This window comes from Pleomorphomonas oryzae DSM 16300 (assembly GCF_000422965.1).
In the GTDB taxonomy this organism is placed as follows: Bacteria; Pseudomonadota; Alphaproteobacteria; order Rhizobiales; family Pleomorphomonadaceae; genus Pleomorphomonas; species Pleomorphomonas oryzae.
The window spans coordinates 228,800-285,046 of sequence record NZ_AUHB01000005.1 but is presented as its reverse complement, the minus strand read 5'-3'; the positions used below and the strand labels follow the sequence as shown (position 1 = coordinate 285,046).

Genomic DNA, 56,247 nt, shown 5'->3' with positions numbered 1-56,247 from the left:
AGGTGGCCACAACGGCAATGAAGATGCCGTTCAGGATGTAGAGCCACAGAAACGGCACCGTTTCCCAGATGCGGAAATAGGCGTCGAACGATCCTTCCTTCGGCCAGAAGCTGTAGGGAGATGAAAACAGCTGATGCATCGGCTTCAGCGAAACGAGAAAACCTTCCACGAACGGCGACAGCACGAAGCTGAGAAAGACGAAGATGCCGAGATAAATGCCGACCTTCTCGTACCAGGTGTACTTGTCGATCATGGCTCAGCGCTCCTGCGTGGCCGCAAGCTTGTTGACGATGCGGAAGTAGAAGAAACAGAAGACCGACAGGCACATCGCCACCAGAACGACCCGTGCCGAGCCCTCGCCGTATTTGTAGGACCCGAAGGCGGTCTTGTAGGTGTCGATGATCATGGTGGTCGTTTCGCCCGACGGGCCGCCGCGCGTCAGGATCCAGATGATGTCGAAGGAGTTGAAGGTCGAAATCAGCGAGATCATCGAAATGGTGATCAGCGACGGGGCAATCAGCGGCAGGGTGATACGGCGCAGGCGATAGAGACGGCTGGCGCCATCGACCCAGGCGGCCTCGTAAAGATCCTTGGGAATGGATTGAATGGCCGCCAGCATGTAGAGCGTGACCAGCGGCACGCCGATCCAGACGTCGGTAAAGATGGTGGCCCAGAAGGCGGTCGAACCATAAGCGAGGAAAGCGACCGGCCCGTCGACCAGCCCGAAGCGCTGCAGCAGGCCGGAAATCATGCCGAACTGGCCGTTGTACATCCAGCCCCACATGAAGATGCCGATGGCCATCGGCACGATCCACGGCGGCATGGTCAGTACGCGGAAGATCGCGCGGCCCGGCACCGCGGCGTTCAGCAGCGTCGCGCCAAGGACCCCGATGATCATCTTGATGGAGACCGAAAAGAAGGTCCACACGACGGTGCGGAGAATGATGACGTCGAAGCCGGACTTGAAAATCCTGACGTAGTTGTCCCAGCCGACCCAATTCACCGTCTTCTTGAGGGCGGTATCGGTGAACGACAGAATGATGGTATCGACCAGCGGATAGGCGACGATGGCGATGACGTAGATCAGCGCCGGCGCCAAGAGCATCCAGGCGAAGATGGCGGCGCTGCGACTGGCATTCATGCTATCGCCTCCCTCAGCCGTTCATCGATCGCTTGGCGCTGCCATGCAGGCAGGCGTCATAGGTCGCCCAGATCGGCGCGAGATCGACCACCTTGTGCGCCATGCGGGCCTCGTCCATGGCGAGCGCCAGTATGCCGGCCTCGATGGCATCGAGAGCCGACACCGGAAGGGGGGCTCCTTTGACGACATGGGCAATGACATCGGCGGCCATCTGCTCGTCGGCGCCGTAATGCTGCGATTTGGCGGAGGGGGCCTGATAGGAGTTCGAGATGAGCTTTTCGCTGTCTATGGCACGATGGACCCTGAGGAACCCGCGAACGAAATCGCCCTCGGCCATGCCCTTGGCTCCGACGACGCAAAAATGCCGGTAGTCGTCGGGCACGTTGAGATTGGTGTGGAAGGTCAGCGAGGCACCGTTGTCGTATTCGACGATGGCCGTCTGAAAATCGATGATGTCGGCGTCGCTGTCGAACACCCGATCGGTGCCCATCCAACCGCTCGGCTTGCGATGATACACTTCGAGGTCGTTGACGCCGCGCGCCTGAGGCGCATTGGCCGGGGTGAAGCTGCGACGACCGCCGAAGCTGGACACGAAGCGCGGCCGGACTCCCATCACCCCGTTGTAGAGATCGAGATCGTGGCAGCATTTCTCGAGCATGAACCCGCCGCTGTAGTGGCCGTAGCGGCGCCAATCGCGCATGAAGAAGGCGCCGTGATAGGGCGGGATGTGCTCGGACGCCTCAATGGAAGCGATGTCCCCGAGAAGTCCCGACGCCTGCGCGGCGCGCAGGTCGCGGTAAAGCGGCGAATAGCGCAGCACCAAGCCGACCAGCAGGCGATCATGGCCATGTTTGGCCAGAAGACGGGCGAGCTCGTAACTTTCTTCGACTGACGCGACGATCGGCTTTTCCGAGAAAACCTTCAGGCCGGCTTCGAGACCGATACGAATATGCTCGAGATGCAGATGGTTCGGCGAACCGATCATCAGGAGATCGAGATCTTTCGCGGCGACGACGGCTTCAGGGGTGTCGAATTTCTGGCCCGGCGAAATGCCGGCGCGTTCGAGCTGTGGCAAACCGGCCGGTTCCGGGTCGAAGTAGCCAACGATTTCAAAATTGGGATCGATGTCCCTGAATGTCTCTCCGAGATAGCCCAGTCGGAAACCCAGACCGATAATGCCGACCCTCATGACTAGAGATCCCCTTATCTAATTTTTTTTCGCAGACTGCGGGAAAACCTTCCCATGGTCAACACAAAACCCGGCATACCGACCTGATTGTGAAAATGAATTCTACTTCGAAGGCAACAAGCATCTTTCCTCGCGCGGCGACATGCCACGCAAGCCTGCTTTTGTCCGGGCCTTCGATAAACCGCTGTGTCTACTGTTCCGTAGGCAGAGTTTGGTTGCCGCTTTTGGCGGGCGGACTCCATCTCCACCGTATTTGTCCCTAGAATAATACCAAAAAAGGCCGCGAGTCCATGACCCATGCCAGCCCGATTGCATCAAGGCTAATAGATTGAAATTCATCGCCCTTTTGAAAGTTGAGGCGCCCAGTTCGTTTTTTGGTGAAAACTATTTTCGATCTTGGTATCGTGCTGGTATTATCCGCGACCAGGAGAGATGGATCGATGATGGGCAGACCTTCGTACCTCTCCTGGGCAAGCATTCGATCCGGAATGGCGCCAAATGGGTCGGGATCGCCAATATGAATGGCAGCCTGCCCCTCGAAGAGCTGCAATCGGCCAGCGTTGGCCCGCTTTATCTCAAGCTCAAGACCGTCATCGAGAACGCCATCACCGTTGGTCGCTTGAAGCACGGCGATGCCTTGCCGCCTGAACGCGATATCGCCGACGCCGGAGCGATCAGCCGCGTCACCGTTCGCAAGGCGATCGACACGCTGGTCGCCGACGGGGTGCTGGTGCGCCGGCGCGGCTCCGGCACCTTTGTGGTCAAGCCGATCGAACGCCTTCAGCAGCCCTTGTCGCGCCTGACGTCATTTACCGACGACATGCGCCGACGCGGCATGCAGGCCGGATCGCGCTGGATCAGCCGTGGCCTGGTATTTCCAACGCCGGAGGAAACGATGACGCTCGGTCTGGCCAGCGATGCGCGCGTTGCCCGGCTGATTCGCATACGCACGGCCAACGACATGCCCATCGCCCTCGAACGCACCAGCCTGCCCGACGACATTCTTCCCAATCCCGATGTCATCGACGATTCCCTCTATCTGGCGCTGGCGGAGCGCGGCGTGCGGCCGGTGCGGGCCAATCAGCGCATTTCGGCTGTCCTCCTCAAGGACGCGGAGACCCAATTGCTTGGTGTGCCGCCGGGATCGCCGGCGCTGTCCGTGCAGCGCATCGCCTATTTCGATACCGGCCGGGTCATGGAAATGTCGACCGCGCTCTATCGCAACGACGTCTATGACCTCATTGCCGAGCTGACCGTTGGGCAGTGAGTGAACCTCCCCGTTTCAGTGATAAGCCGCCAGAAAGAAGCCTTCCTCAAATGCCTGCACCCTTCGCCGTCACGCGCGGCCGTATTTTCGATGGTTCCACTTTCGTTGACGGACAAGCGCTGATCGTCGAGGGCGTTCGGATCGCGGCCATCGTCCCGGCCGATCAATTGCCGGCCGGCACTGCGGAGGTGGATGCCAAGGGCATGATCGTCTCGCCTGGGTTCATCGACCTGCAGGTCAACGGCGGCGGCGGCGTGCTGTTCAACAACGATCCGAGCGTCGCCGGTATCCGAACCATCTGCGGCGCCCACGCCCGCTTCGGCACCACCGCTCTCATGGCAACGCTGATTACCGACACGCCTGAGGTCGGCGCGGCCGCGATCGCGGCCGGCATCGAGGCGCATCGACAGAAAGTGCCGGGCTTTCTCGGGCTGCATCTCGAAGGCCCGCATCTGTCGGTCGCACGCAAGGGCACCCACGATCCTTCGCTGATCCGCCCCATGGCCGCCACCGATCTTGCCCGACTGATCGGCGCGGCCGGCCTTTTCGGAGAAGCGATCGTCACCATCGCGCCGGAGAGCGTCAGTGCGGAACAGGTCGCCCGGCTGGTCGAAGCCGGCTACGTGGTCAGCCTCGGTCACACCGACACCAAGGCAGCGACCGCGGCGGCCTACATTGCTGCCGGCGCTTCAATGGCAACGCATCTCTTCAATGCCATGAGCCAGATGGCTAACCGCGAGGCCGGGCTGGTGGGGGCGGCACTGGCAAGCGGCCAGATCTCCTGCGGCCTGATCGCCGACGGCTTTCATGTCGCTCCCACGGTGATGCAGGTGGCACTGCGGGCCAAGCAAGGCCCCGGCCGCATCTTCCTGGTGACCGACGCCATGTCGACCATCGGCACGGACCAGACGAGTTTCGAGCTCAACGGTCGCCAAGTCTATCGCGAGGGCGGCCGGTTGACACTCGCCGACGGAACGCTGGCGGGTGCCGATATCGACATGCTGTCCTGCGTTCTCTTCGTGCATCAGCAGCTCGGTCTGCCGCTTGGTGAAGCGATCAACATGGCTTCGCTCTATCCGGCGGGAGCGGTTGGCTGCGCCTCCAAGGGCCAGCTGACCGCCGGCATGGATGCCGACTTCCTGTTGTTGCGAAGCGATCTGTCGCTGGCCGCGACCTATATCGGTGGCGTTTGCGCCTATCATCAATCCGAACCGACAAACACCGATCAATGAGCCTTTGTTTCCACGCCGACCGACACCGGCAACTTTAGTGGCGTCGAATAGGAAGCCGACGGAGGGAGGAGAAGTGGAACAGCAACAAGGCCGTGACGCACGAGGCGCCTTCGTGGCGATCGACTGGGGCACCAGCAGCTTTCGCGCCTGGCTGATGGCCGCCGACGGCACCCCGCTCGCCGAGCGCCGCAGCGACGAAGGCATGCGTCACTGCGCCGCCGCCGGTTTCGAGACGGTGTTTCGGCGTCATGTCACTGCGCTCGGCGGCGACGGACTGCCGGCTCTGATCTGCGGTATGGCCGGCGCCCGCCAAGGCTGGCGAGAGGCGCCCTATCTCCATACACCCACCCGGCTCGATGCCTTGGGCGCCGGGGCCGTCCAGGTCGATATCGACGGCGACGTCCGCATTCTGCCTGGCGTCGCGCAGGCGTCTTCTGATGAACCGGATGTCATGCGGGGCGAGGAAACCCAAATTCTGGGGTCGATCGAGCCGGGGTTTACCGGCCTCGTCTGCATTCCCGGCACCCACAGCAAATGGGTCCGCATCGAGGACGGAGCCATTGTCGATTTCACGACCTATATGACGGGAGAGTTGTTCGCCCTCGTCGCCGAGCACAGCGTGGTATCGCTGGCGCTCGACAAAGAGGTGAACGCCACGCCGGACAGCCCGGCCTTCGCGGCAGGCCTCGCCGCCGCCTTGTCGGGCGATGCCGCCCTCACCTCCTCATTGTTCCGTATCCGCTCGGCCATGTTGCTCGGGTTCGCCGATCGGCATGACGGCACGGCCAAACTATCGGGCTTGCTGATCGGCTCGGAGATTGGCGATGCCGCGCGTCGCCATGGCCGGCAACATCCGGTTCGCCTTATCGCGGCCGGTCCGCTGGCGCGGCTTTACGAGACGGCACTCACCCACGCCGGCTTCACGACGACCACCGCTGATGCCGAACTCGCCTCACGGCGCGGCCTCTCCCGCGTTGCCCTCACCCTTTGGAACAAGCGAGCTTGAACATGGCATCCCCCGTCAATTGGCCGGAACTCCATTATCCGCTGGTCGCCATCCTGCGTGGCATTCATCCGAACGAGGTCGAGGCCATTGGCGACGTGCTGGTCGAGGCGGGCTTCGAAGCCATCGAGGTGCCGCTCAACTCGCCCGATCCGCTTGTTTCCATCGAGCGGCTCGCCCGGCGTCATGGAGATCGCGTTCTCATCGGGGCGGGCACGGTGCTGAGCGCCGCGGACTGCGCCGCCGTTGCCGACGCCGGTGGACGGTTGATGGTCAGCCCCAACGTCGATCCCGAGGTTCTCGCCATGGCAACAAGCCGGGGCATGGTCACGTTGCCCGGCGTCTTGACGCCAACCGAAGCCCTGCTCGCCATTCGCCACGGCGCATCGGCCCTCAAGTTCTTCCCCGCCTCGGTGCTCGGCTCCTCGGGTATCACGGCCATCCGGGCCATCCTGCCCAAGGGCGTGCCGGTGGCGGCCGTCGGTGGCGTCTCCAATGAGACTTTCGCCGACTATGTCGCGGCAGGCATCCGCATTTTCGGTCTGGGCACCGGCCTCTACAAGCCTGGGCGTACGCCGAGCGACGTGGCGGCAGCGGCGGCGGCGGCGACCAGGACCTACGACGCGGCGATTGGCAGATGACAAACAAGGCGCGGAGTCAAAGATAGGCTCGCTGCCCTCAGGCCGCTCGAGGGTCCTCGACTCTCGCGTCGCTCAGCCCGGGCCGAACTCGGCCCGTCTGGCAGTGACGCTATCCGCGATGGCCTCGGCTACCGCGGAGACCCGGCTAGAGCCGGCAAGGTCGGCATGGGTGACCATGAAGACGGGACGTTCCATCAGGCTGCCATCGGGCAGCCGCTCGGCGATCAGGGACAAGCCGGCCAGGCGGCCAAGGAAATGCGGCAGCACCGAAACGCCCAGTCCTTGCCGTACCGCCTCGACCTGCGAGTCGAGGGTGTTGACGGCAAATCGTGGCGTGCCCGGCGTGGCGAAAGTGCGCGACCACGCGAGAACCGTGCCCAGACCAACCTGTTCGGGCCACGAGATATGTCGTGCGGGTCGAGTGCCGTCCGGCGGGCCGTAGAGACCGAACCCCATCATCACCAGTTGGCGCACGCGAAGATGACCATGATCGGGCCGCACCATGCGCAACGCCAGATCGGCATCGCGGCGATGCAGGTTTACCGCCTGCGTGCTGAACAGGATTTCAATGTCGAGGCTTGGATGCGCCATCATCAGCGGCGTCAGTGCCGGTACCAGCAAAGGCGTGATCAGGCTCTCTATGCTGGCAATGCGAACATGGCCGCGAATCTCATCCTGCTCGCCGGCCTCCCGTCGTAATCCAGCCAACGCCTCCTCGGCTGCTTCGGCCCGTGGCATGAGCGCCATGCCCTGATCGGTGAGGCTATAGCCGCTCTGGTGGCGCAGGAAGAGCGGCACGCCGAGCGCCGCCTCGAACCTTTCAATGCGACGGGAGACGGTGGCCACGCCCGCCCGTAATCGGTGGGCGGCGCCGGTCAGGCTGCCCTCACGGGCGAGGGCGAGAAAAATGCGCAGATCGTCCCAGTTCGGCTGCATGATTTTCCGAAATTGAAAAACTGATTTCCTGATTTTTCCATATTCGGCCTGACTTGGAAAGGACATCGTTGGGAAACCGCAGAAACGAGGTTTCCGATGTCCGACATATCCATAGCCAATAGCCGAAACCTGGACATGAGAGCGCTTCTTCTCAGCGCGCTCGCCGCTGTGTTCTGGGGTACGAATTTCGAGGCAACGCGGCTCGTCTTGGCGGAGGTATCACCATGGACCGCCGCCGCATTCCGCTTCGCGCTGGCCGCCATCTCGGCGTTGCTATGGCTTTGGACGATACGAGGGCTCGACCTCAGCGTCCTCAGGCGCAACCTGACAGCCTTTGCAATCTTGGGGCTGATCGGTGTGACCGGTTTCAACGCGGCGCTATTCTTGGGAATGAAAACCTCCAGTCCTGTGACGGCCGCGCTGATCATGGGTACCAGCCCGCTGACGACGAACCTGCTCGATGCCCTGATCAACTGGCGCCGGCCGGCAGGCATGGCATTGGTCGGCATGGGTGTCAGCCTGGTCGGCGTGGCGCTGACGGTCGGCGCGTTTTCAGGCGCGCATTTTGCTACGGGCGACCTGCTGATTGCCGCCGGAAGCCTCGCTTGGGCGCTCTATTCCATCGGATGCCGCCGGTGGGTGAAGGACGCGGCACCGCTGGAAACCACAGTGTGGACCATGGTGTTTGGCGCCTTGGCGCTGGTGGTGATCGCTTTCTTGGCTGAAAGCCCGATCGGGCTCATGGCGGACGCGTCACCGGTGTTCTGGTTGGCGAGCTTGCATATGGCGCTGATCGGCTCAGTGCTGGCCTTCGTCTTCTGGCAGATCGGCATCGCCCAACGTGGCCCGGCCGCAACCTCGGTGTTGTTCAACCTGGTGCCGGTCTCGGCGTTGGTGATCGCCGCCGTGTTCGGGCGAGTGCCTCACTGGTCGCAGGTACTGGGTGTCGCCGTCGCCATCTTCGGGGTGTGGCTCGCAAGTGGAGCCAAACCGGGAAAGGCGCCCCGTTGAAATGGCAAGTTTCGGCAAGATCGTTGTGCAAGGACTGCACCGTGTCTGACAACAAGAAGCCCGGCTTTTGCCGGGCTTCTGGACGACTGTGAGGTCCCCTTCTCTCCCTATTTTTCGCCGACAACCGATGCAGAGAAGCTTCGGATGAGCTCAGTCAGCTCGCCGGGCGATTCCAGCATCGATAGATGCCCGGTGCCCGGCAGCACATGCATGGCAGCGTGTGGGACGCGGGACAGCAGTTCCGCCCTGAGCACGTCCGCCGGATCGACCCGGTCCAGTTCGCCCGTGATCACCATGGTGGGCACGTCGATGTTGCCGACCTCGGCCGCGATATTCTCCTGGCTTGTGCTGCGCGGCCAAGCCTGCTTCGCGGCAGGTGCACCGTTCAGGCTGTCCCGGACCACCGCTTCGTGGTCCTCTCCGGAAAGCGGCTTTGCCGTCAGCACATTGTCGATGGTCGCCTCGATTGCCGCTCGGCTCTCATAGGCGCCGACCATCTCCTCACGCGCTTCAACAGGAAGAGCCATTGGCGTAGGCGGAGAGGGAGCGACCAGCACGAGCCCCATCAATCCGGCGGGACGGCGGGACGCCATCAGTTGGGCGACCTTGCCGCCCATCGAATGACCGATCAGGACGTAGCGATGCAGACTCAGCGCTTCGATGACCCCTTCGGCATCCGCTGCGAGATCCGCCAAAGCATATCCCGAAGCCGGAGCGTCGGACTGGCCCCACCCTCTTTGATCGATGGCAACGGTATGGAAGCTGGTCGCGAGCTCGGCCGTGACGTGCTTCCAGGTGCGAGACGAGCCACCCCAGTAGTGCAGGAAGACAAGCGCCAGATCTCCCTGGCCCCGCTCTTCGACGTGCAGCGTTATTCCGTTCGATGCGATCTTCATTTCCATGCCTCTCGTTTCGGGCCGGCATGTGCCGACACCCACCGAGATAGCCTCGATCGAACGGAGATATAATCAGGCAATTTTTATCACGATCTGATAATATTGTTATCGAAAGGAGCTCAAATGGATCGGTTGACCGGTATGGCGGTTTTCGTGGCGGCGGTGGAGGAAGGCAGCCTTGTCAGCGCCGCGCGGCGCTTCGGCCTGTCGCCGTCCATGGCAGGCAAGCACGTCTCGGCGCTTGAGGCACAGTTGCAAGCCCGGCTGCTTCAGCGCAGCACGCGCATGCTGGTGCTGACCGACGTCGGACGAACCTACTACACGCGCTGCAAACAGATACTTGAAGCCGTCCAAGACGCTGACAACGAGGCACAGGAGGCGCAGGAGAGTGTGCGTGGACTTCTGCGGATTTCGGCTCCTGTCACCTTCAGTGCAATGCACCTGGGCCCGGTGGTGGCGAGCTTCCTCGAGACATACCCAGGCGTCTCCATCGAGACCCTGCTGAGTGACCGCTATATAGACCTGTTGGCGGAAGGTGTGGATGTGGCGATCCGCATCGGCAAGCTGCAGGATTCCGACCTTGTCGCCAAGCGCCTGGCGTCCTGCCGCATGGTGTTCTGCGCTGCGCCGTCATTTTTGGAGCGGCATGGAATGCCGAGAACGATCGACGATCTGCGTCAGGCACCCCGGCTGGTGTTCACCGACGCCGTTTCGCCCGGAGACTGGACGCTGACCGATCCACACGGGCAGGATCACGTCATCGACGGGCCTGTCCGGCTCGCCAGCAATAATATGCAGATGTTGCTGGCGGCGGCGCTGGCTGGAGCAGGCATCGCCTACGGCCCTTCCTTCGTATTCGGACCGTCGATCGTGGCCGGAACGCTTTGCCGTCTTATCCCCGATCACAAGACGTTGGATCTGGCGATCCACGCCGTCTACCCGACGAAGCGCCATACGTCTTTGAAGCTTCGCCGGTTCGTCGAGCACCTCGCGGAACGGATCGGCGACGGCATGCCTTGGGAGCTCTTGCCGACTGCTCGCGATGGTGACGAATAAGCCAGCAACACCCAACGCGAGGAACCTTTTGGACTGCTGCCACGTTTGCAAGCCAGTCACTGATATTTGGCTTCGTGAACGATGTGCCAGCGGCTCTTCAGGGTCGTCAGCCCCTAGCGCTCGGTAGCGAGTCTTGATCGCATCGACACTACTTTTGGGACCAAGCGCCGACGTTGGATGAGGAAGCTGTGCGGAGGAGTCTGGCATGACGCTCAGGGCGGAGGACGTCATCTATCCCACCGAAGCGGGGCTTTACTGCGCGCCGGGGGATTTTTACGTCGACCCGCTCCGCCCGGTTTCGCGCGCGCTGATCACCCACGGCCATTCCGATCATGCCCGTCCCGGCCATGCTGCTGTGATGGCCACCCGTGAGACGCTCGATATCATGGCGATCCGATATGGCGAGGAGTTTGCTTCCAGCCGGCAGATCGCCGAGGGTCCGGTCCGCATCGGCGGTGTGACGGTCAGCTTTCACCCGGCGGGCCATGTGCTCGGATCGAGCCAGATCCTGATCGCCCCCGATCGTGGTCCACGCATCCTGATCTCCGGCGATTACTGCCGTACCCCAAACCCGGTCTGCCAACCCTGGGAGCCGGTTGCCTGCGATATCTTCATTACCGAGGCTACCTTCGGGCTGCCGATCTTCCGTCATCCCAACCCCATGACGGAGGCCGGACGGGTGATTGCCAGCATGGAGGAGTTTCCAGGCCGCCCGCATCTGATCGGGGCCTACGCGCTCGGCAAGGCGCAGCGCGTGATCGCGCTGGCGCGAGCAGCAGGCCATCATGGTCCGATTGCCATCCACGGCGCGCTGAAACGCCTCTGCGACTATCATGTTGAACGGGGAATCGACCTCGGCTCCCTGGTTTCGGCGAGCGATCCCGGCGAGGCGCAGCTCATGCTGGCCCCGCCCTCGGCCTTTGCCTCGCCCTGGGTGCAGCGCTTCCGAGATCCCGTCCTGGCCTACGCATCCGGCTGGATGACCGTTCGCGCCCAAGCCCGTCGGCGTGGCATCGAACTGCCGCTGGTGATCAGCGACCACGTCGACTGGCCACAACTGACCGCTACCATCCGCGAACTGGCTCCGCAGGAGGTCTGGATTACCCATGGCGCCGAGGAAGGCCTGATGCGGTGGTGCGAGCTGGAGGGCATCCCCTCCCGTCCGCTACGGCTGATCGGCTATGAGGACGAGGCGGAATGAAAGCTTTTGCCCGCCTCCTCGAGCGTCTGGCCTTCACGCCTGCCCGCAATGCGAAGCTCACCATACTCTCGCATTACTTCCAGACCACGCCCGATCCCGATCGTGGCTACGCTCTGGCGGCGCTGACCGGCATGCTGGATCTGCGGCAAGTCTCGCCCTCGCTCCTGAAGCGGTTGGCTTCCGAGCGGGTGGACGAGCAGCTTTTCCGTCTGTCCTATGATTTCGTTGGCGACCTGGCCGAGACCATCGCGCTGATATGGCCAACCGAAACGCAGGTCAGCACCGAGGTTTCCCTCTCGCAAGCGGTCACATTGCTGCGCGAGACGGGCAAGCTGGCGCTGCCCGGCGTGATCGCCGAGCTCCTGGATCGGCTGACGCCACCCGAGCGACTGGCGCTCCTGAAACTCGCAACCGGTAATCTGCGGATCGGCGTCTCGGTGCGGCTCGCCCGCGCGGCGCTGGCGATGGGCACACCGCGCGGCAGCGAAGAAATCGAGGAAATCTGGCACGGCCAAACCGCTCCTTTCCTGCCGCTCTTCACCTGGCTGGCGGGCGGTCCTTCCCCCGCCGCGGCAACCGCGCCGTTTCGACCGGTGATGCTCGCGACGCCGATTACACCGGAAGAACTCACATCGCTTGACCCCACCGAGCATATTGCCGAATGGAAATGGGACGGTATCCGCGTCCAGGCCGTTGCCGAAGGCGGGGTGCGCAAGCTTTATACCCGCGCGGGTGAGGAGATCAGCGCCGCTTTTCCCGACATCATCGAGACGATGACGTTCGAGGGTGCCGTGGATGGGGAATTACTGGTCCGCCGCGGCGCCGAGACCGCCCCCTTCGCCGATCTCCAAAAGCGGCTCGGCCGCAAAGCAGTCAGCCGCGCCATGCTGCAAAGCCATCCGGCAGCGCTCATGCTCTACGATATCCTGACCTGGAATGGCGAGGATCTGCGCGCCCTGCCACTTTCCATCCGGCGCTCCCGCCTCGAAGCCGCACAGTTCGACAGTCCTCGAATAGAGCTGTCGCCGCTTCTCCCCTTCAAGACCTGGGAGGAACTCACGGAGATACGTGCCGCGCCGCATTCCCCAGTGATTGAGGGCGTGATGATCAAGCGTCTCGACACGCCATATATCGCCGGTCGTCCACGCGGCCCTTGGTTCAAGTGGAAACGCGACCCCATGGTGATCGACGCGGTGCTGCTCTATGCGCAGTCCGGGCACGGGAAACGCTCCGGTTTCTACAGCGATTTCACGTTTGGGCTATGGGAAGGCGAAGAGCTGATCCCGGTCGGCAAGGCCTATTTCGGCTTCACCGACGAGGAACTCCGCGAACTCGACCGCTTCGTGTGCAAGAACACCGTCCAGCGCTTTGGCCCGGTGCGCCAACTCGCGCCGAAACTGGTGGTCGAGGTGGCCTTCGAGGGACTGAACGTGTCGCAGCGCCACCGCTCCGGCATCGCGATGCGCTTTCCCCGCATCTCGCGCATCCGGACCGACAAGCCGGCAACCGAGGCCGACCGGCTTGAGACGCTGAGGGCCATGCTGTGACGCATGGGCATCAATGGTCCGAGATCACCAGCAGCCTTGGCACCAGCGCGCGGATTGTCGCGACCGTCTCTCGGTCCAGAGCCTTCAGCCAGCGCTTGGGTATCGCGTTGAGGCCATAGGTCGCGCCGGCGAGCGCACCGGCAATGGCGCCGGCGGTGTCGGCGTCGCCCCCCTGATTGACCACGCGGATCAGGCAGTCCTCGAAGGAAGCCGTCGAGAAATAGCCATCGAATGCCGTCTGCAGGGTGTCGACCACATAAGCCGATGACATGCCCGAATAGGGAACAAAACGGAAGGTCGGATAGCGCCCAACCAATTGCTCGGCCAGCTCCATTGCGACCGCCTTCCCATCGCCAGCAAGCAACGCAACGACCATGGCAGCCAGCGTTTCGCAGGCGGCGTCGGACAGAGGATGATTGTGGGTGGTGTGTGCCTGCTCCACCGCCCAGTGTCGTGCCCGCTCCGCGTTACGATGGTTGGCGATGGCTACCGGCAGAAAGCGCATCGCAGCGCCGTTGCCGGCGTCTCCCTCATTGACCTGTCCCGTGACAAGACCGCGCTGGATGTAGCGGCGGATGCCGCGTCGGCAGGTATTGCCAACATCGAGCGGACCCGATCGAAGCCAGGTGGCAAACTCCTCGCAGAGGTCGGTCAAATCGAGACCATTCCTGCGGACGAGCGAGTTGCCGAGCGCGATTGCCATCGCCGTATCGTCGGTCACCGCACCGGCTTTGAGATGGAGCCAACCACCACCGACGATGTCCCGGAGCACGCCGTGTTCGGCGGCAATCTCGCGCCGGGTCATGAACTCGACGGTCGCACCGAGCGCGTCACCAATGGCCAACCCCAAAAAGGCGGCAAGGGCCCGGTCTTCCACCGGCAGCCCTGTCATGCCGACTTCCTCGATCGTCGTAAGGCGAAATGACAAATCGTCATGGCATCACACAAAGCTCGTAGTCACCGCCGATCACTAGGAACTCGCCCTCCCCCTTCAATGGGTGAGAGGCCAAAATCGTATTGAAAAACAGGATCTTTTCGCGCGGTACCTGCGCCATCAGAACGACGTCGCCAAAACAGTCGGCGATCTGCCGTTCCGCGGTGAAAGACGAGAGGCTATTGAGGCGCATCACCAGTCTTCGCCGATCAAGTTTCGCTTTGATCGGGTGCTCATGGAAATCATTGACGCCACGAAAAAGCGTGACGTGACTTTCTTCGGGGAAGGCAAAGCGGCGAAGGGTCCACTGGCAGAATTCATAAAGCAGATCGAGCTGCGCCATGATCGAGTTGTTGTGGAAGCGGCTGGACATCTTCTCGGTGACATAGGTCGCCCAGGCATCAGGGGCCAGCCTGACCAACCGCTCCTTGTGAAAGGTCGGGAAAATGCCGAAACGGCTCTCAACCCACCCTTTCAGCACAGCGCCTTCCGGACTGTTGCTGTCATAACCCCAGCCCTTGATGAGGCGCAGATAGGACGAGCGGAAGCGCCGACGCCCGCTCCTTTCGCCCGGCTCGCGCTGCTCCTGATCGATGCCGAACATCGCCATCATGTAGTTGGTGAAGGCTTCGCCCGCCTCGCCCAAATCACCGGCGAGTTCAAGCATCTCGAACAAGCCGCCGTTCATTTCGCGGACGCCGGAAATATGGGTAGGCAATGGTCGCGCGTTGAACGCGACACCAGCCAGGATCCGCGTCGGCAATCCGACGAGGTTGGTCGAATGGCCGATCAGGTCGTCAGCTGGCGCGGTATCGATTTCTTCGCGACCCATCCCCAGGAACTCAGACGCCGTCGATCGGCCGGAGTATATCGTCAAGCGCTACGAACGGCCGGCTCGGCGACGCGGCCGGCCGGTTGGGGTCGCGATCCTTCAGCACTTTGAAAAGACGTGTCTCCAGCGGCGAGGCGCCCGCCAGCTGTCGATAGGCGCGTTCGAGCATCGAGCGGGCACGGGCAGCGGCGACGGCGTCGGGCAGCCCCTCGAGATCGTCACCAACGAGTAACTCTCCCATGCGCCTGAGGACATGCAGGCGGCAGATGGCGAGGCGTTCAGGCTCGAAACGGACGCCAAGAGCCTCGAAAAACTCCTCGGCCGACGAGAGTTGCTTAAGGCGGGTGAGAATGTTGGTGACATCGGGAATGGGGCGGTCGATCGGGCAGGACATGGGTTCCTCCTTCAAAAAACGGCAGCGACAAGGGCGGCGTGCAGGCGTTCGAGTTCGCCGGGGGTGAGCGCCCGCTTGCGTTCGACGGCGGCCCGCCGCACCGCCGCGACCAGCGGCGCCGCAAGGTTTGGATCGAGAGCGATGCCGCGACGGGCGAGGACATGAGCCAGCGCCCGGCCGCCGGAGTGCTTGCCAACCACGATCGCATGGCTGCGGCCAAGCAATGCCGGGTCGAGGCCCTGATAGGTCTCGGCCTTTTTGATCAGACCAGCGACGTGCAGGCCGCTTTCATGGGTAAAAACGTCACTGCCCACGATCGCCTTGGCGGGCGGTATGCTGCGGCCGGCGGCGGTGGCGACGAGGTTGGCCAATGGCTGCAATGCTGGCAGGCGAACGCCCGCGCTCCGTCCGTCAAGACGCAGCAGTGCCACAGCGACTTCCTCGAGCGCGGCATTGCCGGCCCGCTCGCCGAGACCGAGCACGGTCACCGAAGCATCGGTACAGCCGGCGCGCAGGGCGGCGAGCGTGTTGGCGGTGGCGAGACCGAGATCGTTGTGGCCGTGGAATTCGAGGGCGAGCGTAGTACGGGCACGCAACGAAGCCACAAGCGCCGTGGTCGACATCGGATCGAGCACGCCGACGGTGTCGGCAATCCTGAGGCGGGTGCCGCCAGCGGCCTCCACCGCCTCGGCCATGGCCGCGAGATGGTCGGGATCGGCCCGCGAGGCATCCTCGGCACCTACCGAGACCGTAAAACCGAGGTCAAGGGCCATGGGCACGTAACGGCGGATGCGAGCGACGGCCTGCTGCCGGTTGATGCCGAGCTTGGCGGCGAGTTGCAGGTCGGAGGCGGGGATCGACAGGTTGATGGCCGGCGCGCCGGTGCGAACGGCGGCAGCGAGATCGGCGTCGCACATGCGGCACCAGACGGCAATGCGCGTCGGCAGCGCCAGAGCGACCACGGCCGCGATGCCGGCAATCTCGTCATCGCCCATGGCCGGCGTACCGACCTCGATCTCGGCAACGCCGGCATCGGCAAGGGCCTCGGCGATGGAGAGTTTCTCGGCAATGGTGAAAGCGACGCCCGGCGCCTGTTCGCCATCGCGCAACGTCGTATCGTTGATGCGACTGTCGGTCACGCCGCAGCCTCCGCAAGAGGGACGCGTGCCTCCCGCGCGATGGAGGGCAACACCGTCAGCAGACGGTCGATGTCGGCGTCGCTATTGAATCGGGAGAGCGAAAAGCGGATCGTCGAGCGGGCAAAACCGCCCTGCCCCATGGCAACCAGAACGCGGCTCGGCTGCCGACCGCCGGCGGCACAGGCCGAGCCAGCCGAGGCGGCAACGCCCGCACGATCCAGGCGATCGAGCATCATCTCGGCGTCGGCGCCGGGAAAGGCTAGGCAAGCCGTGTTGGCCAAGCGGTGATGACGGTCGCCGAGGACGACGACATCCGGTAAGACCGCGGCAATCGTTGCTTCGAGGCGATCGCGCAGTGCAGCGAGACAGGTCCTATCAGCCTCAGTCCGCACTAGGCTGGCAGCGACGCCGAAGCCGACGATGCCCGGTACATTCTCGGTGCCGGCCCGGCGGCCACGCTCTTGTCCACCGCCGGTAACAAGACTTGAAAACGGCGTGCCGTGCCGCAAGTAGAGTGCACCGACACCCTTGGGACCATGCAGTTTGTGGGCGGACAGCGAGGCCATGTCGACGCCACTGGCGGTCACGCCGATGTCCGTCCGGCCGGCCGCTTGTACCGCGTCGGTATGAAAGAGCGCGCCGACGGCATGAGCGGCCGGGACGAGGTCGGGAATTGGGAATAGCGTGCCAGTCTCATTATTCGCACTCATCAACGTAACGAGGGCGACGTCGGAGCCAAGGGCCGCCTGGTAGGCCTCAAGATCAAGCCGACCGCAGCCATCGACGGGCACGCGGCGAACGGCAACGCCATCGATCGTCGCCAGTTGATTGAGTGTGGCATGGATCGACGCGTGCTCGATGGTGGAGGTCACCACCGTGTGCCGGCCGGGCCGGGCAGCCAACGAAGCACGGATGGCGGTGAGGTTGCTTTCGCTGCCGCCGGATGTGAAGAGGATCTCGTCAGGCCGGCTGGCCCCGATCAGCGCCGCGACGTCGCCGCGAGCGGCTTCCAGAGCGCGCCTTGCCGCTCGGCCGGCCGAATGACCGGAAGACGGATTGCCGGGAAGGTCCATCGACGCCACCAGCATCGCTTCGGCGACGCGAGGATCGATCGGCGTCGTGGCGTTGGCGTCGAGATAAACGAGGCTCTGCATCGGCACCTCTCAACAGAAGGACTTGCCGCAGGAGCAGCGAGAGGCAGCGTTGGGATTGTCGAAGACGAAGCCCGATCGCTCGATGCCATTGACAAAGTCGACCACCAGGCCGGGCACATGCCGCTGGGTGAGCGCGTCGAGGTAGAGCCGGATGCCGGATTGCTCCAACACGAGGTCGCCGGGTCGTTCGTCCTTCTCAAGGCCCATGCGATATTGGAGGCCAGCACAGCCGCCGGCTTCGACGACAATGCGCAAGCCTTCGGCGTGTTCGCCGGCGCCGGCGAGTGCGGCTCGAACGGCATTGGCGGCGCTTTCGGTCAGTTCGATCATGGTTCTGTCCTTCTTGCTTCAGGAGAACGAAGGGTCGACAGACACTTTGCATGAGGCATGCCACCGCCTAACCATTTGAAATTTCACGAGTTGTAGCCCGCCTTGTCGGAAAACCGACATGTCTTCCGGGGCGGCTCAGGCGGCCTCCTCGATGCGCCGACGCAAACCAGCAAGGCGGCTGAGGCCATCCTCGGCACCGAAACAATCGATGAAGTCGGAACACACGGAGCAGGACGGCGCCGCGCAAAGCGAGAAACCTTCCGCCTCGCAAAGCACGCGGTAGAAGTATTTCTTCCAGCGCATGTTGCCGGTGTTGCCGGCGTGTAGCGTTCGGAAATGACGGGCGAGCAAACGGTTGAGCTCACCGCGATCGTTAAGGCCGAGATCCTGCCAGAGATGGTCGGGCCGCATGGCCCGGCGCGCAATCAGAGAGGCAAGCCAGCTGGAGACGGGCTCGGGACCAGAGCGATGGGCCAACAGCAGATCGGCGAGGAGTGTTTCCTCTTCCGAAGGGACGCCTGGCGCGAGACCGTCGAGGCGGGAAACCGCATAGCCCGGGAAATGACATTCCAAGAGGCGGCTGATCTCGGCGGGTGAAAGACCGAGCCCATCGGCAACGCAGACGCCGGGCGCTTCCGCCTCGGTCAGCGCCGCCGCGAGAATGGCCGCCAGCACATGACCATCGAAAGCCTCCGCCTCGCCATGGACCCATCGGGCAGCGGCGCGGAGCGCGACATAGTGGTGGGCAAAGGTCGACTCCGGCATGTGTCACCTCCTTCAACTCTGTCGGAAACCCGACAAGGCAAAGGCTCGCCTGTCGGATTCCCAAGGTGGTCGAAGAGGGACAGCGCAAAGGCCGTGCCGTGATCAGTCGGCAGCAAAGGTGACGGCGACGTCGCGCGGACGAGCGGTATAGGGCCAGGAGGTCACGAGAAGATCGGCACCGGCCGAGACATAAGCGGCAGCGTTATTGGGATTGATGCCACCAGCCGCGGCGAGGCGCGCACGGCGCCCTCTTTCCGGCAGACGGGCGACAAGCTCGGCGACCGCTTCAGGCGTGAATTTCTCGAGCTGCACCACGTCGAAGCCTGCGACAGCCGCCTCGGCCGCCTCGTCGATCGTGCTCACCTCGACGGCGAGCGCCTTCTCGGGCTGGGTCCGCCGGAGACGCTTGGCAATCTCGCCAAGGCTCTCGCCAGCCAGAAACAACCGATGCTCGTCGAAGATCAGGATGGTCTCCGACAGCCCGTGTCGGTGCAGGATGCCGCCACCGGCCCGAACGGCGAGTTGCGACAGGGCACGCGCGCCCGGTACCGTCTTGCGCGTGGTGGCGACCGGAACTGGTGCCGCCGCGTCGACCACGGCGCGGGTGGCCGTGGCGATACCGGAGAGGATTTCAAGGAGCGTTTGCGCCGCTTTCCAGGCGCGGTGCAGATCGGCTGCCGGCCCGCGCGCCTCCAGGATCGGAGCCCCGGCGGACAGCTGATCGCCATCGCGGGCGTGAAGGACGACGGTAAGGCCATCCATCATCTTTGCCGCCACCTCGACGCCAGCGAGCACCATGTCGTGGCGCGCCGCAAAGACCATGCGACCGGGACGATCGCCAATGCCGAGGGCGTCGGTGGTGAGATCACCGGCGGGCACATCCTCTGCCAGCAGGCGTTCTAGGTCGGCGCGCGAGATCACAGTTCGATGCCGATCATCACGTCGGACGCCTTGATGATGGCGGCAGCCTCCAGGCCGACCATCAGGCCCAGATCGTCGGCCGCCTCATTGGTGATCGAGGCGGTAACCACCATGCCTTCGACGATCTCGACCTTGACGTGAGTGGTTGTGGCGCCCCTGGTGAGGGCCACTACTTTGCCTTTCAGTATGTTGCGTGCCGAAAGTCGCATGATCGTCTCCTTGGTTTCGTGAGAACTATTCTTCGTTATATAGCTACGATCATAACGTTCAAGGCAGTTGGCCCGACCTTTGCGATGCAGCCTTCGTCGCAATCCCGCCTCCGACAGGGAGACCTCCATGACCCGCCGCCTGCTCGACCGCTTTCCGGCCTTTGATCCCGCCTGGATCAACGCTTCCGAGCTCGCGGCGATCGTTTTCGAGGAGGGAGCGTCGGTGGATCATCTCATCGCCTTCTTCGCGGACGAACTCCAGACAGCTGGACGGCGGGTCGGTGGTGTCGTTCATCTGCCCGACGACGAGGAGTCGCCGAGCAGAGAGGTCACGATGGTCGATCTCGCGTCGGGGGACCGCTGGCAGCATGCGCGAGCCGCTATCGATCCGATCGCTCTCGCCATGGCGACATGGCGCATTCTCTCCGCCATCGAGGCCCGCGCTGATCTCGCTGTTATCCCCCGCTTCGGAACGAATGAAATCGCCGGCAGTGGCCATGCGGATGCCTTCGGTACGCTCGCCGCCTTCGGCCTTCCCGTCCTGACGGCGGTCCGGCGGGAGGACGTGGATGCCTGGTTACGATTTACCGGCGGGATCGGCACGCTGCTCGCCTGCCGCCTGCGCGTGGTGCGCGCCTGGTGGCAGGAGACCGATGACCGGCGGCAGAAGATCTTGGCCCGCACGGCAGCAGAAAGAGGCAACGTGGTGCCGCTCCTGCCGATCTTCGGATGATGGAAAGGAGAGCGCCTCAAGCCGCGAGCTTATCGGGCGCGACGTGGCTCTGGCAGTTCTTCGGACAGACGCGGGCGCAGGCGTTGCAGCCGATGCAGGCGCCGTCGTTGTCGGCGACCATGATCTTACGGTTGAGCTCGCCGTCGAAATCGTCGTCATCGTCCTCGACCACCTTGCCAAGGATTTCGCCCTCCTCGTCGACGCCGTAGAGGTGCATGACGTCGCGATCGCAAACCTTGAAACAGCGGGCGCAACCGATGCATGCGTCGCCATTGATCGAGACGAGGAACAGTGGCGTCCAGGGGCTGCCGTCGCGGGTGGTGTAGTCGGCCATCAATATCTCCAGCTCGGATGGTTCGGGACAGGTGGTGTCAGAGGTCGGCGACCTCGGGGAAGCGGCCGATCATGGCGGTGGCCTCATCGACCATCTTGCCGCCGGCGGCGGCCAGCGCCGCAAAGTCATCGAAGCCAAAACGATGAACGTCGCGCAGCGTCTTGGAGATCACCACCAGGCGGCCGGCGGTCAGCAGCACGCGGCCGAAACCTTCGTGGTTGAGTTTCAGGATTGGCGAGGCAAGCCGGCCGGTTGCCTGTTCGACGGCGAGGCCAACGGCACCATAGAAGGCCTCGACGCGGTCGATGATATCGGGATCGGGATCGTCGATGATCGGCCGTGACCGTCGTTCCTCGCGGCTGACGACAAACTCGGCCAGCACCTCGGCGTCGGATTTCCGTTCCCACACACCGTGACTATCGGCGGCGCGAACGAGGCGGGCCAGCGTCTTCACGAAGGGATGGTCGAGAGCGGCTGGTGGGGCGGCTATCTCACTCATGCTCAGTCATCCTCGAAATCGGGTCTGGGGGCACCGACACCGGCCGCCTGCAATACCTTGCGGAGCCAGGGAGGCGGGCTGCCGGTCAGCATGGCGCGCACCTTTTCCAGCACGTCATCGATGGCTGCGGCCTGCGCCTTGATCGGATGGATGTGGCTCGCCACCGCCTTGGCGGCGGCCGGGCCACCTATGGCCAGGCAGAACAGCAGATGACAGCCGGCGAGCGCCTCCACCTTCGGCGTGATGCGGTCGTCGCCGTCGGTACGGTGCGTACCGTCGCCATCGGTGTTTCCCTCGAACTCGACGGCTTCAACGAAGCTCCAGCCCGACGGCGTCACGTCGTAAATGGCGAATTTGGGCGCCGATCCGAAATGGGCGTTCAAGCCCTTGAGATCGGTGGACGCGATGGCCACGCGCACCGCGCCGGGCGGTGGTGCGGCATCGGTTGCCGCGTCAGTGTCGACGAGGCTCAGGCGACGGACGGCTGTCATGGAGTGTCTCCCGATTTCGGAGCGGATTGAGGCTTTCAGGGGTGACGTGGTGGTGGTCGGCGGCAATCAGCGTGTTTGCCACCTCGAAGATCAGGTCGCGCGTGCCTTCGTAGAGCGCGCTGCGGCGATGCTGAGCACCCAACCGATCGAAGATCGGGAAGCCGACCCGGAACAGAGGTATGCCCAGCCTTTCCGACGCTTGTCGGCCATGGGCATGGCTGACCAGCAGATCGACGCCGCTGGCGCGATCTTCAAGATCGCCAAGGTCGCCGACCATCACCTCGGCCGGCACGGCTCCCAGAATGGGATTGTCCGGGGTCGATGCGATGGCGACGGGTATCTCGGCGCCCATCTCGGCGAAGAAGCTCGCCATCTGGTAGAGGAGGTCCGGCTCGGCGGCGACAGCGATCTTGCGACCGCCGAAGTGGAAATGGCCGTCCAGCATGGCATCCTGAAGCTGCGAGCGGCGACGGTGGATCGAAGCAGGGACAGGTCGACCTGAAAGCCGGGCCAGCAGAGATATAAAGCGGTCAGTGGCGGCAAGGCCGGTCAGCGTCGGCAGCAGCGTATAGGCAAGGCCGGTTTTCCGGCGTAGCGCTTCGGCCGGGTGGCGCATGTGCTCGCCGATGGCAATGCAATGGCAGGCGGCGCCCAAGGATTCGATATCGGCGACCGGGGTTCCGCCATAGGTGGAGGGGATCCAGCGATCGGGCACCGTGCCGTCGAGCGAACCGGAGATATCCGGCAGGATCACCGGCGTCAGGCCGAAAGCCTCCACAGTCTGGCGCAGAGTTTCGATGTCGCCGACCGTGAAGTGGCTGGGCGCAAGGATGACGAGGCGTTCGGGGTCGCGCCGCGTCGTCGGCCGGGTCAGTGTCTCGATCGTCGCCGTGACGGCGGCGCTCCAACCTTCCTCAATCGAGCCTTTGAAATCGGGGGTTCCGGCGAGAACGACGTGGCAGTCGCCGAGTTCTTCGGCACGGCGGCTGCGGATGGCGGCGAGGTCGGCGGCAAAGTCCTCGCCACGCGTCTCGACCAACGCCGTGGTGCAGACGCCGATCAGCTTGGGGTTGGCGCGCGTCCGGATGTTGACGATGGCTTCTTCCAGGTGGTCGGCGCCACCCAACACCGTCGACACCTCATTCATGGCGGTCGTCTGGATGGGGATGGTTTCCTTGAAGTGGCGCACGAACAGCACGAGCGCGAAGGCCGTGCAGCCCTGGCTGCCGTGGAGAAGCGGCATGGCGCCCTCGATGCCGAGGAAGGCATAGGCGGCGCCGAGCGGTTGCGACGACTTCAGCGGATTGGTGGAGAGGACACGGGCTTCACTTGCGGGCATCACCGTCTCCTCAGCAATCGTCGGCGTCTTCGAGGACGCCGTTTGCGAATTTGCGGAACGTGGGGGTGACCTCGGCGGGCCTATCAGCGCCCTCAAGGAGCCGCCCCTCCTCGTCCCATGGCGTCGGTGCGCGCAGGGCTGGGAAAACAGGACTGTTGACCGCGAGATCGATCCGCTTGAGCAGTTCGACGATGCCCTCGTAACCGGCGTAGGGGTGATGGCGCTCCTGGTTGACGTCGAGCCAGGGCGTCTTTGCCTTTAGCGCAATGAACTGCGTGCGGCCGCCCGACAGCATGATGTCGGCCTCGCCATCGGCGAGCATCCGATAGATTTCGCGTGGCGCCAGGCGATCGAACAGATGCTTTTCGTCCTTCAGCGCCGCGAGCGCACGCGCCTTGTCCTCCTCGGTCGACTTCTTGATCGACGTGCGGATGACCTCCATGCCGGCTTCCTGAAGGGCGTTGACCACCGACCAGCTCTTGACGCCACCGGTGTTGAGCAGCACGCGCTTGCCGGCGAGCCGGGGCTTCAGCGGCGCGATGCGCTGCCAGGCGATCGCCTCCTCGCGAGCGATCAGCGCCTCGGCCCGATCGAGAAGTTCGGCCGGCGCGCCCGTTTCCACCAGCAGGCCGCAGATGCCGCGAATGGCCGCCGACGTGTCGGAAATGCCGTAGAAGGAGCCCTCGAAGTAGGGAATGCCCCAGCGTTCCTGCATGCCGCGCGCGAGATTGATCAGCGCCGACGAGCAGACCATCATGTTGGCCTTGGCCCGGTGGGCGGTGGCAATGTCGCGATAGCGGGCGTCGCCGGGGATAACGGCGCGCAGGCGGATGCCGAGTTCTTCGAGCAGCGGCTTCACGAACCAGAACTCGCCGACGAGATTGTACTCGCCGAGAATATTGACGTCATAGGGCGTGACATCGTCCGGCTCGACGGTACCGATGATGTGGTCGAGAAGCGTCTGGCCGGCCAGACGATTGCCGAGGTTCTTCGAACCGACGAAGCCTGGCGCCTCGACGGGAATGACCGGCCGACCGAAGCGCTCACCGGCGCGCTTGCAGACGGCAGTGATATCATCGCCGATCAGTGCGGTGACGCAGGTGGAATAAACGAAGACGGCCGGCGGATCGTGCCGCTCGACGATCGTCCGGATCGCCTTGAACAGCTTCTTCTCGCCGTTGCCCATGACGATGTCGAGTTCGCTGAGATCGGTGGTGAACGACCGCCGCCAAAGGTCCGAGCCGGACGAGGCGGCATGGCGGTTGTCCCAGGAGTTGCCCTCGCAGGCGAGCGGCCCGTGGATGAGATGGGCGACGTCGGTCACCGGCTGCAGCACGATCTTGGCGCCGTCGAAGGCACAGCCGCCAGCGGCCGCGCCGGGCGTCAGTGGCTTCGAGCACCCCTTCTTGCGCACCGTCTCTGACTTTTCCCGATTGGTCGGGCAAGCCGGCTCGTCGAAGACGGTGGCAATCCTGGCCTTGAGGGACATCGGCGCCTCTCTGATGTTTGTCGTCACTTGGAAGTTCGCAAGCGGCATGCCAGTGGGCGGCGCACGAGCATCCAATTGAAACTGCTTCATTTTGCCGTTTTGTCGCCGATTTCGACGAAACCCATGAAAGGCGATGGACGGCGGCCCGACACGCCATTGTCGGGTTTGCGACGAGCCACGTTGAGCCCAACAAAATGGCCGGCTCCGCTACCGGGGCCGGCCTTCGCGTTTTCCGTCGAAACGGACGTCAGCGCGTCAGATCGAAGGAGATGTCGGTCTCGCCGGAGATGTTGGTCTCGGCGTCGAGCTTGTCGAACATCTTGTCGAGAAGGGTAGTCAGTACCCGAAGCCCGCCCTGATAGCCGATCACCGGGAAGCGGTGGTGATGGTGACGGTCGAAGATCGGGAAGGTCAGGCGGATCAGCGGCGTCTTGGTGTCGCGTTCCAGATATTTGCCATGGCTGTTGCCGACCACGAAGTCGACCGGCTCGGTGAACAGCAGTGAGCGCAGGTGCCAGAGGTCCTTGTGCTCGTGTGCCTTGCAGTCCTTGCCGAAGGGCGAACCGTCGAACAGCTTCTGCATGTCCTCGGCCCATTCCTTGCCGCCGTTGGTGGAGAGGCAGTGGACGGGTTCGCCGCCGGTCTCCAGGATAAAGCGAGCCATCGCCTGGACAAAATCGGGATCGCCGAAGATGGCGTAGCGCTTGCCGTGCAGATAGGCTTGGCTGTCGGCCATGGCGTCCACAAGGCGACCGCGTTCGAGGCGGAGCGCCTCGGGGATCGCCTTGCCGCTGAGTGCCGAGACCTTCATGAGAAGCTCATCGGTGGCCCGGATGCCGAGCGGATAGTGGAAGCTCGCCGTCTCCTGACCGACGCTCGCGGCATAGTCCAGCGTCTTGCGGCTGTTCCAATGCTGGAGCGCGACGGTGGCCTTGGCGCCCTTGGCAGCCTTCAGCTCATCGATGGTGGTGCCACCGTCATACATGCGATATTCGCCATCCGACGGGGTGTCGAACTGGTCGGCGGCATCGCCGATGAAGGTGTAGCTGACACCCATCAGGCCGAGGATGCGGGCAAGCTCGCGATTGTTGCCGACGCAGAAGCCGTCAAAGCCCGGGACGATGTTGATGGTCTCGGACGAGCCGGCAACTGTCGGGCTGTCCTTCCAGAAATGCTCGAGGATGCCCCTGATGGAATTGTCGTAGCCATCGATATGGCTGCCGACGAAGGATGGCGTGTGGGCAAAGGGCACATCGAAATCTTCGGGTACCGAGCCCTTGGCCTTGGCGTTGCCGATGAAGCCGTGCAGGTCGTCGCCGATCACCTCGGCCATGCAGGTGGTCGAAACGGCGATCATCTTCGGCTGATAAAGCGAATAGCAGTTGGCGAGGCCATCGATCATGTTGTTGAGGCCGCCGAAAACCGCCGCGTCCTCGGTCATCGACGAGGAAACCGCCGTGCAGGGCTCCTTGAAGTGGCGCGAGAGATGCGAGCGAAAATAGGCGGCGCAGCCCTGCGAGCCATGGACGAAGCTCATGGTCTTCTCGAAGCCGGCGGCGGCGAACACGGCGCCGAGCGGCTGGCAGGCCTTGGCGGGGTTGATAACCAGGGCCTCACGGGCGAAGTTCTTTTCCCGGTATTCCCAACCCTTGGTGTATTCGCCCTGAAGCGCCGTAGCATCGAAGCTGGCGGCACCGTCACAAGCCTTCTTGCGGGCGAACATCTCCTGGTATTCCGGCTCGCGGAACAGGGGACCATGGTCGAGGATCTTCTCAGCTGACTGGGGCATTGTCTGACCTCATCGCCCGCGCCGCGCCATACGGCGGCCAGACGGGCATAGGAGTATCGGTCACGCGGAACGCGCGGTGAAAACGATCGGCTTTGGGGGAGCCCCCTCCCTTCTCGGGAGGGGGCGTCAGCTTATTCGGCGGCGGCGAGAAGTTCGCCACCATCGGTCCAGGGCGCGTCGAACAGATCCCAGACCGGATTGTTGATGGCGAGGTCCATGTCGCGGGCGAAGATGGCAAAGCCATCGTAGCCGTGGTACGGGCCCGAATAGTCCCAGGAGTGCATCTGGCGGAAGGGAATGCCCATCTTCTGCACCGGGTACTTTTCCTTGATGCCCGAGCCGACGAGATCCGGCCGGATCTTCTCGACGAACTTCTCCAACTCGTAGCCGGTGACGTCGTCATAGATCAGCGTGCCCGGCTTGGCATAGTGACCGGTGCGCTGGTAATCGTCGTTGTGGGCGAACTCATAGCCGGTGCCGGCGATCTCCATGCCGAGATCTTCATAGGCGGTCATAACGTGGCGCGGACGAAGACCGCCGACGTAAAGCATGACCTTCTTGCCCTTGAGGCGCGGACCGTATTTTTCGAGAATGCCATCGACCAGCGGCTTGTACTTGGCGATGACCTCCTCGGCCTTGGCCTCGATCTCCGGGCCGAAATGCTTGGCGATCTTGCGCAGGCTGGCGGCGATCTGCGACGGGCCGAAAAAGTTGTACTCCATCCAGGGGATACCGTACTTCTCTTCCATATGCCGGCAGATGTAGTTCATCGAACGGTAGCAGTGGATGAGGTTGAGCTTGGCCTTGGGCGCACGCTCCATCTCGGCGAGCGTGGCGTCACCCGACCAGTTGCCACAGATGCGCAGCCCCATCTCCTCGAGCAGGCGTCGCGAAGCCCAGGCATCGCCGCCGATGTTGTAGTCACCGACGATGTTGACGTCGTAAGGGCCGGCTTCCCAATCGGCCTCGGCGCTCTTGTCGAGCACCCAGTCGCGAATGGCGTCGTTGGCGATGTGGTGACCGAGCGACTGCGAAACGCCGCGGAAGCCCTCGCAACGGACGGGAACGATAGTCTTGCCGATTTCCTTGCCCTTGCGGCGGGAGACGGCTTCGATGTCGTCACCGATCAGGCCGATCGGGCACTCGGACTGCACGGAGATGCCGCCATTGAGCGGGAACATCTGCTCGATCTCGTCGATGACCTTGTCGAGCTTCTTGTCACCACCGAAGACGATGTCTTTTTCCTGGAAATCGGAGGTGATCTGCATGGTGCCGAAGGCGTCGACACCGGTGGTGCCGACATAGTAGTTGCGACGCTGCGACCAGGAATACTGGCCACAGCCGACCGGACCATGACTGATGTGGACCATGTCCTTGACCGGTCCCCACACCACGCCCTTCGAGCCGGCATAGGCGCAGCCACGGATGGTCATGACACCGGGGATCGACTTGATGTTGGACTTGACGTCGCACTCGGTGAGCAGCGGGCCTTCCTCGCCAACTGGCGCCTCAGGTGCCGCCTCGACCGCCTTGGCAACGGCGAGATGCTTCTTGCGCCGCTTGGCGAACTTTTCGGGATATTGGGCGAGGACCTCGGTGATGTACTGCTCGTGGGCCTGGCCGTCGTTTTCGTAACTCTCGCTCATGGACTTGTCCTCGCGGAAGGGAACCGGAAAAAGCGTGGCCACCGGGGTCAAGGCCCGATGCCCACGCGTCCTCCTCGGGGATCAGGCGGGAACGGCGGCCTGGCGGGCTGCTTCCTTGGCGGCAAGCTCGGCGATCATCTGCTCGTCGGTCTTCATGATGCCGAAGGCCAGCAGCATGTCCTCGAGCTCTTCCATGGTGATCGGCGTGGGGATGGTACCCTTGCCGCCGTTCTCATGGATCTTGGTGGCGAGCTGGCGGTATTCGTCGGCCTGCTTGCTGTCTGGAGCGTACTGAATGACCGTCTGCTTGCGCAGTTCGGCGTGCTGGACGATGTTGTCGCGCGGCACGAAGTGGATCAGCTTGGTGTTGATGCGCTTGGCCAGCGCCTCGGCGAGGTCGAGCTCGCGGTCGGTCTGGCGCTCGTTGCAGATCAGGCCGCCGAGGCGAACGCCGCCGGTGTTGGCGTATTTCAGGATGCCCTTGGAGATGTTGTTGGCGGCATAAAGGGCCATCATCTCGCCGGACATGACGATGTAGATTTCCTGCGCCTTGTTTTCGCGGATCGGCATGGCGAAGCCACCGCACACCACGTCGCCAAGCACGTCGTAGGAGACGTAGTCGACGTCTTCGTAGGCACCATTTTCCTCGAGGAAGTTGATCGAGGTGATGACGCCACGGCCGGCGCAACCGACGCCCGGCTCCGGGCCGCCGGACTCGACGCACTTGATGCCCTTGTAGCCGAGCTTCAGCACGTCCTCGAGCTCGAGATCCTCGACCGAGCCCTTTTCGGCGGCGAGGTGCAGGACGGTGTCCTGGGCCTTGGCGTTGAGGATCAGGCGGGTCGAGTCGGCCTTGGGATCGCAGCCGACGATCAGGATCTTCTGACCCATCTCGACGAGAGCGGCGAGCGTGTTCTGGGAGGTGGTGGACTTGCCGATGCCACCCTTGCCGTAGAAGGCGATCTGGCGGAGTGCAGCCATGGTCATGGTTCCTTGTCTTGCAAAAAGCACCGGGAGGGGATGCCAATTCGGTCGGCAGCGACGGGCTGCCTCACGAGGTTCTATTTTCAAAGGGCGTGCCAACTGGCAGGCATAAAAATAAAACTATATATATCAATGTTTTATATGGAAATCCGCACAACAGGGCGCGGTAACAGGGCCTGTCGCGGGTCCGACAAAAGTCGACAGTCAATGTCGGAAGATTGGGAGCGGCGCCACGAAAAAGGCCGCCCCGAAGGGCGGCCAGATGGGGCGGACGGAGGGGAGTCGAACACGATGTCCGCCCAAGGGATCAGCCGATGAGGAGCCGCGTTGCCTCCCCGAGCGACAGGTCGATTAGCGCAATGCCCTCAGCGGCGAGGAAGCGCCTCTCATTCAAACTCAGGCGGTCGGCCTCTGCCACGCAGGCATGCGGGCCGGTCGATCGCTTGATGATCTGTCGGGCGTAGGTGCGGAGCATCTGGTCGTGGAAGCGACAGCCCAGGAACAGGAAGCCACGCGTAGCCCGTCGCGTCCGGACTTCCTCCGGAATCGGCGTCTGTATGTCGATCTCGGTCAGGACCTCGACATAGTCGCTGTCGGAAACCAGCACATTGCCTTCCGGCCGGATGCCGCCGTGCGGTGTGTAAAGCAGAGTGTGCGCAGCGTCCGGCTCGGCGGAATGCCCGATGAGGTCGAAGGCGCGATACCAGCGATCTTCGCCGATGGCGGCGCGCGACTGTCCCTGGACATCAACGACGTCTGTTCGTCCAGCCTCGGCCAAAGCAGCGGCGAGCGTGCCGTCGTACCAGCTATCAACGATCAGGCCGAGCGGCAGTCCGGCCAGGAAGCGATGAAAGCCGGAGGGGCGAGGCTCTGCCGCGAAGATGTCTACCATCAACGTCTTCAAGGTGCGGCGATGGCGGCGGCTTTCGATATACTGGGCCACGGCCCACATGTTGCCGCGGATGCGGCCGGGCACCGGCACGCGCTTTTGCAGCGCGGCGGCAACCTCTTCCGGCGACGTCGGCACCGGCGGAGTTCCATCGAGCGTCAGGAGGCCCGGCCCGACATAGGGGATAAGGCGATCGGCGAGAAGATCGGCACGGAGGCCGGCGAGCGCGGCATGCGCGGCTTCGCCGGAGATCGTTTCGAGTGAACCACCGGCGAGAAGCGCACTCATGTCAGTCATCCTCCCCGCGCCGGCGGGCGTTGACGGTCACCGGCAAGCGGGTTTCGGTGGGCATGTCCGGCAGGTCCAGCACCCAGCCGTTCTTCAGCGTCACGGCGCCGCCCCAGAGGCTATCCAGCTCCTGAGAGACGATCGGCTCTTCGAGGTCCTTCTTGGCAACGTAGGCCGACAAGCCCTTCGCCGACTGGCGGATCATCACTTTCATCGCGGGGCGCGCTCCGTCGTCTCGGGGGCAGCGAGCGTGGTGAGTTCCCGCGCCCGCATGCCGACCAGGATGCCGCGATCGACCCATTCGACCGCGTAGATGTAGAACTGCTGCAGGAAGGTTCCGATGTCGCGCACATAGCCAACATCGCCCTTGTGAACGAGGCGCTCGCCGATATCGCGCCCGGGGTAAGTGCCATCGTTCTTCACGTTGAGGCGTGCGACGACCTTGTCGCCGGGCAGAAAGCGCGGCGGTCCATCAATCTCGACATCCTGTTCTCGATCGGCGAAGGCCATGTCAGGCTGCCTTGGCTATTGCACCGGAAGGACAGACTTCGTCGCATTGAGGCGCATCGGCCGCCCCCTGGCACTCGGTGCACTTCTTCGGGTCGATCACATAAACCGCCCCCTTGAAGCGGATGGCCTTCGAGGGACACTCGCTTTCGCAGGCGCCGCAAGCGGTGCAATCGTCGGCGTTGATGGACATGGCCATGTTGGGTTTCTCCTTTTGGCTCAGGCAACGGCGGCAGTACGACCGAAACGCTCGGCGTAGATTTTGCCGACAGCGGTCTCGATATAATCGTAGGCATGGGCATCGGTGACTATGAGGCCGGCCTCAGCGAGCGCATCGCGCGGGCAGTCCCCGATCTTGGCACACAGTACGGTGTCGATGCCGGTGAGGGCGGCGATGGTCGGGCCGAGCGTCGCGTCCTCGCCGAAGCCGCCCATACAGTAGGCATCGACCTTGCGGTGGCCGACCAGAACGATGCCCTGCGGCCCCGCCTCGTAGACCTGGAATTCGCGGGCGTGGCCGAAGTGCTCGTTGACGCGGGCGCCGCCCTTGGTGGCGACGGCGACGAGGAGGCGGACGTCGTCGGCCACCGCGCCGACGCTCCTGAGGGCGTCGTCGCGGGCGGCGCCCCGGTCGCCACGCTCGGCGGCGACGAAGGCGCGATAGGCTTGGCGGGGAGCGGGATCGTAGGCCACGGTCGCCGGCAGCTTTTCGAGGGTGAAGTCCTGGCCGCGATCCTCGCCAAGCAAGCCGATGGCGTCGGCACGACACTGACGGCAATGACGCATCACCTTGGCGCCGCCATCGAGCTGGTCCTGCAGGGTTTTTAGCTCGGCCGGCGTCGGTCCGCGCTGACCGGTGAGGCCGAAATGGGTGCCATGGGCTGGATCGGAAATCAGCGGCATGATGTTGTGCAGAAAGGCGCCGCGCTGCCGCACTGCGCGGTTGACCTCCAGCAGATGGGCGTCGTTGATGCCGGGGATCATCACCGAGTTGATTTTGACGAGGATGCCGCGCGCGACCAGCATTTCGAGACCGCGCATCTGCCGGTCGAGGAGGATGGTGGCCGCTTCCAGGCCTGTGCGGCGTTTGTGGTCGAAGAAGATCCACGGATAGATCTTGGCGCCAATCTCCGGATCGACGGCGTTGATGGTGATCGTCACATGATCGATGGCCATGCCTGCGATCTCCTCAACATGGTCGGGCAAGGCAAGGCCGTTGGTGGAGAGACAGAATTTGATGTCGGGAATGGTGTTGCGAACCGCCTCGAAGGTGGCGCGGGTGTTCTTCCAGTTGGCAAGCGCGTCACCGGGGCCGGCGATACCCAGCACCGACAGCTCCGGCACGGCGGCGGCCACCGCCGTCACCTTCTTCACGGCTTCCTCCGGCGTCAGCCGCTCGGAGACAACACCCGGCCGGCTCTCGTTGGAGCAGTCGTATTTGCGATTGCAGTAGTTGCATTGAATGTTGCAGGCCGGCGCCACGGCGACATGCATGCGGGCAAAATAGTGATGCGCCTCTTCCGAATAGCAGGGATGATCCTTGATCTTCTCCCAAATGGTAGGTTCGACGTCCTCCGGACGGGCTGATGAACCACAGGACGACGACGCGCAGCCGCCGCGAATGGGGCTCGGTGCGGCCATCAGGTTGTCGAGGGAGACGATCTGCGAGGACATGGCTAGCTCCGGACACGATGAGGTCATCACCGACATCGCAAGCCACATGCCAGAAATATAATCTTTATTTTTCAATGCACTATCTGATCATCCCGCCAACGCGACCAGGAAGACGACACAGCCTTGTCGGACTTGCTACAAGGCCTCGCATAGGCAGGGCGCCGAAACGCAAGCAGCGCCGGAGACCGGCGCCGCAATATGTCAGGCGGAAATAGCAGAGGGTCAGAAGCGCTTCAGCTCGACGCGATATTTCTTGAGGGCATAGCCGATCTGGCGGGGGGTCAGCCCCAGGATGCGAGCAGCCTTGGCCTGTACCCAGCCGGACTTCTCCATGGCGTCGATCAGCCGTTCCCGTTCGCCGGCGCGATGGCCAAGGGCGGGACAGTCGGGACCAGCGTGTTCGCAGATCGGACCGTCAACTGCAGACTCGCTTTGGCCGGCCTCGGGCTGCTGCGGTGCCGTTATGGGAAGCGGAGGCCGCAGGCCAGGCACCAGTGTTTCGCCACGCTTCAAGGCCGTCAGTTGCTCGTCGGCGGTGACATGGTGGGCGCCGGTCCATAACGTCGCCGACAGGCATTCGCCATGCGCACAGGCAAAATCCTCGCGGCGAATGGTGTCGCTCCGGCTCAGGGTAGCGGTACGGCGAACGCAATTTTCGAGTTCGCGCACGTTGCCGGGGAAATAGCACTTGCCGAGCAGGTCGAGCGCCTTGTCGGTGATCGACAGCTTGCGCGCGTTCTCGCGATTGAAGCGGTCGAGGAAGGCGCGGGCAAGTAACAGGATATCGCCGGGCCGCTCGCGCAGCGGCGGCAGGAACACCGGCACGACGTTGATGCGATAATAGAGGTCGGCCCGGAAATCGCCCTTCGCCACGGCTGCCTCGAGGTCCCGGTTCGTTGCGCAGATCAGCCGAATGTCGACCCTCAGCGTGCGCGTGCCACCGACCCGCTCGAACTCACCTTCCTGAAGCACGCGCAGCAGCTTGGACTGGAAGGCCGGCGAGATCTCGCCGATCTCGTCGAGCAGCAGCGTGCCGCCGTTGGCCAGCTCGAACCGGCCGGGCTTCAATGCGATGGCGCCGGTGAACGCCCCCTTTTCGTGGCCGAACAGCTCGGATTCCAGCACGCTTTCGGAGACGGCGGCGCAGTTGAGCTTGATGAATGGCTTGGCCTTGCGGCCGGACAATTCGTGGATGGCGCGGGCAAACAGCTCCTTGCCAGTGCCGCTCTCGCCGCGCAGCAGCACGGTGGAATTGGACGGTGCGACGATGGAAATGGTCTCCATGACGCGTCGTACCGACGGGCTGTCGCCGACGATGCCGCCGAAGCCGGCGCGCACGCGGGTCGGCCTGGGCTTCTCATCGAGCGCCTTTTCGAGGCGCGATCGCTCGTCGATGAGCCGGCGGCGGTCGGCGGCGACGACGCGGTGCAGCCGCACCGCCTGCCCCACCAGATTGGCAACCATGGCTAGAAAGCGCAGGTCTTCGTCGATGCGAATGTCGGCCGAACCGTCCCAGACGCGGTCGATGCTAAGCGTGCCGATCACCTTGAGGTCATCCTTGATCGGAACGCCGACGAAGGAGACGCGACTTGGGTCGTGAGCGGCCGGCGTACCGGCGAACAGCGGATCGGCAGCGGTGTCCTGCACCACCAGCGACGTTTGGGTGGCCACAATGCGGTCGATGACAACCTGCGGCAGGCTGTCGATGGGCCTGCCCTTCACCTCGCCCGCCCAACCGGCGGTGGCGACGATCTCTGGCTCGCCAGCCTCGTCAATCACAACGATCATACCGCGCCGCATGGCGAGGAACGACGTCATGATGTTGACGACGCTCGCCAACATGCTCTCGAGGCGGACGGGTGCATTCAGGATCTTCGAAATCTCGTAGATTCCGAACAGTGCCATTTCAGCGCTTTGCCGGTTGTCGCGCCGGGGACGGGAGGCTGTCTCGACCGGTGCAAGGCGCGGCTTCTCGCGTACTGCCAGGATCATGCCGTGGCTCCTCATATCAGGCACCGGTGGGAGGAGGCCGGCTTCTGACCCGTCAATGGTCCGGGCAAAGACGAGTTTTGTCACGCATGAATTGCAGTCATTTCTCGGGCTGCCTGCATAAGTCGAGTGCATTGAGGGTCATTGCCTTGACTCTTCCGTGCGCCACTTCGTTGCCTCAACCAACCTGGCGAGAGGGCAACCAACTACTCGACTATCCGCAGATAACAGCACAAAACAAAACCTCGGTAACTCATTGAGTCACTGGGGTTTTATTTTCGGGTTGGTTGCGGGGGCGTGCTTTGCTCTCAACTTGCGGCGCATCGATCTCTTGCACGCGGTGAAGGATTTGCGAGGCACTGAGGGACAAGCCGGGCTTTTTCGCACCACAGCGCAGATGGCTGTGGCGGCTCCGGAGCCGAAAATTTAAAATCGGGATTCGAGTCAACGGGATGGGCGGCACAGGCCATAGACTTTCTGCGTCCAAATTTTTCTGGAATAAATCATCAGGTTCTCCGGTCTGGAACTGCGTGAAGCGCGAATTATCGCCTTCTCCTCAGAGACTGGAGCTATCTCCATGAGCGATTTCGACAAGTCAGTCCCGCCACAACTCGATGCCGACGGCGTTGACCGACGCGGCTTCCTTGAGTGCATGACCTGGGCCGGTACCGGCATGTTGTGGACTCTAGCCGGCGGTTTGCCGTCTGCAGTGACAATGACGAAAGCCCTTGCTGCCACACCTAACACGCCATTCACCTTCCTGCAGATCAGCGACAGCCATATAGGCTTTGACAAGGCCGCCAATCCGGATGCGCGCGCGACGCTACGTGAGGCGATTGCCAAGATCAAAGCGCTGCCGATGAAACCGTCATTCATGATTCACACAGGCGACATCAGCCACCTGTCAAAAGACAATGAGTTTGACGATGCAGCCGAAATAATCAAGGAAGCCGGCATCCCCGTCTTCTACGTTCCCGGTGAACACGATCTGCTCGATGAGGGACAGGGACAATCTTACCTCAAGCGTTTTGCTCCCCAGTCCAAGGGAGCAGGCTGGTTCAGCTTCGACAGTCAGGGCATCCACTACATCGGCCTCGTCAACGTCGTGAACCTGCAAGCCGGCGGCCTAGGGAACCTCGGGACGGAACAGCTCGAATGGGTGAAAAAGGATGTTGCAGACCTCTCGGCGTCGACGCCGATTGTTGTCTTCGCCCATATCCCACTCTGGACCGTCTATCCCGAATGGGGCTGGGGAACTGTGGACGGTGCAGAAGCACTCTCTTATCTGAAACGGTTCGGTTCCGTCACAGTACTGAACGGCCATATCCATCAAGTCATGCAAAAGGTCGAGGGACGCGTTGCGTTCCACACAGCGCGCTCCACTGCGTTCCCGCAACCTGCACCGGGCACCGCCCCATCGCCCGGTCCGCAGACCGTACCTGCGGGCGACCTCCGGAAGTACCTGGGCATCGCGACAATCGACTTCGTTCGCAGCAGCGAGCCCCTCGCCATCATCGACCGGCCGCTCGCTGGCTGACTTTTCTCATTCGGAAGGTGGCGTGTCCAAGTCGGCCGAGATTGTCCATCCATGGAACCCGGCCAGCCCGGTCGCCAGATGCCAATACATAGAATCCCCCCACCGCACCCTTCGATAATCAGTCAATCGCATGAGGTTTATCTTGCTGACTTCCAACACGATTTTCTCGCGCCGTTCGCAAATCTTCGGCTTGGCACTGATTGCTGCCATTATGGCTGGCTTTCCCGTATTAGCCGATGATGCGCCGGCCGCAGCGCCATCTGGCACCAACACCAAGGTCAAGATCGACAACTTCACCTTCAATCCGGCACAGTTGACGGTCAAAGTCGGTACGACTGTCACGTGGCAAAATGTCGACGACATTCCTCACACGGTCGTCAGCATCGCTGCCAAGATGCGGTCGAAGGCGCTTGACACCAACGATAGCTTCTCCTTCACCTTCAAGGACACGGGTGAGTTCAGCTATTTCTGTTCGTTGCACCCGCATATGGTGGGTAACATCGTCGTCACGAGGTAAGTGTCAGGCGTCCGGATCAGGCTGCATGAGTGCGCATCCCGTACTCCCGATTGTGCCGATCGGCCCCAGGCCCGACTGGGTTCAAATGTTGCGCGCCTTTCTCCTCAGTTTGGTCTTCGCAACACCATCCGGCAACGCCAATACCGCCGCGGGGGTCAGATCTCCCGTGCCCGATGCTGCGGCTGCCGCAGATTTCCAGCGGCTGATCCTGCCGCATCTCGATGCCGCCTATTCCCTCGCCCGCTACCTGACACGCGACGCAATTGCATCCGATGATATTGTTCAGGAGGCTTATCTCAAGGCTTTCCGCCATTTCTCAGGTTTCCGTGGTGGCGATCCACGTGCCTGGATCCTAACAATCGTGCGCAATACAACGCGGGACTGGCAGGCCAGCCAAAGAATGGAGCGCCGTTATATCGCCCCTCTGCCCATCGCAAGCGATGACGAAGATTTGCGGCCCGATGCGATCGAGACCATCGCCGCCGAAATCGAAAGTGCAGAAGCCATGCTGGAACGAGACGGCGAGGATCGGCGTATTCGGGCGGTCATCGAGTTGATCCCCGATCGGTTGCGCGAAGTCCTGGTCCTGCGAGAAATGGAGGATCTGTCGTATCGTGAGATCGCAGATATCACGCAATTGCCGATCGGCACCGTGATGTCGCGGCTGGCTCGGGCGCGTGACGTTTTTTCCAAGATCTGGCGACGTCTCGAAACCGGGAAGGGAGCGCGATGACCGAACCGATCGACACCTCTCCCTGTCCCGAGTGGGTTCCCTTGTTGCATGGGTTGGCCGACGGCGAGCTTGACGCCGAACACGCTCTGCGGGTCGAACGCCATGTCGCAGATCATGCTCCTTGTGCTCGCGAGCTCGCCCTTATCCGCCAAACGCGGCAGACATTGAAGGAGGCCGATTTGATGTTCAGGGCCCCCGACGCACTTCGCGACCGTATCCTCGCCAGTATCGCCGTCGAAGCGACCGCTCAGACGACACAATTGCCCTGGTCAATTCTTCAACGCATACGGAGATGGTTGCGCCCAATCGAGCCCTGGAGTCTGCCATCTGCCTTTGCGGTGTTAGCGCTCAGCTTTATTCTCGTTGTGATGCCTCGTACTGGCACATTCTACGGCAGCCCCGACATTGAAGCCGAACTCGTGTCGGGCCATGTCCGCTCGCTGCTTGCTGGTCATCTGATGGATATCGCGACATCCGACAGGCACACGGTCAAGCCATGGTTCAACGGTCGTATCGACTTTTCGCCGCCTGTCATCGATCTGAAACCACAGGGTTATCCACTCAAGGGTGGCCGGGTCGATTATATCGGTGGCCGCGTTGTCGCGGCATTGGCATTTCAGCACAACGCCCACATTATCAATCTTTTCATCTGGCCGTCGATGGCGCCGGTCTCGGCTACCGACGAACGCAACGGCTACAATCTCATCGGGTGGACACAAGACGGCCTGACCTTCTGGGCGATCTCCGACCTCAACGCAAGCGAGCTCAAGACCTTCAAGCAGGAATTCAGTTCGGCAAGTCCGGACTGAGCCCCCCCGCCTTCTAGGCACCTCTCTGGCTCCGAGCTCATGGATTAGTAGGCAAAGGCCGCACCCATCTGGCTGCGGCAACAAGTTTGACGGAGAGGCGGACGATACGTTGGGACCACTCCCGAGTGGCGAGAAAACTCACGCTCTATTTTTCACAGTACGAACCGCCAATTGCGCGCGGCGCTTTGCCCCCTTGCGCTTCCAGATTTTGAACAGAAAAACCAGACAACTCATTGAGTTGATTGTCTATTTTTAGTTGCAGGGGCTCCCAGCCACCGATACCGACATTCGCTATCAGCATCAATCGATGCCAAACTTTCCAGACGGATTCTCGGTTCTGCTTTATTGGCCACGCCCACATCGGCAGGGTAGTGGCTGCAAGAACTGCTGTTTGTAACGCGATCTATCTTCGCAGACTCGCTCCAAGCGATGCTGGAGCCGCCGAAAGGTGACCGGAGCAAGGTAAACGTACGCCTTGCATGGGTACTCTGACCTTTCGAAGCACCCGACTCTCCCATTCAGATCACACCGCCCTAAGCCCATCGAGGAATTTGTCGCCTTCGGCCTCAAGGCTCGAGGATTCTGTGTCGGCTAATAATTCCATCAAGTCACGAGAGGCGGCCAGTAATGGCTGCTGCTCCATCGAATCCGACGATGTGACTGGAGACCGTGCGGATTAGCAAGACCCGCGCCCAGCGCCCCCTCACACAGCTTGCCAACGGCGATCCAATGCCGACAGCGGCAGCCATCAGCGATGACCAATCCCAGATATGAGCGCGCACTGAGGACTATGCCAGGGCCTCCACGGTCATCCTTTGTTGTCCGTTCTTAAGCGGGTTTAGTCCGGCTCCGATTGTCGATCTTCATGAACTCTCCATCAACTGTCGACGAGTCGTGTCGAAATCACTGGCAAGTTCGGGCGGTCGCTAACTGTTTCCGCCGGACTTTGCATGATGAGTACACTTCAATTGGGCAGCAATTCTTTGAGCCGCATAAGTCTCGTAAGGTTTTACCGAGAGTGAAATGAGCATTGCGCTGAGTTGTATCAATACTTAGCGCCGTCCATTACTCCAATCGCAGTCGCGTAAGAAGGTCTTATGCAGACGTCAGAAGCCACATCCGCCATTTCCTTTTTCACTCGCAATCGTACGGCGATAGTTGCTGCCGTCGCTTTCGCCGTGGCCGCGCTATCCATGACAGCGGTAGGCCGACTGCTGACTGATATCTCCCCTCATCAGCTCGCCAGCGCGGTCCGGGCCACGGGTTGGAAACAACTGATACTTGCATTGCTCCTGACCGCCGGAAGCTTCGGCGCATTATCGGTTTACGATATTTTGGCGCTGCGCTTTACCGGTATCAAAATGCGGTTACGCGTCGTGGCCCCGGCGAGTTTCTGTGCTTATGCAGTTGGCAACATAGCCGGTTTTGGCCCTCTGACCGGTGGTTCCATTCGCTACCGCTTCTATGCACCGCTCGGGATTGCCCCCGAAGCGATCGCTAGTGTAGTGGCCTATGTCACGATTTCGTTTGGCATCGGCCTTGTCTGTGTTGGCGGTGTCGGGTTGATGATAGCTGGGCCCGAAGTGGCCACACTAGTTGGTTTTCCACCCTTGGCGCTTAGGGCGCTCGCAGGTGCAACTGGGCTGATTGTTCTGTTGTCTCTTGCTTTCGCAGTGAGCCAGCGCAAACCGGTCAAAATCTTTGGGCGCTCGGTTCTCCTTCCTAGAACTAACGAGATAGCAGTGCAGCTTCTTGCCACTGCAGCCGATGTCTCCTTCGCGGCCGGCGTCCTGTATATTCTGCTGCCGACGGCCGACGTGAGCTATCCCACTGTTCTTGCTGTCTACGCAGTCGCCCTCGGCTTCGGCGTGCTTAGCCATCTGCCCGGTGGGGTCGGTGTGTTTGAGGCAATTATAATCTCGGGGCTCAATAACGTTATACCCCTTGAAGGCGTCATTTCGGCATTGATCCTTTACCGCGTCATCTATTACGTCATCCCTCTGCTGATTGCGGCACTGCTGCTCGTCTATATCGAGATACACAGAGCAACTGCCGCAAACTCTGCGCTAGCGGGTGCAATCGGAGGCGTCGTCCCGCTGATCTTGGGCGCACAGGCCTTGGTGCTCGGCGCTATGTTCAACTTCTTCGGCGTGCCTCCGCAATTCAACGCCTACTCTCGCCCTCTCTCGACCTTCACGGTGCTGGAGGAAGGCGCACCTTTCATCGGCTCCCTCATCGGGCTGCTGATGGTGGTGGTCGCCAGCGGCCTCCTTCGTCGTCTCAGTGGCGCTTGGCTGCTCGCATTTATCCTGGCACTGCTGTCGGTTCCGCTTGGTATTGCCAAGGGAATGGAGAGCGGTGAGGCAGCGGTACCAATCGCGCTGATCGCTTTCATTGCCTGCCTGATTATCAGCAGGCGTTTGTTCGACCGGCCATCGTCACTGCGGGATGCCCCGCTAACGCTAAGCTGGTGGCTATCTATTGCCGCTATCACGGGGCTGTTGGTTGGCGCGCTACTGTTCGCCTATAGCGCGGCTCCCGACAGCCACGCTCTTTGGTGGCAATTTGAATTCCTAACCAGCACACAACGCTCGCTCCGCGTTGCTTTTGGCATTCTATTGGTATTAGGCGTCTTCGCCGCCTACTATTTGATGCGGCCACCAAAAGGCTACGCTGAACCGGCTACAGTGGATGAGATCGCTCAAGCCCTCGCCATCTCTGCCACCCATCATAATCCTGAAGTCAATCTGATACGTATGGCCGACAAGAGCATAATGTTCTCATCGGATGGCAAAGGCTTTCTGATGTACGTTAAGCGCGGTCGTTCCTGGATCAGCTTGTTCGATCCAGTGGGAGGGGTAGCCGCCCGTACCGAGTTGGTCCGGAGATTCGTTGAGCTCGCCCGCGAACATGGGGGGCGGGCGGTCTTCTATCAAGTCGCAGCCAAGAACCTTTCCCACTATGCCGACCTTGGTTTGTCTGCCTTCAAGCTGGGTGAGGAGGCCGTTGTCGACCTTTCTACTTTTGATATCAAAGGCTCTCGGCGTGGCAATTTGCGGAATGCCATCAACAAAGCGGAGCGCGAAGGTGTCGTCTTCGAGATCATCCCTGCCGATGGAATCCCTGCGATCCTTAACGAACTTCGCTCCGTCTCAGATGCCTGGCTTATGGCCCGCAAGGCTAAGGAAAAGACGTTCTCAATTGGCGCTTTCGACGACGCGTACATGGTGCAGCAACCAGTGGCGGTGCTGAAAAAGGGCGAACGCATCTACGCCTTTGCCAATATCTTGCTGGCTTGCAATAAACACGAGGTGTCGATCGACCTGATGCGCTTTGAGCCAGCGGCGCCAAATGGCACCATGGAATTGCTGCTCACGCGCCTGCTGCTACATTTCAAGAGCGAAGGGTACGCTCGCTTCAACCTCGGAATGGCCCCGCTTTCCGGCCTCTCAGAAAGCCGCGCGGCGCCACTTTGGCACAAACTCGGCCGCGCAGCCTTCGAGTACGGCGATACCTATTACAACTTTCACGGGCTAAGAGCTTTCAAAAGCAAATTCGACCCGACTTGGGAGCAACGCTACATGGCCGTGGCCGGTGGGCTCAACTCCCTGCTCGCCTTGGCGGATGTGACATTCGTGATTGGAGGTGGCTTACGAGGAGTGGTTGCCAAATGAAGCGCGCCTTAAGCTTTGTGGCTGGCGTTGTCGCAATACTTGGCATAGCCATACCCGTCATTGTCTATTTCGTCTGGTTTCCTCGTCTCAACCCCGGCAACCCCGAAAAGCTTGCGCCTGTGGAGGTAATTACACCGCGTGGGGTGGCTGAAGGTATTGTGTTCTATTTGTCGGGTGCTGATGGTTATTCTATATGGGATTCCATTACAGCGCGACGGCTCGCAACCGAAGGTAATATCGTTGTCGGAATCGATACGCCCGAGACACTAAGAAAAGGCGTAAGAACGCAGGAGGATTGCGTTTACTTCGTCTCCGACATCGAAAAGATGAGTCACGATATTCAGCGGACCCTTGCCTCGCCCCGTTATCATTCGCCGGTGATTGCTGGTGCAGGCCTGGGCGGTACTTTTGCTCTGGGGCTGGCAGCACAGACCCCATATGCCACCGTTCTGCGCACGGTCGTCGTAGACCCTTTGCGGGTGCTTCCAATAGACAAGAAGCTCTGTTCAAGGGCTCCATATGTAAAAAGCGACGACGGCAAGGGGCTGATTTATGGCCTCCAACCAGGCGCGCTTCCCGATCCCATCGATGTCTATACCAGCAGCACAGCCGATCCTGATGGACTGACTCATGTCGATGAGCTCCGCACTGCTGGCTTTGAGATTGGGCAACACGCCACCCAACTGTCAGCGGCCGGCACACTGCGTTCGGCAATTGCCCGCGCTACCGACGGCCTCTCAAGGGAAGGGGATGCACTTGCCAAACTCCCCCTGACAATTCTTGCGGCCGAAGCCAAGTACGAAACTATGGCAATATTCTTTTCCGGTGATGGAGGTTGGCGCGACATTGACGCTCAGATTGGCGCTGCGCTCAAAGAGGCTGGCGTGCCTGTTATTGGCGTGGATTCGTTGCGCTATTTCTGGAACGAGGTCCAACCCCACGACGCGGCTTTTGATGTCAACGCCATTATCACCGCCTACAAGAAGAAATGGCACGTCTCAAAAGTGGCGCTTATCGGCTATTCATTCGGCGCCGACGTGCTGCCCGCGATTTACGACGCCTTACCAACCAAGTCGAAACCGAGCGTTTCGCTACTGTCGATGCTCGGCTATTCAGGCGCGCGCCAGTTCGAGATTCAGGTCGCAGACATCATCACTCAATCAGCCGGTAAAGCTGAGTCGACAACGCTATCAGAACTCAGAAAGATACCTGCCTCGATTGTCCAGTGTGTGTATGGCCGCGAAGATGAGGAAAATCTCTGTCATAAAATCGGTATGTCCGGTGTCGAATTGGTGGAGCGTCCAGGAGGACACCATTTCGACAATCGTTACGCACCGATCGCCGCCGCCATTCTGAAAAGACTAAGCGCTGGTTAACTATGTAGAATACGTCGGCCGGCAAGGCCGTGTAGATACGGGCGACCAGAACGGCCTAGCCGACCAGCATGGCCCCGAAGTGGTTGCGCTGGTAGGTGCCGGGGCGAAAAACAGATATCTGCCGAAGCCGCAGCAACGCTTCCACGCGCACGCCCGCCGGGGCGTGCCCGATGCCATACAAGACGAACCTCTGCGGCGAGAGCCGTCGCCTGAAGGAAATCGCTCTACTGCACTGCCTTGATGACAACCCTTTGGCCAACCAGAAGGGGAAGATCCCCGTCTACTGTCACAATAGCGCTGACAGTCCTTACGTCACTGCGCTCCGCGCTGGTTTGCTCGGCCTTGGTGACAACCGAAGACAATCGAGCGACACGCCCCTTGAAAGGCTGGCTCGACTGGTTTTCGGGAATAACGTCGACAATCATGTCTTGTCTCACACTCGAAAGAAATTCCTCAGGAATCTCTGCATGAACAACCTTCGGCAGGGCTGGCATGAGCGTAAATAACTCGGTCATCGCTTGGACGGAAACTGCCTCGCCAACTCTGATATTCTGATGGATTATCACGGCATCGGCCGGTGCCCGAACCAACCGAAGCTGGGACTCATATTGAGCAAGGCTATAACGCGCGCGCACCATTTCCAGGGTGGACGATGCCGAATCGAGTTCGACGAGCGAGGAATCATGCGCTTCGCGAGCCTCATCGAGCGCTTGATCCGAAACGGCTTGCCCAGCCGCGGCGCGCCGGAGCCTTTCAAGGTGCTTCGATAGATTTTTTTCTTTGAGTTGAAGCAGGCGGAATTGGCTTTCCGCTTGGGATACTTCCGCCTTTGCAATGCGCTCCGCGAGCTGCTCCCGCTCATCATCGAGCTGGGCCAAAACGTCGCCTGCTTTAACCCTCATGCCCTCCCTTGCCTTTACAGCGACGATAACTCCGTCGCGCTGTGGCGAAATCCTAACCATTCCGCCCTCCACTTCCACGACCCCGCGGGCAGCGGCGACAATCTGCGGAGAACCGTCCGTTCCGTCAGCGGTTTCTTTCGCGTTAGGGGAGCTAAGCATTACTCCAAGTACGGTCGCCAAGATCGTACCTACACCCCCAAAAACAACCAATGGACGCCGATAACGATAATATTTTCCGATGTGCATGGCCGCATCCTTGTTGGATCTAGAGTTATGTTCGGGGGCGCCGGAGATCTCGGCGAAGCTTGCCATCTTCCATCTCCAGAATACGATCCGCTTGCGAGAAAAGCCGCAAATCGTGAGAGACACATAGAACGGCAGAGCCGATGCGGTGGGCAATCGCTCTTAGAATTGCCACGACCCTTTCACCATTTTCCCTGTCGAGGGCACTGGTCGGTTCATCGGCAAAAAGAATCGCCGGCTTCTTAACAAGTGCCCTGGCGATTGCCACTCGTTGCTTCTCTCCACCGGACATTTCGGCCGGGCGGAGATGTTTACGATGGGAAAGGCCAACGCTATCCAGCGCGCGCTCGGCCCGCTGCCTCGCGCGCTCTTCTGGAATCTTCAAGTAATCCAGTGGAATCTGAACTTGCTCGACCGCGGTAAGTCCTGGAAAAAGATTGAACCCTTGAAAGATGAATCCGCATTTGTGAAGCCTAAAGGCATCTCTCTCCTGGTCGGATGCGGCGGTTAGAACAAAGTCTCCCGATTGTACTGTGCCGCGATCTGGCTTGGTCATGCCGCTCAACACGGCTAATAGGGTGCTCTTTCCGCAGCCGGACGGCCCCGTCAAAAGCGTGAATTCACCGGCCGATATCTCCAAAGAGATTGTATCCAGCGCTCGCGTATGAACGTTCTGAATATTATAGTTCTTGCTGATGTCTTGAGCGCAGATTGCCAAGGTCATTCTGTTATCTCAAAAGCGTTGCCGGGTCGGTTTCACGCAGTCTTTGGATCGCAATCACACAAGCGAATATAGCCACGAGTAAAAGAGCTACGGACGCCCCCAATATCGTCGTAAGACGTAGATCATACGGTATGCTAAAGATTTCGGCAAATGTCGATATGATCAAACTTACAGAAAAACTAAGAATAAATCCAAATATACCAACCCACGCAGCTTGCTCTATCACAATGACGCGGATGTCGCCGAAAGACACGCCGAGGGCGCGCAGTGTTGCATATTGCGGCACATTACCGGCGACGGCCGATAACAATGTTTGGCTGGTAATAAGCGCCCCTATGAAAAGGGCAATAAGTGTTGCGAACACAAAGGCTATTCCGGCCCCAGACTCCATTAGCATATAGTTTGTGGAGATTGCCGCTAAGTCATCCGCCTTCCACGTCTCTATACTAGGAGAAATAGAGTACTTATTGAGGCGTTCGAGAATGGTTGTTTCTGCCTCGGCGGGTGCCGCTCTGCTCAGATAATAGGTAGCGCCACCCGACGATGGCAAAGTACGATCGAGCGCTATTGCTGTATCCAAAGATGTTACAATATTGACTCCCCCCAAGCCACGTAACCCGCGAATGAGTCCGATAACGCGAACCTTTCTGCCACTGATCTCAGCTGTTTCACCGGACTTAATGTCCAGTTTATCGCTGTCGCCTTCGTCAACAACGACAGTATCCGGTTCCTTGAGGGCATTTCTGAGCGTCGACGGAACGACACGGGCTAGAGCAAGGGCGCCAGCGTTGACATCGATACCAACAATAGTGACGCTGACACCGCCGCTGCCTGTTCTGCGCCAGTCGCCCGAGCCAAGAAGAAAGGCCTCGACATTGGCAATTCCCTTATCCGAGTACAAGTTGGAGACCGCGTCGGCCATGATCGTGCGGCCAAGCTCTACGCTTTGGGTGCCCCGAAACCCAGTCCAGAAGTCGGCCCGAGACGCAGTGACATAGAGTGAGTTTACCCCGACGATTCCAAGCAAAAGTGCGCCTTGGCATATTATCAAGACGCCGGAGAACGCAACGGCGAATACAGCCGGCAGGAACCTTCGCCAATCGTAAAGCAACGATTTTCGCGCAATGGATACTGACATAGCTATTTCTTAATCTGAAGTGCAGATACAGTATCCGCACCAGCGGAGCCTAACTCTGGACTGACGCCTATTGCTTTATATAAAGCAATGGCGGCCCGCCCTTCGCTTTCGATACATTCAATCAGTAGGCGTTGGCGATCAAGAGTCGCAATCCGGCTTTCCAAATACGCTTGGGTTTCGATCAGGCCTTCGTGCGCAAGAAGCTTGTTGCGGGCTTCAGCCCGGTTGGCAACCTCCATTTGCTTCCTGGTCTGAGCCGTACGGTCTTTTGCATCTTCAAATGACCGTAGCGCACTTGAAGCCTCTTCATAGGCTGTGAGAACAGCTTGTCTGTATGCTGAGATCGCCTCGTCAAACAGAGCGCGCCGCGCCGCAACAACACCCTTTCGCCTCCCGTAATCAAAGATGGGAAGTTGAAGCGATGGCCCGCCCATCAATCCGAACAATGATCCTTCCACCGGCGAACCGATACCAACCATGCCCGAGAGGTGAAGTTTGGGGTAGAGGTCGGCTTGAGCAAGGCCGACTTCTGCACCCGCCCTAAAGGCCAACAATTGGGCTCGCCGCACGTCCGGCCTCATTCGCAAGAGATCTGTTGGGTGTTCCCGGACGGCGATCGCAGAAATAATCGGTTGTCCATGCCCGGAAAGAAGAGAGGCATCGGGCAATGCATTTCCTGTGAGGGTTGCGATTTGTTGTAGTGTGTCTTGAATAGACGTCCTTAATAGCGGCTGGCGGGAACGAGCCTCTTGCAAAATTGCATTTACGGAGTCGACGCTATCAACTGTCGACAATCCCGACGCGCGCTTGTTCCCAGCGATATTGGCGCTTTTCTCAAGCAGTCCAATTATCGCGTTATTGTTCAGCTGCATTTGCTGAAGGGCACGTAAATGAAGGTAACCGGCCGCAATCTCGGCGGCAACAGCCAGCTTCGCGGCTTTGACGTCGGTTTCCAGCATAGCTGTTTCCATGTCAGCAGAAACCGCCGTATCTCGAGATTGGCCGAAGAGAGGAATTTCCCACCCGGTCTCTAAATTCAGTTGCACGGGTCGACGGCTGAAATCGTCTTTTGGTGTTGTTCCTGAACCAGCGGCCGCCAGGCTCGTCATAGTTGCTTGCGGGAAGAAGCTCGCCAGCGCGGATGCGTTCAGCGCCCTCGCCGCCATCAGCCTGGACTTTGCCTGATCGATCGATAGGTTACTTGACATCGCCCTATCTACAAGGGCCGAAATTTTGGCGTCGTTAAAGGCATCAGGCCAACGTACAATAGCTTTTGCCTGGACATTGGAAGTAATAGATTGCGCGCTGTACTCAACGGGTAGACGCGGCGCGGTCACATGTGATGCGGATCCATCGGCTTGACATGCCGATAGCATGAGCAAAACTGGTAGGAACCAGAGATTTTTGTTCCTAATAATCATCGGCCTCACGCATAATATTACTCGCTGGGACCCTACATAGCTGCTGTCGAGAATCGATGGAGATTGTGCGAACGAAGAGTGGGTCCTTCGCGATGTCGCCCAGATGCATGGGGACCTGGAGAATGTCCGGCGAACTCTGGTTCGCCAACATGCTCCAGTCCCTTGTTGTCGCATTGTTTTTTTCACGGAAAGCCGACTTTTTCTTTTCCGTACAAGGCACTAGTCACCCGATGGTGGCGCAATTCCAAGCGATATATGCGGCATGGGCCAAGGCTGTCCTCAAGCTTCCGGCTGGCAGCGAATTCGCGCCCACTATTGGAAAACATGACCTCAGTTGTGAGGAGGACGTCGACACTATGAACGACGTATCACCCCGCAGCATCTCGGTGCGATGCAGCAGGGCGCCACGGCTTGGTGCCTCGGTCCTATGTTCATTTCGCAAGAGCGCGACGCTGTCTGGGCTAATGCAGTGGCTTCGACTGCACCGCAAGCGTTCCGCACGACTCGCTTGAGGCGGCTGCAGAGCGTCTCCGGGAGCGACCGTGCGCACTCGTTTCATAATGTCGAGCCGGTCACAGCTTATCTGATCTGCCTCGCGGAATATGCATCATATCTCGACGGTGCCTTCACAATCAGCTTTTAACCTGCATGAACAAACAGGATAGTTCAACACAGTCTATCTAGTTTAAATCCTATCAATGTCGAGGTTATTTAATGATTCCGGAGAATTTAGCTTTATTGGATGCTGTCTTATTTCAGCATTCCATCGTATTTTGATGCTATATTCCGGTCACTCGACAATGACTTTTTTCTGCGACTTTGACGGTACCGTTGTTACTGATGATGTAACCGACCTTGTGCTTGAGCGCTTTGCCCTTCCTGAGTGGCGGGACATCGAGGCGCGCTGGGAAGCGGGTCTGATCAATTCCGCGGAATGCATGCAGGCGCAGATCCGCCTCATCCAGGCTGGTCGCGAGGAGATAGACGCGTTTCTTGAACAGGTGGAAATTGACCCAGGGTTCAAGGATTTCAAACAGTTCTGCGACCGCCATGAGATTCAGTTGGTAATCGTGAGTGATGGGGTCGACTATTTTATACAGCGGATCCTCGCTCTCCACAGTATCTCCGGCATCAGGATCATAGCCAATCGTCTCGTTGAGACGGAAGCCGGCTTTGACCTCGATTTTCCCTACGCCCGGCCAGACTGCCGTGTCGCCGCTGGCGTTTGCAAATGTGCCGTTCTCGAGGGAAGCGGCCCACATCTCTACGTCGGCGACGGACGTTCGGATTTCTGTGTGGCCCACAGCGCCAACATGGTTTTCGCCAAGCACAAGCTTGCCGCGTACTGCCGGCGGAAAGCTATCCCACACGTTGTCTACAGCGATTTTTTCGATGTGCTCGACGCGATGCGTTCTTACGTCAGTTTATCGCAGCCATCGTCACGCCAGTTCTCTCTTTCCCAACAGCTTTGACTGGAGAAGTCCATGCTGAAAACATTCGAGCCAAACGAAACCAACTTCGCGCCAAGCGAGGACGACCTGCGAGCCCTCGAAAATCTTTATTGCTCCTATGGCGATACGGTCCATTACACTGAATATCCGAAGTTCTTCGAATCCTGCGAAGGATCTTTCCTGTTCGACCGGGATGAGGTGCCTTATCTCGATTTGCAGATGTGGTACTCAGCGGTCAATTTCGGTTACCGGAACGAGCGTCTCAATGCCGCCGCCCATCGGCAGCTCGACAGGTTGCCGCAGGTCGCCTCGCAATATCTTCATCGGGAAAAGGTCGAGCTGGCCGCTCTCATCGCCCAGGATGCGGAGCGCAAGTTCGGTCATAAGGGACGCGTTCACTTCAACGTCGGTGGTTCGCAGGCGATCGAAGATTCACTGAAGCTCGTGCGCAACCACTGCCGCGGCAAGAGCCTGATGTTTGCCTTCGAGGGCGGCTACCATGGCCGCACGCTGGGCGCGTCGGCGATCACCTCCAGCTATCGCTATCGCCGCCGCTACGGCCACTTCGGCGACAGGGCGCAATTCATCGAGTTCCCCTATCATTTCCGCGGCCCGCGCGGCATGTCGAAGGAAGAATACGGTCACCTTTGCGTCCAGAAGTTCGCCCGTCTTTTCGAAAGCGAATACAACGGCGTTTGGGATCCCAAGACCAATCAGTCCGAGTATGCCGCCTTCTATGTCGAACCAATCCAGGGCACGGGCGGCTATGTAATCCCGCCGCTGAACTTCTTCAGCGAACTCAAGACCGTGCTCGACGAGCACGGCATCCTGATGGTGGTCGACGAAATCCAGATGGGCGTCTACCGCACCGGCAAGCTCTGGTCGATCGAGCATTTCGGGGTTTCGCCCGACGTTCTGGTGTTCGGCAAGGCGATTACCAACGGCCTCAATCCGCTGTCTGGCATCTGGGCGCGCGAGGAGATGATCAACCCGACCGTGTTCCCGCCGGGATCGACGCATTCGACCTTCGCCTCCAATCCGATGGGGACGGCCGTCGCGCTCGAAACCTTCCGCATGATCGGCGAGGAAGATTTCGGTGCCGCGGTCACGGTGCGTGGCAAACGCTTCCTGGATGGTCTCGAGGTGCTGAAGAGCCGCCACGCGATCGTCGGCGATGTCGACGGCCTTGGTCTGGCGTTGCGTATGGAGATCTGTGGACCGGATGGCTTTACGCCTGACAAGGCGACGCTCGACTGGATGGTCGACGAGGGCATGAAGGGCGACATGATGGTCGACGGCCGCAGCTACGGCCTCGTTCTCGATGTCGGCGGCTACCACAAGAACGTCATCACCCTGGCTCCGAACCTCTTGATATCGGACAGCGAAATCGACCTGTCGCTCGACTTGCTCGACCAACTGCTGGATCGCGCCGAGCGGAGGTGAGGCGATGCAGCTTTACCTTCTTCACCTCGACGAGGCGCTGGAGACGCAGGCCGAGTTTGTCCGAACTTGCCTGATGGCTGGTTGCCGGGAGATCGATGCGCGCGACCGGGGGCGGGAGTTCCGCCTCTGGGCGCGCGAGACGGTGGTGGATGATCTCCACCGCTCGCTGCGTCTCAACCTTGCCGGGGCGAAGAAGGAGCCGAAGCTCTGCTTCACAGGGTCGGGAGACTTTCACCATGTCTCCAGCCTACTGATCGACTTGGCGCTTGATGAGGCTGAAGAGGCCGTCACGATCGTCCATATCGATAATCACCCCGACTGGGTGCATTTTTCGGACGGCTTGCACTGCGGATCGTGGGTAAACCGCGTGGCCGATCATCCGTCAGTAGCCCGGGTGATTACCGTCGGTGTTTGCAGCGACGACCTGGTGTCGCCAGAGCGAAAGGGCGCCAATCTCGATCTTCTGGAGCGTAGACGACTCGAACTCTACCCCTTCAACCACGCTCCAAGCCGCGTGAAGCGTCACCTGGAGGGAGGTTACGGGTTTGACCAGAGATCCGGCTACCTGCACTGGCACACCATCGGAGACCTTGGTTTTGATCGCTTCCTTGATCTTCTGATGAGGCGCATCGACACCGAGGCCGTTTATATTAGCCTCGACAAGGACGTTCTGTGTCCCCTCGACGCGGTCACCAATTGGGACCAGGGGCAGATGAAACTCGCTGAAGTCCTGTGTCTCGTGAGCGAAATAGGCCGGAGCCATCGCATCATCGGGGCGGACGTGACAGGCGATTACTCGCGACCGCGCTACGGCGGCAATGCCTGGACCAAGCTGCTGAAGCGCGGTGAATGTTTTCTCGATCAACCGCGCAACGCACGCCCCGACGTGGAGACCATCACCATAAACGGTGCCGCCAATTACGCGCTTCTCAATGTCTTCGGAGCGATGATGCCATGATTGGCGGACTGACGGCTGCGCAAGTCGGTGTCATCGGCTTCTGCATTCTAACCGAGACTGGCCGGGAGGTCTGTTTCAAGCTTGCCGCGCGGAAGTATCCGTTCGGCTTCAAGGTATTTCTCAACCCAATCACAGCGTTCGGCGTCATCTTCTGGTTCGTTGAGCTTGTCGCCTGGAGTTGGGTGCTCGGTACCGCCCCCTTATCGATCGCTTTTCCGCTGATGTCGGCGAGCTACGCGACCATCGCGCTGGCAGGCGCGGCTCTCTTCGGAGAACGCATCAATCGGCGCCATGCGCTAGGCGTCGCCATGGTGATCGTCGGGGTTGCGACCGTCGGGTCTGGTGGGATTTAGAGGTCTCAATCGCAATCATGAACACAAAAGCTGGCGACTCCCTTTCCTATTTCATGCCCGGCGATAATGGGAACGGCGTTGTTCTCGTCCATGGGCTCACGGGAGCGCCGTCGGAAATGCGGCTCGTTGCCCGCCAGTTGCAGCGTCGCGGCTACAGCGTCTATGCGCCGCTCCTGGCCGGGCACGGCAAGGATGCGGCAACGCTGCGCCGAACGAACTGGCGCGACTGGCTGGACAGCGTCAGCGAGGCCATCGCCGATTTCGCGCCGGAAGTCGACGGGCTCTACACGGCCGGCATTTGCGTCGGCGGGCAGTTGGCCTTGCTAGCCGCCGATAAACAGCCCAATGCCGTTCGCGCCGTTGGACTTTACTCACCGTGTTTCAATTACGACGGCTGGGCCATTCCCAGGTTCAAGGCGTTTATTTCTCGTCAGGCCGCTTGGGTTTCGAAGGTGCCGTTCGTTGGATTGCTTGATTTCGGCGAGCCTCCCTCGCTCGGGATCAAGGACGAGCGTGCCCGGCGGCTGGTCGCCGGAGCCGCAGCAGAGGGGATTCTCGAGCGCTTCCCGGCCAGCAGCCTCGCGGAGATGTACCGTCTCGGCCGAGAAATGCGCAGACGCCTTCCATTGATCCAGACGCCGACGCTGATCGTGCATTCCCGTGAGGATGATCTCGCCAGTCCCGATCATGCCCAATACATCCATGAACACATCGGCGGCCCCAGCGAACTCCACCTCATCGATGACAGCTATCACATGATCCACGTCGATCGTCAGTATCGCGATGTCGCCGATCAAACCGCCAACTTCTTCGAGACCTGCCATGCCGCCTGATGCGCTGTTGCGCCCCGTTATCCGCATGGACGAGGCTGTGTTCGACGTCTATGACGATCTCAGCGATATCGATCGTCAGCAATGGAATGACTGCTTCCCCGGCGAGGCCGAGGGCTATGATTATCTGCGCGCTGTCGAGCGCGCGGGCATCCCCGGCTTCGAGTTCCGTTATGTCGTGGGAAAGGCAGGCGGCCAAGTTGTCGCCGCCATGCCGGCTTTTCTGACCCGCTACGGTCTTGAGACCACATTGGACAATCGACCGTTCCGCGATGCAGTGATGCGTATTCGTGGTCTCTGGTCCAATTTTCTGATGCTTCCGCTTGCTTGTCTTGGCTCACCATGCACGGAAACAGGACATCCCGGCTTTCATCCAGACATTGCGACAATATATCGCGCAGAGCTGTTTGATCGTCTCATGGCCGCCTTCGAAGCGCATGCCCGAACCGCCGGCTATACGCTTCTTGCCCTCAAGGACATTCCCCAGTCATTGCCCAGCAATCTTACAGAAGCGATCACCGCACGAGGCTATGCGGAAATGGCCGGTTTGCCGACGGCAGTCCTCGATATCGATTTCCCGGATCTCGACGGTTACCTGTCAGGTTTGTCGGCGGCAACTCGCAAGGACATTCGCAGAAAGATCAAAGCGAGGAACGGAATACGCATCGAGAGGCGATCCGACCTCGGCCCTTATAGAGAGCGAGCCTTGGAGCTCTATCGGCAGACGCGTGAACGAAGCGACTGGCAGTTCGAGGATCTGACGCTTGCCTATTTTGAAGGAATTCTCGCGGGAATGCCGGGGCAGTCGTTCGTCACGATGTATCTTGTTGATGATGAACTGCTCGCGACCAATTTCCTGATCCGCAACGAACGAGCGCTCATCGATAAATTCTTTTGCATGGACGCCGAAAAAGGCCGCCCGTTCAATCTATATTACTTGAGCTGGATCGACAACGTCGAATACTGCCTAAGTGAAGGTCTGCAGCATTATCAGAGTGGTCAGGCTTACTATGAGAACAAGGTCCGCCTCGGCAGCCGGCTCGGCGCCAACAGCATGTTCTTCCGGCATTCCACTCCGTTGATACAACGAGCCCTTCGCTTCGCCGCGCCCTATTTTGCCATTGAGGCGCCCGTAGCAAACCGCGTGGAGGCCGACTGAATGTCCAGATGGCTTTGGATGACCTGGCTGACAATTCCCGTTTTGAACACGCTACAGCAGCTGTTTCTCAAGCTGGGTGCTGACGCCGCATCATCTGCCGCGAGCTCAGGCTGGTTTGGCAGCCTGCTTGCCTCGCCCTGGTTCACCGCCGCCGTGGTTGCGGAGATTGTCTGCTTTATAGTCTGGATGACCGTACTGTCGGAACTCGATCTTAGCCTGGCATTCCCGCTCTCAGCGACAAGTTATGTCTTCGTCATGTTGGTAGCGTGGATCGTCTTTGGCGAGCGCCTGGAACTGAAGAACCTTGTGGGCAGCCTAGTTATTCTCTGTGGCATTTGGTGTCTGATGACCGCATCGCGCTCGACGACAAGTAATGACTATTCATCAACCGAAACCTCGCGAAGGTGATGATTAGCTGCGTGCAACTCAAATTGAGAGTTCGCATTCCCAGAGAAAGGTTGCCTGTGGATTTCGATATCGCCCAATCCCTCATTGCCGTTGCCCTGAACGAGGCGGCCAAGAGCGGATTCGCAATCTCGATTGTGGTGCTTGATGCAACCACCTGTCCCGTCGCGTCCACGCAAATGGCCGGCGGGGTCAGCGGGTCGGTGGAAGTTGCTTACATAAGGGCGGTAAGCGCCGCGTTCCATCTTGGCAACACGGATGACGCCGGCCCGGCCCTGCAATCGCAGGCGAGAGCAGCCTCAATGCCGCAGGTGGTGCTCGGTCGACCTCGATACCATGGCGGTATCGGGCTGCGCGACAAGGTAGGGGGCGTGGTCGGCTGGGTCGGCGTGGCCGGTACGGACGAGGCGGTCGATGAAGCTATCGCCCGCGCTGTAGCTGCATCATTTGTCAGTTGATGGGCAAGATGAGTGGACGGCGCCGCTGAAGGCCTACCGAAATGCGCCAGGCCTCGGACCGCGGTGGCCCTTAATCACTTCGGTCTCCAGCCGTACTTTGCGATTCATCTGCTCCTCCGCAAGACTGTCGAACGACCAAAGAGCAGGGCAAGAGCTCGGGACCTTCAACATTTGCTTGGAGCGCAGGCTCGAGCACCACTGCGCCCACACGTCTACCTATGGCTTTAAGGCCGAGATCGACGCTTGTCAGTGGCGGCCTCGCTGACTCGGCAAGGACCTCCCAATTCTCAAAGCCGACCACCGCGACGTCGTTGGGGACAGCAACTCCCGCATCGTGTAGCCCTTCGAGGACGCCGCGCGCGATCTGATCATTGCCACAGAACACAGCATCGAATGAACGGCCAGACTTCCGCAGTTCAAGCATCGCCGCCCTCCCCCACGCCTCCGACCAGTCGCCAAACAAAGGGGGAGCGACTGACCCGACTATGTCGCAGTAACCAGCCAACCGCGTTTTCGTTTCCAAATGATGTTCCGGGCCGGTCACGTGCAAGATGCGCTGGCGCCCCTGGCTCTTTAGCCAATCCACTGCCAGTCGAGCTCCATGTCTGTTGTCGGGACATATTTGGCAACTGTTAGGGGGGGCTCCGGCGACGGCATAGGCCACTGGGATTCCGATGCCTGAAAGGTCGAGCGATTGAACCAGATCCGTACGACTACCAGCGATGACGAGTCCATCGACGCGGCGGTTGAGAAATGCCTCGACGCTGGCTTTTGCCGCTTTCCCATCGCCATCGATCACCGACATGAAAACGAGGACTCCCCTATCGGCGAGTGCCTCTGTGAGGCCAGCCATAATAGGAAAGCTGAAGCGACCATCTCGGTCGTCCGTCAATAAACCGACTGACATTGAACGCATGCCGCTGAGTGTCTTAGCAGTCAAATCAGGCTTGAATTGCATCTCCTCGATAATCGCAAGAATGAGTTTGCGCTTTTCATCTGAAATACGTCCGCGTCCGTTGATAACATTCGATACGGACGCGGCGCTCACACCTGCGCGGGCGGCGACATCGCGAATCGTCGTATTTTTAGGCTCGTATCGATAGGGCAACTGAAAACCGGCTAAGGTTAAGCGCAGGAAGATTTCGAGAATGAGGCTAGCATTGGCACCCAAGCGGTACAAGGCAAATGCGTTTAGGCAAAAAAGCCGCGATGATATCTGTGATTAAACCGATATTTGCCGCCTATGCACCTCAGTCGCAAGACGATCCGGATAACGCCCGAATTTGGCGGCCTGATGCCCATATAAAGGCCTCAGCACAGCGGCAACAGATGGCAGAGCCTCTCTGATCTTCAGATCATAGAAAGTAGACTTCTCGATATGGCGCAAACTACGCTGCCCCCTGAGTCTATTCACGGTACTTGCACATTTGCCATCAAGTTCCTTCTTGTCATTTCCTGGCCATTCGTCCCTCTGCAGAGAGCGATCACACGCTGATTGAAAGACGATGATCATTCATTACAGGGCGCGTCGCGTCCCGTTCCAATGACAATCGAGACGAGAGGGCGCGTTGCTCGCGTCTTGTCTGGTTGCGTGCGCTTGCCCAATGAGTCCCGCCCCTCCCGTGCGGCAGTTATTTCCCACCTTGGTGAACCGGTTAATCTAGGCA

The 56,247-nt window shown here is 60.7% G+C and carries 56 protein-coding genes (1 of these 56 running past the window's edge); 23 read left to right on the top strand and 33 right to left on the bottom strand.

All coding sequences use genetic code 11. The features are described 5' to 3' along the window. The 3 genes in view from G522_RS0110800 to G522_RS0110790 are tightly spaced (at most 13 nt apart) and all read right to left on the bottom strand, a layout consistent with a single transcriptional unit that may run on beyond the window. A protein-coding gene (locus G522_RS0110800; RefSeq protein WP_026791048.1) for a carbohydrate ABC transporter permease crosses the window boundary here: on the bottom strand, positions 1-253 show its 5' portion. The gene continues 590 nt to the left of window position 1, outside the view; 253 of the gene's 843 nt are visible here — the first part of the coding sequence; it begins with the start codon at positions 251-253; its stop codon lies off the left edge, out of view. Between the two features lie 3 nt (positions 254-256). Then, complete coding sequence (locus G522_RS0110795) at positions 257-1,141, bottom strand: carbohydrate ABC transporter permease (RefSeq protein WP_026791047.1); 885 nt, start codon at positions 1,139-1,141, stop codon at positions 257-259. 13 nt (positions 1,142-1,154) lie between these two features. After that, positions 1,155-2,330: a Gfo/Idh/MocA family protein gene (locus G522_RS0110790; protein WP_026791046.1), complete on the bottom strand. Its 1,176-nt coding sequence runs from the start codon at positions 2,328-2,330 to the stop codon at positions 1,155-1,157. 517 nt (positions 2,331-2,847) lie between these two features. Between G522_RS0110790 and G522_RS0110785 the strand changes: the two genes are divergently transcribed. The 4 genes from G522_RS0110785 to G522_RS0110770 all read left to right on the top strand — a co-directional run bounded on the left by G522_RS0110785 (position 2,848) and on the right by G522_RS0110770 (position 6,473). Continuing rightward, positions 2,848-3,597, top strand: coding sequence for a GntR family transcriptional regulator (locus G522_RS0110785; RefSeq protein ID WP_026791045.1), 750 nt, complete (start codon positions 2,848-2,850; stop codon positions 3,595-3,597). 50 nt (positions 3,598-3,647) lie between these two features. Then, entirely contained in the window at positions 3,648-4,829 is a 1,182-nt protein-coding gene (nagA, locus tag G522_RS0110780; protein WP_026791044.1) for an N-acetylglucosamine-6-phosphate deacetylase, read from the top strand. A 73-nt stretch (positions 4,830-4,902) separates the two neighbouring features. After that, positions 4,903-5,835, top strand: coding sequence for a 2-dehydro-3-deoxygalactonokinase (locus tag G522_RS0110775; protein ID WP_026791043.1), 933 nt, complete (start codon positions 4,903-4,905; stop codon positions 5,833-5,835). A 2-nt stretch (positions 5,836-5,837) separates the two neighbouring features. Then, positions 5,838-6,473, top strand: coding sequence for a 2-dehydro-3-deoxy-6-phosphogalactonate aldolase (locus tag G522_RS0110770; RefSeq protein WP_026791042.1), 636 nt, complete (start codon positions 5,838-5,840; stop codon positions 6,471-6,473). 72 nt (positions 6,474-6,545) lie between these two features. On the opposite strand, the gene G522_RS0110765 is transcribed toward G522_RS0110770, so the two are convergent. Next, positions 6,546-7,409 carry a LysR family transcriptional regulator gene (locus G522_RS0110765; protein WP_026791041.1) on the bottom strand — a complete coding sequence of 288 codons (864 nt, stop codon included), beginning with the start codon at positions 7,407-7,409 and terminating at the stop codon, positions 6,546-6,548. Positions 7,410-7,544: 135 nt separating this feature from the next. On the opposite strand from G522_RS0110765, the gene G522_RS0110760 reads away from it, so the two are divergent. Continuing rightward, positions 7,545-8,420 carry a DMT family transporter gene (locus G522_RS0110760; RefSeq protein ID WP_210162914.1) on the top strand — a complete coding sequence of 292 codons (876 nt, stop codon included), beginning with the start codon at positions 7,545-7,547 and terminating at the stop codon, positions 8,418-8,420. A gap of 107 nt (positions 8,421-8,527) precedes the next feature. Here the strand turns inward: G522_RS0110760 and G522_RS0110755 are convergent, their stop codons facing one another. After that, a complete protein-coding gene (locus G522_RS0110755) occupies positions 8,528-9,316 on the bottom strand; it encodes an alpha/beta fold hydrolase (protein WP_026791039.1) in 789 nt (262 codons plus the stop codon). Between the two features lie 123 nt (positions 9,317-9,439). Between G522_RS0110755 and G522_RS0110750 the strand changes: the two genes are divergently transcribed. From G522_RS0110750 to G522_RS0110740, 3 genes are all read left to right on the top strand, one after another. Continuing rightward, positions 9,440-10,372: a LysR family transcriptional regulator gene (locus G522_RS0110750; RefSeq protein ID WP_026791038.1), complete on the top strand. Its 933-nt coding sequence runs from the start codon at positions 9,440-9,442 to the stop codon at positions 10,370-10,372. A gap of 205 nt (positions 10,373-10,577) precedes the next feature. Next, positions 10,578-11,573, top strand: a complete 996-nt coding sequence (locus G522_RS0110745) for a ligase-associated DNA damage response exonuclease (RefSeq protein ID WP_026791037.1) — start codon at positions 10,578-10,580, stop codon at positions 11,571-11,573. After that, a complete protein-coding gene (locus G522_RS0110740) occupies positions 11,570-13,120 on the top strand; it encodes a cisplatin damage response ATP-dependent DNA ligase (protein ID WP_026791036.1) in 1,551 nt (516 codons plus the stop codon). The genes G522_RS0110745 and G522_RS0110740 overlap by 4 nt, the downstream gene beginning before the upstream one ends. Before the next feature lie 10 nt (positions 13,121-13,130). Here the strand turns inward: G522_RS0110740 and draG are convergent, their stop codons facing one another. From draG to G522_RS0110695, 9 genes are all read right to left on the bottom strand, one after another. Then, positions 13,131-14,012, bottom strand: a complete 882-nt coding sequence (gene draG / locus G522_RS0110735; protein ID WP_026791035.1) for an ADP-ribosyl-[dinitrogen reductase] hydrolase — start codon at positions 14,010-14,012, stop codon at positions 13,131-13,133. 40 nt (positions 14,013-14,052) lie between these two features. Next, a complete protein-coding gene (locus tag G522_RS0110730) occupies positions 14,053-14,886 on the bottom strand; it encodes an NAD(+)--dinitrogen-reductase ADP-D-ribosyltransferase (RefSeq protein WP_051228526.1) in 834 nt (277 codons plus the stop codon). A 10-nt stretch (positions 14,887-14,896) separates the two neighbouring features. Continuing rightward, positions 14,897-15,280 (bottom strand): nitrogenase stabilizing/protective protein NifW, encoded by a 384-nt coding sequence (nifW, locus tag G522_RS0110725; RefSeq protein ID WP_026791033.1) that lies wholly within the window; start codon positions 15,278-15,280, stop codon positions 14,897-14,899. Between the two features lie 11 nt (positions 15,281-15,291). After that, on the bottom strand, positions 15,292-16,419 hold the full coding sequence (gene nifV, locus G522_RS26465; protein WP_036838867.1) for a homocitrate synthase: 1,128 nt from the start codon (positions 16,417-16,419) through the stop codon (positions 15,292-15,294). Beyond that, complete coding sequence (locus tag G522_RS0110715; RefSeq protein WP_026791032.1) at positions 16,416-17,573, bottom strand: cysteine desulfurase family protein; 1,158 nt, start codon at positions 17,571-17,573, stop codon at positions 16,416-16,418. The genes nifV and G522_RS0110715 overlap by 4 nt, the downstream gene beginning before the upstream one ends. 9 nt (positions 17,574-17,582) lie before the next feature. Continuing rightward, positions 17,583-17,903, bottom strand: coding sequence for an iron-sulfur cluster assembly accessory protein (locus G522_RS0110710; RefSeq protein WP_026791031.1), 321 nt, complete (start codon positions 17,901-17,903; stop codon positions 17,583-17,585). A 135-nt stretch (positions 17,904-18,038) separates the two neighbouring features. Beyond that, on the bottom strand, positions 18,039-18,668 hold the full coding sequence (locus tag G522_RS0110705; protein ID WP_026791030.1) for a nitrogen fixation protein NifQ: 630 nt from the start codon (positions 18,666-18,668) through the stop codon (positions 18,039-18,041). 102 nt (positions 18,669-18,770) lie between these two features. After that, positions 18,771-19,589 carry a ModD protein gene (gene modD / locus G522_RS0110700; protein ID WP_026791029.1) on the bottom strand — a complete coding sequence of 273 codons (819 nt, stop codon included), beginning with the start codon at positions 19,587-19,589 and terminating at the stop codon, positions 18,771-18,773. Then, complete coding sequence (locus G522_RS0110695) at positions 19,586-19,798, bottom strand: TOBE domain-containing protein (RefSeq protein WP_026791028.1); 213 nt, start codon at positions 19,796-19,798, stop codon at positions 19,586-19,588. The genes modD and G522_RS0110695 overlap by 4 nt, the downstream gene beginning before the upstream one ends. 127 nt (positions 19,799-19,925) lie before the next feature. Here G522_RS0110695 and G522_RS0110690 point away from each other — a divergent pair, with 127 nt between their 5' ends. Beyond that, positions 19,926-20,531 carry a DUF2478 domain-containing protein gene (locus G522_RS0110690; protein ID WP_026791027.1) on the top strand — a complete coding sequence of 202 codons (606 nt, stop codon included), beginning with the start codon at positions 19,926-19,928 and terminating at the stop codon, positions 20,529-20,531. Positions 20,532-20,547: 16 nt separating this feature from the next. On the opposite strand, the gene fdxB is transcribed toward G522_RS0110690, so the two are convergent. The 14 genes from fdxB to nifA all read right to left on the bottom strand — a co-directional run bounded on the left by fdxB (position 20,548) and on the right by nifA (position 34,452). Further along, positions 20,548-20,865 carry a ferredoxin III, nif-specific gene (fdxB, locus tag G522_RS0110685; protein WP_036838865.1) on the bottom strand — a complete coding sequence of 106 codons (318 nt, stop codon included), beginning with the start codon at positions 20,863-20,865 and terminating at the stop codon, positions 20,548-20,550. A gap of 37 nt (positions 20,866-20,902) precedes the next feature. Next, on the bottom strand, positions 20,903-21,364 hold the full coding sequence (locus G522_RS0110680; RefSeq protein ID WP_026791025.1) for a NifX-associated nitrogen fixation protein: 462 nt from the start codon (positions 21,362-21,364) through the stop codon (positions 20,903-20,905). 2 nt (positions 21,365-21,366) lie between these two features. After that, positions 21,367-21,855 carry a nitrogen fixation protein NifX gene (gene nifX, locus G522_RS0110675; protein WP_026791024.1) on the bottom strand — a complete coding sequence of 163 codons (489 nt, stop codon included), beginning with the start codon at positions 21,853-21,855 and terminating at the stop codon, positions 21,367-21,369. Continuing rightward, a complete protein-coding gene (nifN, locus tag G522_RS0110670; RefSeq protein ID WP_036838863.1) occupies positions 21,818-23,194 on the bottom strand; it encodes a nitrogenase iron-molybdenum cofactor biosynthesis protein NifN in 1,377 nt (458 codons plus the stop codon). The genes nifX and nifN overlap by 38 nt, the downstream gene beginning before the upstream one ends. Before the next feature lie 10 nt (positions 23,195-23,204). Then, positions 23,205-24,683, bottom strand: a complete 1,479-nt coding sequence (gene nifE, locus G522_RS0110665) for a nitrogenase iron-molybdenum cofactor biosynthesis protein NifE (RefSeq protein ID WP_026791022.1) — start codon at positions 24,681-24,683, stop codon at positions 23,205-23,207. 247 nt (positions 24,684-24,930) lie between these two features. Then, positions 24,931-26,472, bottom strand: coding sequence for a nitrogenase molybdenum-iron protein subunit beta (gene nifK / locus G522_RS0110660; protein WP_026791021.1), 1,542 nt, complete (start codon positions 26,470-26,472; stop codon positions 24,931-24,933). Positions 26,473-26,603: 131 nt separating this feature from the next. Next, positions 26,604-28,118 (bottom strand): nitrogenase molybdenum-iron protein alpha chain, encoded by a 1,515-nt coding sequence (gene nifD, locus G522_RS0110655; RefSeq protein WP_026791020.1) that lies wholly within the window; start codon positions 28,116-28,118, stop codon positions 26,604-26,606. An 81-nt stretch (positions 28,119-28,199) separates the two neighbouring features. Then, positions 28,200-29,099 carry a nitrogenase iron protein gene (gene nifH / locus G522_RS0110650; RefSeq protein ID WP_026791019.1) on the bottom strand — a complete coding sequence of 300 codons (900 nt, stop codon included), beginning with the start codon at positions 29,097-29,099 and terminating at the stop codon, positions 28,200-28,202. A 310-nt stretch (positions 29,100-29,409) separates the two neighbouring features. Next, positions 29,410-30,279 carry an SIR2 family NAD-dependent protein deacylase gene (locus tag G522_RS0110645; protein WP_026791018.1) on the bottom strand — a complete coding sequence of 290 codons (870 nt, stop codon included), beginning with the start codon at positions 30,277-30,279 and terminating at the stop codon, positions 29,410-29,412. Position 30,280: 1 nt separating this feature from the next. Then, positions 30,281-30,493, bottom strand: a complete 213-nt coding sequence (gene nifT, locus G522_RS0110640) for a putative nitrogen fixation protein NifT (protein WP_026791017.1) — start codon at positions 30,491-30,493, stop codon at positions 30,281-30,283. Next, the gene (locus G522_RS0110635) at positions 30,490-30,789 is read right to left on the bottom strand and encodes a nitrogen fixation protein NifZ (RefSeq protein ID WP_026791016.1); all 300 of its coding nucleotides are present in this window, start codon (positions 30,787-30,789) and stop codon (positions 30,490-30,492) included. Before G522_RS0110635 ends, nifT begins: the two co-directional genes overlap by 4 nt. Before the next feature lies 1 nt (position 30,790). Then, positions 30,791-30,985, bottom strand: a complete 195-nt coding sequence (locus G522_RS0110630; RefSeq protein ID WP_026791015.1) for a 4Fe-4S binding protein — start codon at positions 30,983-30,985, stop codon at positions 30,791-30,793. A 20-nt stretch (positions 30,986-31,005) separates the two neighbouring features. Further along, positions 31,006-32,460, bottom strand: a complete 1,455-nt coding sequence (nifB, locus tag G522_RS0110625; RefSeq protein WP_026791014.1) for a nitrogenase cofactor biosynthesis protein NifB — start codon at positions 32,458-32,460, stop codon at positions 31,006-31,008. A 222-nt stretch (positions 32,461-32,682) separates the two neighbouring features. Next, positions 32,683-34,452, bottom strand: a complete 1,770-nt coding sequence (gene nifA / locus G522_RS0110620) for a nif-specific transcriptional activator NifA (protein ID WP_084633122.1) — start codon at positions 34,450-34,452, stop codon at positions 32,683-32,685. A gap of 574 nt (positions 34,453-35,026) precedes the next feature. On the opposite strand from nifA, the gene G522_RS0110615 reads away from it, so the two are divergent. The 6 genes from G522_RS0110615 (at position 35,027) to G522_RS26455 (ending at position 43,095) form a co-directional block, all read left to right on the top strand. Continuing rightward, positions 35,027-35,986 (top strand): metallophosphoesterase family protein, encoded by a 960-nt coding sequence (locus G522_RS0110615; RefSeq protein WP_026791012.1) that lies wholly within the window; start codon positions 35,027-35,029, stop codon positions 35,984-35,986. Between the two features lie 211 nt (positions 35,987-36,197). Further along, on the top strand, positions 36,198-36,503 hold the full coding sequence (locus G522_RS0110610; protein WP_156886915.1) for a cupredoxin domain-containing protein: 306 nt from the start codon (positions 36,198-36,200) through the stop codon (positions 36,501-36,503). A 25-nt stretch (positions 36,504-36,528) separates the two neighbouring features. Beyond that, complete coding sequence (locus tag G522_RS26460) at positions 36,529-37,236, top strand: sigma-70 family RNA polymerase sigma factor (protein WP_245586640.1); 708 nt, start codon at positions 36,529-36,531, stop codon at positions 37,234-37,236. Beyond that, positions 37,233-38,045, top strand: coding sequence for an anti-sigma factor family protein (locus tag G522_RS0110600; protein ID WP_026791010.1), 813 nt, complete (start codon positions 37,233-37,235; stop codon positions 38,043-38,045). The genes G522_RS26460 and G522_RS0110600 overlap by 4 nt, the downstream gene beginning before the upstream one ends. A gap of 1,097 nt (positions 38,046-39,142) precedes the next feature. After that, positions 39,143-41,719: a bifunctional lysylphosphatidylglycerol flippase/synthetase MprF gene (gene mprF, locus G522_RS0110590; RefSeq protein WP_026791009.1), complete on the top strand. Its 2,577-nt coding sequence runs from the start codon at positions 39,143-39,145 to the stop codon at positions 41,717-41,719. Next, on the top strand, positions 41,716-43,095 hold the full coding sequence (locus G522_RS26455; protein ID WP_051228524.1) for an AcvB/VirJ family lysyl-phosphatidylglycerol hydrolase: 1,380 nt from the start codon (positions 41,716-41,718) through the stop codon (positions 43,093-43,095). The genes mprF and G522_RS26455 overlap by 4 nt, the downstream gene beginning before the upstream one ends. A 224-nt stretch (positions 43,096-43,319) precedes the next feature. On the opposite strand, the gene G522_RS0110580 is transcribed toward G522_RS26455, so the two are convergent. From G522_RS0110580 to G522_RS29535, 4 genes are all read right to left on the bottom strand, one after another. Then, positions 43,320-44,309, bottom strand: a complete 990-nt coding sequence (locus tag G522_RS0110580; RefSeq protein WP_051228523.1) for an HlyD family secretion protein — start codon at positions 44,307-44,309, stop codon at positions 43,320-43,322. Continuing rightward, positions 44,269-44,964, bottom strand: coding sequence for an ABC transporter ATP-binding protein (locus tag G522_RS0110575; RefSeq protein ID WP_026791007.1), 696 nt, complete (start codon positions 44,962-44,964; stop codon positions 44,269-44,271). Before G522_RS0110575 ends, G522_RS0110580 begins: the two co-directional genes overlap by 41 nt. A gap of 4 nt (positions 44,965-44,968) precedes the next feature. After that, positions 44,969-45,886 carry an ABC transporter permease gene (locus G522_RS0110570; RefSeq protein WP_245586639.1) on the bottom strand — a complete coding sequence of 306 codons (918 nt, stop codon included), beginning with the start codon at positions 45,884-45,886 and terminating at the stop codon, positions 44,969-44,971. Positions 45,887-46,104: 218 nt separating this feature from the next. After that, positions 46,105-47,523, bottom strand: coding sequence for a TolC family protein (locus G522_RS29535; RefSeq protein WP_169453508.1), 1,419 nt, complete (start codon positions 47,521-47,523; stop codon positions 46,105-46,107). Between the two features lie 800 nt (positions 47,524-48,323). On the opposite strand from G522_RS29535, the gene G522_RS0110555 reads away from it, so the two are divergent. The 8 genes from G522_RS0110555 to G522_RS0110520 are packed head-to-tail and all read left to right on the top strand — an operon-like array spanning position 48,324 to position 54,580. Continuing rightward, entirely contained in the window at positions 48,324-48,995 is a 672-nt protein-coding gene (locus tag G522_RS0110555; protein WP_026791004.1) for an MtnX-like HAD-IB family phosphatase, read from the top strand. 12 nt (positions 48,996-49,007) lie between these two features. Then, entirely contained in the window at positions 49,008-50,417 is a 1,410-nt protein-coding gene (locus tag G522_RS0110550; protein WP_036838860.1) for an aspartate aminotransferase family protein, read from the top strand. 4 nt (positions 50,418-50,421) lie between these two features. Next, entirely contained in the window at positions 50,422-51,375 is a 954-nt protein-coding gene (locus tag G522_RS0110545; protein WP_026791002.1) for an arginase family protein, read from the top strand. After that, the gene (locus G522_RS0110540) at positions 51,372-51,728 is read left to right on the top strand and encodes a DMT family transporter (RefSeq protein WP_026791001.1); all 357 of its coding nucleotides are present in this window, start codon (positions 51,372-51,374) and stop codon (positions 51,726-51,728) included. The genes G522_RS0110545 and G522_RS0110540 overlap by 4 nt, the downstream gene beginning before the upstream one ends. A 17-nt stretch (positions 51,729-51,745) precedes the next feature. Then, positions 51,746-52,561: an alpha/beta hydrolase gene (locus tag G522_RS0110535; protein WP_051228521.1), complete on the top strand. Its 816-nt coding sequence runs from the start codon at positions 51,746-51,748 to the stop codon at positions 52,559-52,561. After that, positions 52,551-53,717, top strand: coding sequence for a GNAT family N-acetyltransferase (locus G522_RS0110530; RefSeq protein ID WP_051228520.1), 1,167 nt, complete (start codon positions 52,551-52,553; stop codon positions 53,715-53,717). The genes G522_RS0110535 and G522_RS0110530 overlap by 11 nt, the downstream gene beginning before the upstream one ends. A gap of 18 nt (positions 53,718-53,735) precedes the next feature. Continuing rightward, entirely contained in the window at positions 53,736-54,125 is a 390-nt protein-coding gene (locus G522_RS0110525) for an EamA family transporter (protein ID WP_051228536.1), read from the top strand. Between the two features lie 11 nt (positions 54,126-54,136). Beyond that, on the top strand, positions 54,137-54,580 hold the full coding sequence (locus G522_RS0110520) for a heme-binding protein (protein WP_169453506.1): 444 nt from the start codon (positions 54,137-54,139) through the stop codon (positions 54,578-54,580). Between the two features lie 70 nt (positions 54,581-54,650). On the opposite strand, the gene G522_RS26445 is transcribed toward G522_RS0110520, so the two are convergent. Further along, positions 54,651-55,760, bottom strand: coding sequence for a LacI family DNA-binding transcriptional regulator (locus G522_RS26445; protein WP_051228518.1), 1,110 nt, complete (start codon positions 55,758-55,760; stop codon positions 54,651-54,653). Positions 55,761-56,247 lie beyond the last annotated feature (487 nt).

Excerpts from the sequence above, each read along its gene's own strand:
- G522_RS0110750 (WP_026791038.1), top strand. The coding sequence starts at position 9,440 with ATGGATCGGTTGACCGGTATGGCGGTTTTCGTGGCGGCGGTGGAGGAA.
- G522_RS0110730 (WP_051228526.1), bottom strand. The coding sequence starts at position 14,886 with ATGGGTCGCGAAGAAATCGATACCGCGCCAGCTGACGACCTGATCGGC.
- draG (WP_026791035.1), bottom strand. The coding sequence starts at position 14,012 with ATGACAGGGCTGCCGGTGGAAGACCGGGCCCTTGCCGCCTTTTTGGGG.
- nifA (WP_084633122.1), bottom strand. The coding sequence starts at position 34,452 with ATGATCCTGGCAGTACGCGAGAAGCCGCGCCTTGCACCGGTCGAGACA.
- fdxB (WP_036838865.1), bottom strand. The coding sequence starts at position 20,865 with ATGGCCGACTACACCACCCGCGACGGCAGCCCCTGGACGCCACTGTTC.
- G522_RS0110770 (WP_026791042.1), top strand. The coding sequence starts at position 5,838 with ATGGCATCCCCCGTCAATTGGCCGGAACTCCATTATCCGCTGGTCGCC.
- G522_RS0110795 (WP_026791047.1), bottom strand. The coding sequence starts at position 1,141 with ATGAATGCCAGTCGCAGCGCCGCCATCTTCGCCTGGATGCTCTTGGCG.
- nifE (WP_026791022.1), bottom strand. The coding sequence starts at position 24,683 with ATGTCCCTCAAGGCCAGGATTGCCACCGTCTTCGACGAGCCGGCTTGC.
- G522_RS0110545 (WP_026791002.1), top strand. The coding sequence starts at position 50,422 with ATGCAGCTTTACCTTCTTCACCTCGACGAGGCGCTGGAGACGCAGGCC.
- G522_RS0110570 (WP_245586639.1), bottom strand. The coding sequence starts at position 45,886 with ATGGCCGACGCGGTCTCCAACTTGTACTCGGATAAGGGAATTGCCAAT.
- G522_RS0110615 (WP_026791012.1), top strand. The coding sequence starts at position 35,027 with ATGAGCGATTTCGACAAGTCAGTCCCGCCACAACTCGATGCCGACGGC.
- G522_RS26460 (WP_245586640.1), top strand. The coding sequence starts at position 36,529 with ATGAGTGCGCATCCCGTACTCCCGATTGTGCCGATCGGCCCCAGGCCC.
- G522_RS0110765 (WP_026791041.1), bottom strand. The coding sequence starts at position 7,409 with ATGCAGCCGAACTGGGACGATCTGCGCATTTTTCTCGCCCTCGCCCGT.
- G522_RS0110555 (WP_026791004.1), top strand. The coding sequence starts at position 48,324 with ATGACTTTTTTCTGCGACTTTGACGGTACCGTTGTTACTGATGATGTA.
- G522_RS26455 (WP_051228524.1), top strand. The coding sequence starts at position 41,716 with ATGAAGCGCGCCTTAAGCTTTGTGGCTGGCGTTGTCGCAATACTTGGC.
- G522_RS29535 (WP_169453508.1), bottom strand. The coding sequence starts at position 47,523 with ATGATTATTAGGAACAAAAATCTCTGGTTCCTACCAGTTTTGCTCATG.
- G522_RS0110635 (WP_026791016.1), bottom strand. The coding sequence starts at position 30,789 with ATGGCCTTCGCCGATCGAGAACAGGATGTCGAGATTGATGGACCGCCG.
- G522_RS0110525 (WP_051228536.1), top strand. The coding sequence starts at position 53,736 with ATGACCTGGCTGACAATTCCCGTTTTGAACACGCTACAGCAGCTGTTT.
- G522_RS0110715 (WP_026791032.1), bottom strand. The coding sequence starts at position 17,573 with ATGCAGAGCCTCGTTTATCTCGACGCCAACGCCACGACGCCGATCGAT.
- G522_RS0110705 (WP_026791030.1), bottom strand. The coding sequence starts at position 18,668 with ATGCCGGAGTCGACCTTTGCCCACCACTATGTCGCGCTCCGCGCCGCT.
- G522_RS0110740 (WP_026791036.1), top strand. The coding sequence starts at position 11,570 with ATGAAAGCTTTTGCCCGCCTCCTCGAGCGTCTGGCCTTCACGCCTGCC.
- G522_RS0110540 (WP_026791001.1), top strand. The coding sequence starts at position 51,372 with ATGATTGGCGGACTGACGGCTGCGCAAGTCGGTGTCATCGGCTTCTGC.
- G522_RS0110710 (WP_026791031.1), bottom strand. The coding sequence starts at position 17,903 with ATGATCGAACTGACCGAAAGCGCCGCCAATGCCGTTCGAGCCGCACTC.
- G522_RS0110645 (WP_026791018.1), bottom strand. The coding sequence starts at position 30,279 with ATGAGTGCGCTTCTCGCCGGTGGTTCACTCGAAACGATCTCCGGCGAA.
- G522_RS0110535 (WP_051228521.1), top strand. The coding sequence starts at position 51,746 with ATGAACACAAAAGCTGGCGACTCCCTTTCCTATTTCATGCCCGGCGAT.
- G522_RS0110680 (WP_026791025.1), bottom strand. The coding sequence starts at position 21,364 with ATGAGTGAGATAGCCGCCCCACCAGCCGCTCTCGACCATCCCTTCGTG.
- G522_RS0110760 (WP_210162914.1), top strand. The coding sequence starts at position 7,545 with ATGAGAGCGCTTCTTCTCAGCGCGCTCGCCGCTGTGTTCTGGGGTACG.
- G522_RS0110550 (WP_036838860.1), top strand. The coding sequence starts at position 49,008 with ATGCTGAAAACATTCGAGCCAAACGAAACCAACTTCGCGCCAAGCGAG.
- nagA (WP_026791044.1), top strand. The coding sequence starts at position 3,648 with ATGCCTGCACCCTTCGCCGTCACGCGCGGCCGTATTTTCGATGGTTCC.
- nifH (WP_026791019.1), bottom strand. The coding sequence starts at position 29,099 with ATGGCTGCACTCCGCCAGATCGCCTTCTACGGCAAGGGTGGCATCGGC.
- G522_RS0110790 (WP_026791046.1), bottom strand. The coding sequence starts at position 2,330 with ATGAGGGTCGGCATTATCGGTCTGGGTTTCCGACTGGGCTATCTCGGA.
- mprF (WP_026791009.1), top strand. The coding sequence starts at position 39,143 with ATGCAGACGTCAGAAGCCACATCCGCCATTTCCTTTTTCACTCGCAAT.
- nifK (WP_026791021.1), bottom strand. The coding sequence starts at position 26,472 with ATGCCCCAGTCAGCTGAGAAGATCCTCGACCATGGTCCCCTGTTCCGC.
- G522_RS0110580 (WP_051228523.1), bottom strand. The coding sequence starts at position 44,309 with ATGGCAAGCTTCGCCGAGATCTCCGGCGCCCCCGAACATAACTCTAGA.
- nifD (WP_026791020.1), bottom strand. The coding sequence starts at position 28,118 with ATGAGCGAGAGTTACGAAAACGACGGCCAGGCCCACGAGCAGTACATC.
- nifB (WP_026791014.1), bottom strand. The coding sequence starts at position 32,460 with ATGTCCTCGCAGATCGTCTCCCTCGACAACCTGATGGCCGCACCGAGC.
- G522_RS0110755 (WP_026791039.1), bottom strand. The coding sequence starts at position 9,316 with ATGAAGATCGCATCGAACGGAATAACGCTGCACGTCGAAGAGCGGGGC.
- nifX (WP_026791024.1), bottom strand. The coding sequence starts at position 21,855 with ATGACAGCCGTCCGTCGCCTGAGCCTCGTCGACACTGACGCGGCAACC.
- G522_RS0110785 (WP_026791045.1), top strand. The coding sequence starts at position 2,848 with ATGAATGGCAGCCTGCCCCTCGAAGAGCTGCAATCGGCCAGCGTTGGC.
- G522_RS0110630 (WP_026791015.1), bottom strand. The coding sequence starts at position 30,985 with ATGGCCATGTCCATCAACGCCGACGATTGCACCGCTTGCGGCGCCTGC.
- G522_RS0110610 (WP_156886915.1), top strand. The coding sequence starts at position 36,198 with ATGGCTGGCTTTCCCGTATTAGCCGATGATGCGCCGGCCGCAGCGCCA.
- G522_RS0110690 (WP_026791027.1), top strand. The coding sequence starts at position 19,926 with ATGACCCGCCGCCTGCTCGACCGCTTTCCGGCCTTTGATCCCGCCTGG.
- nifT (WP_026791017.1), bottom strand. The coding sequence starts at position 30,493 with ATGAAAGTGATGATCCGCCAGTCGGCGAAGGGCTTGTCGGCCTACGTT.
- nifW (WP_026791033.1), bottom strand. The coding sequence starts at position 15,280 with ATGTCCTGCCCGATCGACCGCCCCATTCCCGATGTCACCAACATTCTC.
- nifN (WP_036838863.1), bottom strand. The coding sequence starts at position 23,194 with ATGCCCGCAAGTGAAGCCCGTGTCCTCTCCACCAATCCGCTGAAGTCG.
- G522_RS0110575 (WP_026791007.1), bottom strand. The coding sequence starts at position 44,964 with ATGACCTTGGCAATCTGCGCTCAAGACATCAGCAAGAACTATAATATT.
- G522_RS0110600 (WP_026791010.1), top strand. The coding sequence starts at position 37,233 with ATGACCGAACCGATCGACACCTCTCCCTGTCCCGAGTGGGTTCCCTTG.
- G522_RS0110530 (WP_051228520.1), top strand. The coding sequence starts at position 52,551 with ATGCCGCCTGATGCGCTGTTGCGCCCCGTTATCCGCATGGACGAGGCT.
- G522_RS0110695 (WP_026791028.1), bottom strand. The coding sequence starts at position 19,798 with ATGCGACTTTCGGCACGCAACATACTGAAAGGCAAAGTAGTGGCCCTC.
- G522_RS0110745 (WP_026791037.1), top strand. The coding sequence starts at position 10,578 with ATGACGCTCAGGGCGGAGGACGTCATCTATCCCACCGAAGCGGGGCTT.